Origin of the sequence: Lachnospira sp. CLA-JM-H23, from assembly GCF_040096425.1 — a bacterium.
GTDB classification, from domain to species: Bacteria; Bacillota; Clostridia; order Lachnospirales; family Lachnospiraceae; genus Lachnospira; species Lachnospira rogosae.
The window spans coordinates 288357-344783 of the sequence record NZ_JBBMET010000003.1 but is presented as its reverse complement, the minus strand read 5'-3'; the positions used below and the strand labels follow the sequence as shown (position 1 = coordinate 344783).

47 protein-coding genes and 1 riboswitch (1 of these 48 cut by a window edge) are annotated in these 56427 nt (G+C 37.0%); of the genes, 6 read left to right on the top strand and 41 right to left on the bottom strand.

Translation table 11 applies throughout. The annotated features are described in order from the left end of the window. Positions 1-363: 363 nt before the first annotated feature. Complete coding sequence (locus tag WMO42_RS06090) at positions 364-786, bottom strand: hypothetical protein (RefSeq protein ID WP_349191793.1); 423 nt, start codon at positions 784-786, stop codon at positions 364-366. Positions 787-820: 34 nt separating this feature from the next. Then, on the bottom strand, positions 821-1507 hold the full coding sequence (locus WMO42_RS06085; protein ID WP_349191786.1) for an N-acetylmuramoyl-L-alanine amidase: 687 nt from the start codon (positions 1505-1507) through the stop codon (positions 821-823). A 368-nt stretch (positions 1508-1875) separates the two neighbouring features. On the opposite strand from WMO42_RS06085, the gene fucO reads away from it, so the two are divergent. Beyond that, on the top strand, positions 1876-3024 hold the full coding sequence (gene fucO, locus WMO42_RS06080; protein WP_022501879.1) for a lactaldehyde reductase: 1149 nt from the start codon (positions 1876-1878) through the stop codon (positions 3022-3024). Between the two features lie 141 nt (positions 3025-3165). Here fucO and pepF read toward each other — a convergent pair whose 3' ends face one another. Next, on the bottom strand, positions 3166-4953 hold the full coding sequence (gene pepF, locus WMO42_RS06075) for an oligoendopeptidase F (protein WP_349191785.1): 1788 nt from the start codon (positions 4951-4953) through the stop codon (positions 3166-3168). After that, entirely contained in the window at positions 4953-5828 is an 876-nt protein-coding gene (locus WMO42_RS06070; RefSeq protein ID WP_022501881.1) for a DegV family protein, read from the bottom strand. The genes pepF and WMO42_RS06070 overlap by 1 nt, the downstream gene beginning before the upstream one ends. Positions 5829-6023: 195 nt before the next feature. On the opposite strand from WMO42_RS06070, the gene WMO42_RS06065 reads away from it, so the two are divergent. Next, positions 6024-6953, top strand: a complete 930-nt coding sequence (locus tag WMO42_RS06065; RefSeq protein ID WP_349153454.1) for a GNAT family N-acetyltransferase — start codon at positions 6024-6026, stop codon at positions 6951-6953. Positions 6954-7077: 124 nt separating this feature from the next. Here the strand turns inward: WMO42_RS06065 and dapB are convergent, their stop codons facing one another. From dapB to WMO42_RS06050, 3 genes are all read right to left on the bottom strand, one after another. After that, complete coding sequence (dapB, locus tag WMO42_RS06060; RefSeq protein ID WP_022501883.1) at positions 7078-7839, bottom strand: 4-hydroxy-tetrahydrodipicolinate reductase; 762 nt, start codon at positions 7837-7839, stop codon at positions 7078-7080. Between the two features lie 88 nt (positions 7840-7927). Further along, on the bottom strand, positions 7928-8815 hold the full coding sequence (gene dapA, locus WMO42_RS06055; RefSeq protein WP_022501884.1) for a 4-hydroxy-tetrahydrodipicolinate synthase: 888 nt from the start codon (positions 8813-8815) through the stop codon (positions 7928-7930). Between the two features lie 171 nt (positions 8816-8986). After that, positions 8987-9171: riboswitch (Lysine riboswitch) on the bottom strand. A 116-nt stretch (positions 9172-9287) separates the two neighbouring features. Beyond that, complete coding sequence (locus WMO42_RS06050) at positions 9288-9929, bottom strand: single-stranded DNA-binding protein (RefSeq protein ID WP_022501885.1); 642 nt, start codon at positions 9927-9929, stop codon at positions 9288-9290. Between the two features lie 478 nt (positions 9930-10407). Here WMO42_RS06050 and typA point away from each other — a divergent pair, with 478 nt between their 5' ends. After that, positions 10408-12237, top strand: a complete 1830-nt coding sequence (gene typA / locus WMO42_RS06045; protein ID WP_022501886.1) for a translational GTPase TypA — start codon at positions 10408-10410, stop codon at positions 12235-12237. Between the two features lie 76 nt (positions 12238-12313). Next, complete coding sequence (locus tag WMO42_RS06040) at positions 12314-12631, top strand: helix-turn-helix transcriptional regulator (protein WP_022501887.1); 318 nt, start codon at positions 12314-12316, stop codon at positions 12629-12631. Positions 12632-12813: 182 nt separating this feature from the next. On the opposite strand, the gene WMO42_RS06035 is transcribed toward WMO42_RS06040, so the two are convergent. From WMO42_RS06035 to WMO42_RS06000, 8 genes are all read right to left on the bottom strand, one after another. Next, the gene (locus tag WMO42_RS06035; RefSeq protein ID WP_349172542.1) at positions 12814-14613 is read right to left on the bottom strand and encodes an ABC transporter ATP-binding protein; all 1800 of its coding nucleotides are present in this window, start codon (positions 14611-14613) and stop codon (positions 12814-12816) included. 143 nt (positions 14614-14756) lie between these two features. Next, entirely contained in the window at positions 14757-16313 is a 1557-nt protein-coding gene (locus WMO42_RS06030) for a glycoside hydrolase family 28 protein (RefSeq protein ID WP_022501889.1), read from the bottom strand. Further along, positions 16304-17245, bottom strand: a complete 942-nt coding sequence (locus WMO42_RS06025) for a hypothetical protein (protein WP_022501890.1) — start codon at positions 17243-17245, stop codon at positions 16304-16306. Before WMO42_RS06025 ends, WMO42_RS06030 begins: the two co-directional genes overlap by 10 nt. 283 nt (positions 17246-17528) lie before the next feature. Next, a complete protein-coding gene (locus tag WMO42_RS06020) occupies positions 17529-19481 on the bottom strand; it encodes a family 43 glycosylhydrolase (protein ID WP_055174035.1) in 1953 nt (650 codons plus the stop codon). A gap of 210 nt (positions 19482-19691) precedes the next feature. Beyond that, a complete protein-coding gene (locus tag WMO42_RS06015; RefSeq protein WP_055174034.1) occupies positions 19692-20555 on the bottom strand; it encodes a carbohydrate ABC transporter permease in 864 nt (287 codons plus the stop codon). Between the two features lie 11 nt (positions 20556-20566). Continuing rightward, positions 20567-22063: an ABC transporter permease subunit gene (locus WMO42_RS06010; protein ID WP_022501893.1), complete on the bottom strand. Its 1497-nt coding sequence runs from the start codon at positions 22061-22063 to the stop codon at positions 20567-20569. Between the two features lie 133 nt (positions 22064-22196). Next, positions 22197-23765: an extracellular solute-binding protein gene (locus tag WMO42_RS06005; protein ID WP_055174033.1), complete on the bottom strand. Its 1569-nt coding sequence runs from the start codon at positions 23763-23765 to the stop codon at positions 22197-22199. A 422-nt stretch (positions 23766-24187) separates the two neighbouring features. Then, positions 24188-24829, bottom strand: coding sequence for a YigZ family protein (locus tag WMO42_RS06000; protein WP_055174032.1), 642 nt, complete (start codon positions 24827-24829; stop codon positions 24188-24190). 153 nt (positions 24830-24982) lie between these two features. Between WMO42_RS06000 and WMO42_RS05995 the strand changes: the two genes are divergently transcribed. Continuing rightward, the gene (locus WMO42_RS05995) at positions 24983-27736 is read left to right on the top strand and encodes a PBP1A family penicillin-binding protein (protein WP_055306199.1); all 2754 of its coding nucleotides are present in this window, start codon (positions 24983-24985) and stop codon (positions 27734-27736) included. 228 nt (positions 27737-27964) lie between these two features. Here the strand turns inward: WMO42_RS05995 and spoVAE are convergent, their stop codons facing one another. The 15 genes from spoVAE to gdhA all read right to left on the bottom strand — a co-directional run bounded on the left by spoVAE (position 27965) and on the right by gdhA (position 41770). Continuing rightward, complete coding sequence (gene spoVAE / locus WMO42_RS05990) at positions 27965-28324, bottom strand: stage V sporulation protein AE (protein WP_055306200.1); 360 nt, start codon at positions 28322-28324, stop codon at positions 27965-27967. Positions 28325-28414: 90 nt separating this feature from the next. Then, the gene (locus WMO42_RS05985) at positions 28415-29470 is read right to left on the bottom strand and encodes a stage V sporulation protein AD (protein ID WP_349172539.1); all 1056 of its coding nucleotides are present in this window, start codon (positions 29468-29470) and stop codon (positions 28415-28417) included. A 177-nt stretch (positions 29471-29647) separates the two neighbouring features. Continuing rightward, the gene (locus tag WMO42_RS05980) at positions 29648-30442 is read right to left on the bottom strand and encodes a class I SAM-dependent methyltransferase (protein WP_055174313.1); all 795 of its coding nucleotides are present in this window, start codon (positions 30440-30442) and stop codon (positions 29648-29650) included. Positions 30443-30473: 31 nt separating this feature from the next. Then, on the bottom strand, positions 30474-30929 hold the full coding sequence (spoVAC, locus tag WMO42_RS05975) for a stage V sporulation protein AC (protein WP_022501900.1): 456 nt from the start codon (positions 30927-30929) through the stop codon (positions 30474-30476). A gap of 135 nt (positions 30930-31064) precedes the next feature. Further along, positions 31065-32924, bottom strand: a complete 1860-nt coding sequence (locus WMO42_RS05970; RefSeq protein WP_055306202.1) for a DUF975 family protein — start codon at positions 32922-32924, stop codon at positions 31065-31067. 26 nt (positions 32925-32950) lie between these two features. After that, positions 32951-33364 (bottom strand): stage V sporulation protein AB, encoded by a 414-nt coding sequence (locus WMO42_RS05965; protein ID WP_022501902.1) that lies wholly within the window; start codon positions 33362-33364, stop codon positions 32951-32953. Then, on the bottom strand, positions 33358-33999 hold the full coding sequence (locus WMO42_RS05960) for a stage V sporulation protein AA (RefSeq protein ID WP_055174027.1): 642 nt from the start codon (positions 33997-33999) through the stop codon (positions 33358-33360). The genes WMO42_RS05965 and WMO42_RS05960 overlap by 7 nt, the downstream gene beginning before the upstream one ends. A gap of 72 nt (positions 34000-34071) precedes the next feature. Further along, on the bottom strand, positions 34072-34809 hold the full coding sequence (locus WMO42_RS05955) for a SigF/SigG family RNA polymerase sporulation sigma factor (RefSeq protein WP_022501904.1): 738 nt from the start codon (positions 34807-34809) through the stop codon (positions 34072-34074). 1 nt (position 34810) lies between these two features. After that, positions 34811-35242, bottom strand: coding sequence for an anti-sigma F factor (spoIIAB, locus tag WMO42_RS05950; RefSeq protein ID WP_022501905.1), 432 nt, complete (start codon positions 35240-35242; stop codon positions 34811-34813). 1 nt (position 35243) lies between these two features. Further along, a complete protein-coding gene (locus WMO42_RS05945; RefSeq protein WP_022501906.1) occupies positions 35244-35672 on the bottom strand; it encodes an anti-sigma factor antagonist in 429 nt (142 codons plus the stop codon). Positions 35673-35806: 134 nt separating this feature from the next. Next, positions 35807-37201: a tetratricopeptide repeat protein gene (locus WMO42_RS05940; protein ID WP_055306203.1), complete on the bottom strand. Its 1395-nt coding sequence runs from the start codon at positions 37199-37201 to the stop codon at positions 35807-35809. A 2-nt stretch (positions 37202-37203) separates the two neighbouring features. Then, on the bottom strand, positions 37204-37344 hold the full coding sequence (locus tag WMO42_RS05935; RefSeq protein WP_172677765.1) for a hypothetical protein: 141 nt from the start codon (positions 37342-37344) through the stop codon (positions 37204-37206). A 21-nt stretch (positions 37345-37365) separates the two neighbouring features. Beyond that, on the bottom strand, positions 37366-38637 hold the full coding sequence (locus WMO42_RS05930; RefSeq protein ID WP_055306204.1) for a folylpolyglutamate synthase/dihydrofolate synthase family protein: 1272 nt from the start codon (positions 38635-38637) through the stop codon (positions 37366-37368). Then, positions 38606-40144, bottom strand: coding sequence for a hypothetical protein (locus tag WMO42_RS05925; protein ID WP_055306205.1), 1539 nt, complete (start codon positions 40142-40144; stop codon positions 38606-38608). The genes WMO42_RS05930 and WMO42_RS05925 overlap by 32 nt, the downstream gene beginning before the upstream one ends. 279 nt (positions 40145-40423) lie before the next feature. Beyond that, positions 40424-41770 carry an NADP-specific glutamate dehydrogenase gene (gdhA, locus tag WMO42_RS05920; protein WP_022501910.1) on the bottom strand — a complete coding sequence of 449 codons (1347 nt, stop codon included), beginning with the start codon at positions 41768-41770 and terminating at the stop codon, positions 40424-40426. A 395-nt stretch (positions 41771-42165) separates the two neighbouring features. Here gdhA and WMO42_RS05915 point away from each other — a divergent pair, with 395 nt between their 5' ends. Then, positions 42166-44142, top strand: coding sequence for an LCP family protein (locus WMO42_RS05915; protein WP_055306206.1), 1977 nt, complete (start codon positions 42166-42168; stop codon positions 44140-44142). 187 nt (positions 44143-44329) lie between these two features. Here WMO42_RS05915 and WMO42_RS05910 read toward each other — a convergent pair whose 3' ends face one another. The 11 genes from WMO42_RS05910 to WMO42_RS05860 form a co-directional block, all read right to left on the bottom strand. Beyond that, positions 44330-45028, bottom strand: a complete 699-nt coding sequence (locus WMO42_RS05910) for a polysaccharide biosynthesis tyrosine autokinase (RefSeq protein ID WP_022501912.1) — start codon at positions 45026-45028, stop codon at positions 44330-44332. A 20-nt stretch (positions 45029-45048) separates the two neighbouring features. Further along, positions 45049-45807, bottom strand: a complete 759-nt coding sequence (locus tag WMO42_RS05905; protein ID WP_022501913.1) for a Wzz/FepE/Etk N-terminal domain-containing protein — start codon at positions 45805-45807, stop codon at positions 45049-45051. Between the two features lie 35 nt (positions 45808-45842). Next, entirely contained in the window at positions 45843-46733 is an 891-nt protein-coding gene (locus WMO42_RS05900; protein ID WP_242858612.1) for a Cof-type HAD-IIB family hydrolase, read from the bottom strand. A gap of 98 nt (positions 46734-46831) precedes the next feature. Next, positions 46832-48532: a S8 family peptidase gene (locus WMO42_RS05895; protein ID WP_055174021.1), complete on the bottom strand. Its 1701-nt coding sequence runs from the start codon at positions 48530-48532 to the stop codon at positions 46832-46834. A gap of 154 nt (positions 48533-48686) precedes the next feature. Beyond that, the gene (clpX, locus tag WMO42_RS05890) at positions 48687-50111 is read right to left on the bottom strand and encodes an ATP-dependent Clp protease ATP-binding subunit ClpX (RefSeq protein ID WP_022501916.1); all 1425 of its coding nucleotides are present in this window, start codon (positions 50109-50111) and stop codon (positions 48687-48689) included. 30 nt (positions 50112-50141) lie between these two features. Further along, positions 50142-51860: a trypsin-like peptidase domain-containing protein gene (locus tag WMO42_RS05885; protein ID WP_242858613.1), complete on the bottom strand. Its 1719-nt coding sequence runs from the start codon at positions 51858-51860 to the stop codon at positions 50142-50144. Positions 51861-52030: 170 nt separating this feature from the next. After that, positions 52031-53758, bottom strand: a complete 1728-nt coding sequence (locus tag WMO42_RS05880; RefSeq protein ID WP_349191784.1) for a phospho-sugar mutase — start codon at positions 53756-53758, stop codon at positions 52031-52033. A gap of 117 nt (positions 53759-53875) precedes the next feature. Beyond that, positions 53876-54142 (bottom strand): HPr family phosphocarrier protein, encoded by a 267-nt coding sequence (locus WMO42_RS05875; protein ID WP_022501919.1) that lies wholly within the window; start codon positions 54140-54142, stop codon positions 53876-53878. A gap of 34 nt (positions 54143-54176) precedes the next feature. Further along, positions 54177-55466 carry a CdaR family protein gene (locus tag WMO42_RS05870; RefSeq protein ID WP_055306208.1) on the bottom strand — a complete coding sequence of 430 codons (1290 nt, stop codon included), beginning with the start codon at positions 55464-55466 and terminating at the stop codon, positions 54177-54179. Further along, positions 55447-56325, bottom strand: a complete 879-nt coding sequence (cdaA, locus tag WMO42_RS05865; RefSeq protein ID WP_022501921.1) for a diadenylate cyclase CdaA — start codon at positions 56323-56325, stop codon at positions 55447-55449. Before cdaA ends, WMO42_RS05870 begins: the two co-directional genes overlap by 20 nt. Before the next feature lie 41 nt (positions 56326-56366). After that, positions 56367-56427: the final stretch of a hypothetical protein gene (locus WMO42_RS05860; protein ID WP_022501922.1), read on the bottom strand. 962 nt of this gene lie beyond the right edge of the window; only the last 61 of its 1023 coding nucleotides appear in the window; the start codon falls outside the window, past its right edge — the gene reads right to left on this strand; it ends in the stop codon at positions 56367-56369.

Below are 56427 nucleotides of genomic sequence, written 5' to 3'. Positions count from 1 at the left end.
TAAAAAGTGCCTGAATTTAGAAATATCAAAATAAAAATTTTTAAAACCTGTATAGGTTTATTAAAGTACGCCAATTTGGGGCACATCCCATTCATTTTAATAAATAGTAACTTAAAAATCGTATTTTTATAGGAAAAAGAGGCTGGTACTTTAACGATTTTCAATCGTTAAAGCGACAGCCCCTTTTTGTTATCCGAGAAGTGCGAGGCACTTCTCGAAACCCAACTGCTTCGAAGTTTGGGTTCGATTTCTCAGAGTGCTAAAGCACTCTTCGGTTGTGTCAGAGCAGAGGTCCACCGGACCTCTTAACACCCGTCTCGCGTGACGTACGGGAGGGATTATCAATAAGTCCTAAAACAAAAGTTAGTTCACTACCTCTAATATTCCTTGTGCATCGGCACGGGCCAGGACATCTAGCTGGGAGTCGGTGCTGAAATGAGTTCTGTAGTCGTTCTCGTTGCTTAGGAATGAGTGTTCTATTATAATTGTTGGTATTCCGGCATATGTGCCGTTGTATATAAGTCCATAATAATCTGCTTGTGAACCGTCTGGGTAGAGTTCATTTACTGTGTTGGTACGCTGTAATATGCCATTAGTGTATTCTGTGTTCCAGTCATCTGCTATTGGAATTCCTATATTGTTAAGATTGCAGATAATTGCATTTGCAAGCATATTTTCTTTATCATATATGCTTGCAAATCTTGAATCAGATGGCTGATATCGGCTACAGCTCATTAATACCATACAGCCTCTTGGATTAGTATTATCCTGGCTTTTGCTGTTAATATGAACCGATATAACATAATCGGCGTTATTGCCTTTAGCATAGTCTATTCTTCCCCCCTATGCTCACATCTGTATCAGAAGTACGTGTCATAATGACATTAAGATTATCATTCTGTTCAAGATACCACTGAAGCTTTTTTGCTATTACAAGATTAATATCTTTCTCTTTAATGAGTACACCATCATATGTTTCTTTCGTTCCCTCATTACTTCCACCGTGTCCTGCATCTATACATATAGTTGTCTTGTGCTGCGCTTCCTGAATATTTTCCTGTGTATCATCATCTTCTGCTCCACCTGATACATAAGAAAATGTGTCATTATATACAGGCTGCTGGCTGTTATCATCTACATTGTTACCATTTTCTGTATAATTATCCGTATCATAATCCGAATTATCATTGCTTATACTTTCATCACCGCTGTTATTTTCATATTCAATATCTGCATTATTTTCGTTATCCGTTACAGCAGATGTGTTATCGGCTTCGCTGGTGTTCTGGTTCTCATCTGAATTAACAGACAGATCATCTGCATTTACATTCTGCATACTATCTGTATCACTATTATTTACCGCAACAACTGCCGTATCTGCTTCATTATTAGAATTATCAGACTTACCATCTGTCCTTCCGCACGCTGTCAGGCTCAATGTCAATGTACTTACTAACAACGCTGTATTTATCACTTTTATTATATTCTTTAAATTATTGTTTCTCATTTTACTCCATTCCTATGTATTTAATGTGTATATGATATACCTTTCATTTAATAATATCTATACCTCAATTTTATTTTTAAATTTACTTTTCAATTTTGTTTCAAATTTCATTTCTATATTTTATAGTGTTCTGATAATGTATTTTCAATAATATAATTTCAATAATAAAATATACCATTTTACATATCTTTTCACACACATATTATTAATATATCCCCTGTTTATGTGCCCTCATTTGTGTACACATTCACACATTTGTTGCGTCATTTTGCATTAATTTTAATATTTTTTAGTTTTTTACTTGTATATTATTCACAAAGTGTTAAAATATAAACATAAATTCAACGTGAATGGAGGTAAATATTATTATGGCACAGAGATTTATTCTTAACGGTACATCTTACCACGGAAAGGGAGCTATCAAGGAGATAGCTACAGAGGCTATTTCAAGGGGATTTAAGAAAGCATTTGTATGCTCTGACCCTGACCTTATCAAATTTGGTGTAACTAAGAAAGTTCTTGATGTATTAGACGAGAACGGACTGGCTTATGAGGTTTATTCAGACATCAAGCCTAATCCAACAGTAGAGAATGTTAAGACAGGTGTACAGGCATTTAAAGATGCTGGTACAGATTATCTTATCGCAATCGGCGGTGGTTCTTCAATGGATACAGCCAAGGCTATTGGTATTATTATTAACAACCCTGAATTCAGTGATGTTATAAGCCTTGAAGGTGTTGCTCCTACTAAGAAACCTGCCGTTCCTATTATTGCAGTTCCAACTACTGCTGGTACAGCCGCAGAAGTTACTATCAACTACGTTATCACAGATACAAGCAAGAACCGTAAAATGGTATGCGTTGACCCACACGATATCCCTGTCGTAGCTGTTGTTGACCCTGATATGATGTCTAGTATGCCTAAGGGGCTTACAGCCGCAACTGGTATGGATGCTTTAACACACGCTATTGAAGGTTACATAACTGCTGGTGCCTGGGAATTATCTGATATGTTCCATCTTAAAGCTATTGAAATCATTTCTAAGAGCCTTAGAGGTGCTGTTGAGAACACACCTGAGGGACGTGAAGGTATGGCACTTGGACAGTATATAGCAGGTATGGGCTTCTCTAATGTAGGTCTTGGTATTGTCCATTCCATGGCTCACCCACTTGGTGCCCTCTATGATACACCACACGGTGTTGCTAACGCTATTATCCTTCCAACAGTTATGGAATACAATGCTCCAGCAACCGGTGAGAAATATCGTGACATTGCCAAAGCTATGGGTGTCAAAGGCACAGATGATATGACACAGGAAGAATACAGAAAAGCTGCTGTAGATGCTGTAAGAAAGTTATCACAGGACGTAGGTATCCCAGCTAACTTAAAGGATATTGTCAAGGAAGAAGATATTCCATTCCTTGCACAGTCAGCTTATGATGATGCATGCAGACCTGGTAATCCAAGAGAAACAAGTGTTGAAGAGATAACAGAGCTTTACAAGAGCCTTATTTAACAGACAACTACTTAAATTATTGTTTATCATATTTTACACCTCTAAAAAAGAACCCCGCTATACCGGCAGGGTTCTTTTACTATTTACTATTTTAGTGTTATATAACAAAACATAGGTTATATGACAAAACGCATTAACAGCTTAATCCCACTCATCAAGCAGTCCATTAAATACATTTAATGCAGACTGTACAACTTCACGTTTTTCCATATCTATTCGGCATAGCTTAAGCAGGTCAATAGGGTGAAGACTGCTGCCGCCTGAAAGGAACTTTTTATAGCCCTCTTTAACAGCTTTATCTCCCTTTAATATTCCAGCCGCTATCGCAATAGCAGCAGAATATCCTGTTGCATACTGGTATACATAAAATGGAGTATAAAAATGTGGTATTCTCGCCCACTCGTATGCTATCTCATCATCAATAACACACTCACTTCCAAAATACTTTTCATTAAGCTTTCTGTATACATCACACAGGTTATCAGCAGTAAGGACATTGCCTTCTTCGACCATTTTATGGGCTGTCATCTCGAATTCAGCAAACATCGTCTGTCTGAACAATGTACCCTTAAACTGCTCAAAATAATGGTTAAGAAGATACTTTCTTCTCTTATTATCTTTATCATTCTTACAGCTTTCCAACAGATAATTCATAAGAAGTGCTTCGTTACAGGTTGAGGCAACTTCTGCAACGAATATCTTGTAACCGGCATATATATATGGCTGGTTGGAATTAGAATAATATGTGTGCATTGCGTGACCCATCTCGTGAATAATTGTAAACACATCATCTAATGTTCCTGAGAAATTAAGGAATACATAAGGGTGAGTTCCATATGCTCCCCATGAGAATGCTCCCGTTCTCTTTCCTTTATTCTCATATACATCAACCCAGCCTGTTTCAAAGCCTTCTTTAACCTTAGCAACATACTCTTCGCCCATAGGTGCTAAAGCTTCAAGAACCATCTGTCTGGCTTCATCATAGGTAACCTTCCACTCATAGTCCGCTACCATCGGAGCATATATATCATAAAAATGAAGCTCATCAACCCCTAAAGCTTTCTTTCTTATATCAACATACCTGTGCATAAAATTAAGATTGTCATCTACAGTATTAATGAGATTCTTGTATACATCTACAGGAATAAATGAATCAGACAGATACATATGTAATGTTGATTCATATTTTCTTGCTTCAGCCTTAAATACTGCCTGTTTTACGTTGCCATAAAAGCAGGCTGCAAGCGTATTGATGTACTGCTTATATTCCTTATAAAGACACTCAAAGGCTTCTTTTCTTACACTTCTTTGCTGGCTCTGCATATATTTTACATATGTTCCATTAGTCAGCTCAACCTTATTCCCAGATTCATCAATTATACTGCCAAAATGGACATCTGCATTGTTAAACTTAGAAAATATCTCATTAGGAACAGACATTACCTGCGATGCTTTTGCAAGAAGAACTTCTTCCTTCTCAGACAGCGAATGTTCTTTCTGGCTTAACATATCGTCAATCATATGCTTATACAACTTAAGCCTGTCATCTTTTAAATATTCATAGAGAACATTTTCATCCATACTTAATATTGCAGGCTCAACAAATGCGTACTTCTCAGCACATTTAGCTGCTGCCGTCTGTGCCCTGCCTGACATATCCTGATACACCGAATTAGCTGTATCCTCATAATATCTCATATATGCGTATACATATAATCTCTCAACAAGATAATCAGTATCATTCAATTCCTTTAATACATTATAAAGATTATCAGCCGACTCAGTTAAAACAAACTGATATTCACAAGGCTCGCCTGCCTGTTTAATAAGCTTCTGGTAATCTTCTTCCCACGCATTATCTGATGAGTAGATGTCATTAACTGCCCATTTGAACTCATTATCAATCTCACTTCTTAAAGGTGCTGCCATTATTCTGCCTCCGGTACATAAGCTGACACTGCTATTGCCAATGAACCATATCCTATATGGCACGCAACACTGAGTGACAATGGATCCATATGGAAATCATACTGAGGAAATGCTTCTTTTACAGCCTCAGCCCATTCCCTGGCTTCTTCTTCATTACCAGTATATGCAACTTCCATATGAAGCTTTCCTTGTTGTGCATAATCTTTAAATCTGTTATCACAGTCATCCTTCATAGCCTTAAGCATAATCTTCTTGGCTGATGACTTTCCTCTTGCCTTGGCAAATGCATCAAGCTTCTCACCCTGTATCTGTAATACAGGATTGAGCTTTAACATAGTTCCAATAGCTGCCGCCGCAGGTGTTATTCTTCCACCCTTCTTAAGATACTTAAGTGTTTCAAGAGTTATATATATGCTTGAGTCCATTTTGTGAGCTTCAAGTATATCCTTAATCTCCTCGGCATTCTTACCCTTATCTGCCAGAGCCTTTGCATCCATAACTGACTGGCGCATAGTAACTGATATACGCTGGTTATTAACAACCTGCACCTTTCCATCATAATCACCTGCAACCATAGTTGCTGTCTGGCAGGTACCACTAAGACCGCTTGACATAGGTATAAATACAACCTCATCATTGTCCTTTAACAATTCATCAAAATAGTCCTGTAATGTTCCTATTGATGGCTGTGATGTAGATATATCTGCATCATTTTTAAGCTTTTCATAGAATTCTTCCTGTGTAAGATTAATATCTTCAAGGTATTCCACTCCATCAATAAAAAAAGGCATAGGTATAACTGTAACACCCATATCCTTAGACTGTGCCTGTGTAATACCGCTATTGCTGTCTGTTAATATTGCTACTTTACTCATAATATGACCTTCCTATTATTTACTGTAATTGCTACCAATCATCACTAATATATATAGCAATTACTCTCTATCTACCCGTAGTATAAAAATGATTATCAACTCTTATTGTACATTATCTTTTAGTTTGCTACAATGATTTTTACATAAAATTTGCAACAGATTACCAATTTTACTTAAATCAGGGGGATTTAATATATGAACGCACACGCCAATACTACTTCATTCGCCAATACTACTTCATTCGCCAATACAGATATTATTATAGAAAATGTCTTCTCTTATGATGATGTTTTAAAGCTTTCCGAATTATGCAATTATGAACCATTCTGTGATGAACCTGAGGCTGAAGACTTAATACAACTTGCGGCTTTTACAAAGGATACCCACTGCCTTGTCGGGTTTATTTCGTGTTTAAACCCTATTATTAACTGCAACACTGATGACTCCGATGACATAGACACTCACAATAATTCAGATACTATTAAACCGAGTATATATGATGATATGGTAATTGAATTTACCGCTATGACTGCCCCTGACTACAGGCAGCAGCACATTTTCACAGCAATGTTTTATGCACTTATGTGCACCGTTAATGCTTTAATATCAGACAGAAACATAAAATACATCACCGCCATTGACGATAAAACCGCGAACAGCATTATCAGCCACAAGCATAATCCTGCTTGTAATATTTCCGGCAATATCAATATAGCATATGCCTGCAGCGAATATCTTATGGAACTTTCAATTAAACATATAACTAATAACTTTTCCACTGTCCTTCCGGACACTATTGAGTTATTAAAATATGATGATGAATATCAGCTTTTATCAAGTGCCTCTGATGAGCTTATATCATCAATATCATTTGAACATTTTAACACACATATATGTATACACGATGTATGGACTGACCCTGATATGCGCAGATGTGGCTATGCCAGATTATTATTAACAGAGCTTATTCAGGATTGGAAAAATGACAGCTTAAACAACAGCCACGATAATACTATAATTCCTCTTATACTTCACGTTTCAGGCAGTAATATGCCCGCTGTCAGGCTTTATAAGTCAAGCGGATTTGTTGTAAGGGAAGAACTAAAGTATTATAACGTAAAATAAGTCCTACAAGCAAAAGGTGTGGATAATGTAACTAACAATTCAGGCTTTAGCCCTGAATACTGCGGTTGTTACATTATCCACACCTTTAATAATTTAATCTGTTCTCTTCGTGCTATCCCATTTATTATCTTGCCGCTATAACATCTGACATATCATACATTCCTGCACTCTTACCTGCAAGGAACTTAGCTGCTTCTATAGCACCCTTTGCAAATACTGACTTAGAATATGCTGTGTGTGTGAATTCAATAACTTCATCTTCACCAGCGAATATTACATCATGTACTCCTACTATTGTTCCACCACGCACTGCGCTGATACCGATTTCTTTAGGATCTCTCTTTACTCTTTCCTGACTTCTGTCATATTTATAGTAATAATCATCACCAAGAACTTCCTTGATTGAATCTGCTAATGCAAGTGCTGTTCCACTTGGAGCATCTACCTTCTTGTTATGATGTCTTTCTACTATCTCAACATCGAAGCCTGCTGGTGCAAGAATCTTAGTTGCATCCTGTAAAAGCTTCATAAGCATATTAATGCCAAGTGACATATTAGCAGACTTAAGCACTGCAACTTTGCAGGCTGTCTTTCTTACGTGTTCAATCTGCTCATCTGTAAGTCCTGTTGTACATACTACAACCGGAATCTGCTTCTTTTCACAATAATCAAGAAGTGCATCCTCTGCCTTTGCTGCTGCAAAGTCAATTATGACATCTGCTTCTACATCACAGTCATTAACTGATGCAAATACAGGATAATCATTATGTCCATCGTCAAATGGATCAATTCCTGCTACTATCTTACATTCATCATCTTTGCTTACAAGGTCTGTAATAACTCTTCCCATATGTCCATTACAGCCATGCATAATAATTCTTGTCATTATCATAGCCTCCATACATTATTTTCTTTATTATTTCAATATTTATGTTCGCACACTTCTTTTATCTGCCAAATTATAGATTCTTACACTACTTTATAAGTCCGTAATTCTTAAGTGCTGTCTTTAACTTATTAAGGTTAGCTTCTTCCATTTCGCAAAGAGGCATTCTGAGTGGTCCTACTTCCATACCCATAAGATTAAGAGCTGTCTTAACTGGAATAGGATTAACCTCACTGAATAAAGCATCTACAAGCTCAAGTGCCTCAAACTGTAACTGACGGCTCTTTTCAATATTACCGGCAAAGAACTCAGCACATATGTCGTGTGTCTGCTTTGGTGCAACATTTGATAATACAGATATAACACCCTTAGCACCAATAGACATAAGCGGTACGATAAGTCCGTCTTCACCTGAATACATATCAAGACAGCCTTCTGCTAACATCATTGTCTTAGATTCCTGTGAAAGATTGCCTGTTGCAGCCTTAATGGCTACGATATTATCTACTTCCCTGGCAAGCTTTACTGCTGTCTCTGGCTGAATGTTGCAGCCTGTTCTGCTTGGTACATTATACATAATAATTGGAAGGTCAATTGATCTGGCAACTGCTGTGTAATGCTCTATAAGTCCCTTCTGTGTAGCCTTATTATAGTAAGGTGTTACAACAAGACATCCGTCAACGCCTGCCGCCTGTGCTTCCTTTGAAAGTTCAACAGCTGTCTTAGTACAGTTAGAACCTGTTCCTGCAACAACAGGAACTCTCTTTTTAACATAATCAGCAGTAAATCTTATAGCTTCGATATGCTCTTTTTCTGTCATAGTTGCAGACTCACCAGTTGTTCCACAGATAACAATCGCATCTGTTGAATTATTAATCTGATAATCAAGAAGCTCTGCAAGCTTATCATAGTTGATTTCTCCATTGGCTTTCATTGGTGTGACAATAGCGACACCTGCACCTGTAAATATTGACATAACTCCTCCATTCCAACGCTTATCCGTTGTATTAATATTAATTATTTCAATTCTATTCCTGTATTGTCTAATAGAGTACAACGTTTAAATAACCCTTTTACAATAAAACAGACCGATCTAATGACAGACCGGCCTAAGTAAGAATTCATTATACAAATATCATTATATAAATCTTCGCGTAGCCCTCCATCATAAGGCATCAATGCCCATAATGACAGTCATAAGATTATTAACCTTATGCCCAGCATATAACTTCCCTGAATTATATGCTTCGGCACTTTCCCCTTTCGCTGCACATCATATGCTTGGGGACATCCGTACAGTTACTCTTGAATCGTGCGACCTCTACTTTGTAGAATTAAAAGTTAATTTGACTATATCACTTGCGTAGTTCATTGTCAATATCAACACATTCTTATTTATATGATGTCAGGTGTAAATAGCCATAAACTATTCGTGACTACGCAATATTTTATTCTTCTTCAACTAAATCAATCTTGCTGACAGAAACCTCATAGGCTACTCTCTTCTCAACTGACTCCTCATCAACCTTTTTGGTGTATTCTCTTGACTGTACTCTTCCACATATCTGAAGGTGGCTTCCTACTTCAAGTCCGCCTGCAAATCTTGCATTTCTTCCCCACGCAATACATGGTATGTAATCAGACTTGCCATATGGTCTGTTGACAGCTACAAGAATATCAGCTATCTCTCTTCCTAATGGAGTCTTTCTATATATAGGTGGCTTACATACATAGCCATCAAGGAATATCTGATTAGACTTTGACTGCTCCTCTGGAATATCTTCATCTTCTATAAAGCGTAATTCTCTTACAAATATTGAAAGAACGAGCTTATTCTTAACACCTTCGTGTCTGTTATAAGAACGGAACTGTCCAGATACCTCTATCTTCATTCCCCTGTAGTCTTTAGTTACATCAATAAGTCTTTCACTTATCATAAGTGGAATTATATCCACCATATCACTGAGACGGTTGACAGATACATTTGCAATATAAAAGCCCTCTCCAAATACCTCGTGGCTAAATGTAAATTCTGATACCACTTCTCCGATGATACACACCCTGTTGTTTTCAATTACCTTATCAAGCATAAGTATTTCTCCCTTCTTTGACCGATATTATTATGCCTCGGTCCTGTGCTTTATTTATTGTTCTCAATATGTATATGTTCTAACTTGCTGTAATATTACAAAAATATTTTGAAAAAGTTGTGTACAAATTATAATATTTTTGAAAACATTATAAAAATACTGTGTTTTACTGTATTTACACAAATTGTATTTTTTTACGAACATAGTGGTATACCGGTATACTTCTATTAAAATATATGTTATAGTCTTACTAGCATAATCGCAATTATTAAATATTAATATGTATATATATGTGCAATCTGCTATAAAATATATTTGATATTTTTTAATATTTTTACCATATATACTATTGTATTTTGATAGCTTTGTGATAGAATATAAAAGTTGCTAACCATAACCATTCAATGTATAATATATATTGCTGGTAAATATGTAACAGTGATTGAACATTTTGACTTATATATGAAAGGAAAACATAATGAAAACTAAACGCGAAGATATTCGTAATATCGCTATTATCGCCCACGTTGACCATGGTAAGACAACTCTTGTAGATGAACTTTTGAAACAGAGTGGTACTTTCCGTGCTAATCAGGAAGTTGCTGAACGTGTAATGGATTCTAACGATATAGAACGTGAAAGAGGTATTACTATACTTTCAAAGAATACTGCCATTCACTATAAAGATACTAAGATTAATATTATTGATACTCCAGGACATGCTGATTTCGGTGGAGAAGTTGAGCGAGTTTTAAAGATGGTTAATGGTGTTGTTCTTGTCGTTGATGCTTTTGAAGGCGTTATGCCTCAGACTAAGTTCGTTCTTCAGAAGGCACTTGATCTTAATCTTGCAGTTATCGTATGTATTAATAAGATTGATCGTCCAGAAGCCAGACCTAATGAAGTTATCGATGAAATTCTTGAATTATTCATCGACCTTGATGCAAGCGATGAACAGCTTGATTGTCCATTCATATTCGCATCAGCTAAGTCTGGTTATGCTATGGCTGACCTTGATGACGAAAGAAAGGATATGCAGCCTTTATTTGACTGCATAGTTAATAATATACCAGCACCAGAGGGTGATCCTGATGCTGATACACAGATGCTTATATCTACTATTGATTATAATGAATTCGTTGGACGTATCGGTGTAGGTAAGATCGAGAATGGTAAGATTAAGGTTAATCAGGAAGTAGCTATTGTTAACCACCACGACCCATCTTTAAGAAAGAGAGTACGTGTAACTAAGCTTTACACATTCAACGGACTTAATAAGGTAGAAGTTAATGAGGCAGGCTTCGGTGATATCGTTGCCGTATCTGGTATTGCCGACCTTAAGATTGGTGATACACTCTGTTCTGTAGAGAACCCTGTTGCTATCCCATTCCAGAAGATTTCAGAGCCTACTCTTTCTATGGACTTTATGGTTAATGACAGCCCACTCGCTGGTAAAGAGGGTAAGTTCGTAACTTCAAGACATATCCGCGACAGACTTTTCAAGGAACTTAATACTGATGTAAGTTTAAGAGTAGAAGAAAATCCTGGTTCTGAGAACTCATTTAAGGTATCAGGACGTGGTGAACTTCATTTATCTGTTCTTATTGAGAATATGAGACGTGAAGGCTATGAATTTGCTGTAAGTAAGGCTGAAGTTCTCTACCACACTGATGAACGTGGCAAGAAGCTTGAACCTATGGAGCTTGCATATATTGATGTTCCAGAAGAATTCTCTGGTTCTGTAATCCAGAAGCTCAGCCAGAGAAAGGGAGAACTCCTTGGAATGACACCTATTAATGGTGGTTACACAAGATTACAGTTCTCTATTCCATCCCGTGGTCTTATCGGCTACAGAGGTGAATTCCTTACTGACACTAAGGGTAATGGTATTATTAACACTTCATTTGAAGGTTATGAAGAATACAAGGGTGATATATCTTACAGAAAGACTGGCTCACTTATAGCTTACGAAGATGGTGAAGCTGTTACTTATGGTCTTTTCAATGCACAGGACAGAGGTACTCTTTTCATCGGACCTGGCGAAAAGGTATATGCTGGTATGATTATCGGTGAGAACCCAAGAACTGAGGATATTGAAGTTAATGTCTGCAAGACAAAGCACCTTACTAATACTCGTTCTTCAAGTGCTGATGAAGCTTTAAGACTTGTACCGCCTAAGATATTAAGTCTTGAACAGGCTCTTGATTATATTGACACAGATGAGCTTCTTGAAGTAACACCAACTCATCTTAGAATCCGTAAAAAGATTCTTGATTCTACAGCAAGATACAGAGCTAATAAGAAGTAATTACATTTAATCATAATTCTTCTTATTAATATATAACAACCAATTAACAATTTATAATTATCAATGGAGGTCTACTATGGATAGCGATTTAGGAGCAAAAGTTAAAAAATTAAGAATTTCACAGGGTTTAACACAGGAAGACGTTGCTAAGGCACTTGATGTAACTCCAGGTTATATCAGTAATGTAGAAAATGGACGTAATCTTATGACATTAAGAATGCTTTCATACTATGCAGAGCTTACAGGCGTTTCTCTTGACTACCTTGCAGGAAGTGTTGATAAGAACTACCAGAGCACAGCTCTTGATAATGAAATTATGCAGTTAGTATCTAAATTAGATTCTGAGACTAAGGAAAAGTTAATCTCAACATTAAGAATCTGGATTAATAACTAATAAGATAAGTTGATATAATATATGTTCTTCGTCAAGTTAAGGACTTTGAATATCACATATAAAAGAAACCTGGTGCTAATAAATGGCATCAGGTTTCTTTTTACATATTGGCTGATAATTTATGCTGTGACTTCGTTAAAAATGCAGGCAGACCCCCTCTGTGCTTTCGGGTTAGACAGACATTATGACTGTATCTTCTTCATCTGATAGAACTCACCCTTGAGGTTCATTAATTCATCATATGTTCCGTATTCTACACAGTGGCCATCAGCTATTACGGCTATTTTGTCAGCGTCTTTTATTGTTGAAAGACGATGGGCTACTATAAAGGTTGTTCTATCTTTGGTAAGGTTATTGAGAGCCTCCTGTATAAGTTTTTCTGATATACTGTCTAAGGCTGATGTGGCCTCATCTAACACTATAACCTTAGGATTTCGTATAAGTGCTCTTGCTATTGATATACGCTGCCGCTGACCGCCTGAAAGCTTTCCACCGTGCTCTCCTACCATCGTATCAAGTCCGTCTGGAAGTGAATTGATTAAATCTGTAAGATTGGCGGCTTTAACTATTTCATCAAGTGTTGCCTCATCAACGTTATCAACACCATATGTAATATTATCCCTTATTGTCCCTGAAAATAATATTGATGTCTGTGGAACAACCGCAAGATGCTTTCTATATGAGCGAAGGTCAATATCCTTCATATTGTGTCCGTCTATAAGCACTTCTCCGCTGTTAACCTGATTAAAACCTATTACTAGGTTAAGAATTGTCGATTTACCAGCTCCGGATTCACCAACCAGTGCAATTGTTTCGCCTTTATCCACATGAAGATTAAGGTTATGCAGAACTGGCCTGTCGATATTATTATATCTGAATGTTACATCTTTAAAATCGAACTCACCATATATGTCCTTAATTATTTCCTTACCTTCATTCTGTTCTATGTCATCTTCTAATAATACTTCACCTATTGAATTAACCGATTCAATACCTTTGGCTATTGTAGGAATAAGAGACATAAGTGATGATACCTGACTTACGATTGTAGCAAAATAGCTCTGGTAAAGTGTTATATCTCCCGGCATTACAGTTCCTTTAATTGCAAGAAAGCCTGTGAATCCAAGACATACTACCTGAAATATCTGGAATATCGCCCAGCCTACTGAACCAAATAATGATTGTATTACATCAAGTCTGTAGCCTTTTTCTGCAACAGCAAATAATTGTCCACTCATTTTCTGAACTTCTTCCTCCTCAAGTGCATGTGCCCTTGTGACAGGAATAAGCTCAACCATCTCCATTACCCTTGCAGAAGTTTCTTCCATCTCTTTTCTGAATTCATTATTACGCTTCTTCATTACATTCCTGAAAAATACCATTGTCGCAGCGGCAATTGGTGTTGTGAGCAGAAAGAATATGAATACTACAAGGCTCTTATTAATGGTTACTATAAGTGCTATAGCTATATTAAGTGCTATATTAAGTATGCTAAGAAACATCTGTGTTGACAGTGTTTCCACCGCTTCGACATCTCGCATAATCTTGGATTGCAGACGTCCTGACTGCGTTTCCTTATGATAAGATATAGATAACTGCTGCAGCTTTCTTACAAGTGCCCTTCTTAAGCCTGTCTCTGCATATCTTGTTGCTAATGATTTGTATCTTGTATACATATAATTCATAGGAATATTAAGTGCTACAAGAACAATCATAATCATCGCCTGTATAATTATGTTCTGATAAGTTTCTGGCGAACCACTCGTTATATCATTAATAATATTCGCTGTGACAATAGGCAGTACCCATACAGGTGCATGCTTTATAAAGAAGAATATAACAGCAAGAAAGAACTTATGATAGTTGCCTTTATAAAGACCTAACAATATCTGCATAGGGTGACCTTTATGCTTTTTATAACATTCTATAAACCAGCTCTCGACATCTATTCCCTTTGGTGCTCTTAAATTCAATATACTCACCCCGCTTTCATCGTTATAAAAAGGAATGTGCCGCGGCACATTCCCCTATTTATAGTTGTAATCATATGATGATAAAGTCATAAGTTCCAAATCCTATTACGCAGGTATTAACGACTTTCTGAACTTTTGACTCTGACATCTTATTATTTCTTAATTATATTATCTACATTTTCTGCGACAATTTCTTCACCGTCACAGCCTGTAACCTTAACATTATCAAGAATAAGTGTGTTGATATTACTTACAATCATACCTTGTCTGCTTGCTTCATCACAGCCTAACATCATAGCTGCAACACCTGACTTGGCATTATCTGCGTATGTAATATTAATATTCTCAAATGTAAGTTCTTCTATCTTGCTTTCTGGAAGTCCGCATATATAAGTACCTGCAACGTGGCAGTTCTTAGCATTGATATTCTTAAATGTGAACTTCTTAATTGAAGGTGTTCTATCATCTACAGGAAGCGGCTTCTTAGAACCAACATACTCTGTCTTACCATCTGGGTCACAGAAATAGAAGCTGTTGACTACAAATGGTGTCATAACATTATCCATATCTATATTCTCGAAAGAAATGTCATCAAGAACTGAAAGTTTTCCTCTTCCTCGTCTTGTCTTAACTCTTAAGCCTCTGTCTGTGTTCATAAACAGGCAGTCTTTGATATGCACGTCCATAACACCTGCGGCAATCTCGCTTCCTACTGTTACAGCTCCGTGTCCATCTCTCATACAGCACTGTCTTACTATCATATTGGTTGTTGGAACATTGTATTTCTGTGCCATATAGATTTTGCCTGATTTAATAGCAATACAATCATCTCCAACTGAAATATATGTACCAAGTACGAGTACGTCCTCACAGCTTTCTGGATCAAGACCATCTGTGTTGTGTGAGTCTGCTGGTGCTTTAATCTTTACATCTATAAATTTAAGGTGGTTACTAAAATATGGGTGAATAGTCCAGCAAGGTGAATTCTGTACTGTTATGCCCTGCATAGTAACATTTTCACAATGATTTATAAAGAAAAGGTTAGGTCTCCACGCTATATTACGCACTTTGCAGTTCTTCCACCAGTTATCGTGTGTTGTACCACCATCAATAGTACCCTCACCTGTTATAACAATATTTTTAACATTAAGACCACATATTATTGCCGAGAAAGAGTCTACCGGATTACCTTCCCATGAAGCCAGATTGTATTCTGACTTCTCATCATATGACTCAATAAGACCTGGTAATATAGGGAACTTATCTCTGTCTGTGAATGCAAGTAATGTAGCACCCTTGGCAAGCTCAAGTGTAAGGTCATCTTTTAAGAAAATGCTTGATATTCTGTAAGTTCCTTCTGGAACATATACTCTGCAATTCTTCTTAGAAGCCATAATTGCACACTGGATTGCATTGGTATCATCGTGCACACCATCACCATATGCACCGAAATCCCTTACATTAAGTGTTACAAATTCATAATCTGTATGAAGCTCGACAGGACCATATTCTTTACCGTCATATACCGCTGTTATCTCATAATCTGTATCTGGCTTGAAGCCATATAAAGATGTAACCTGCTTGTCTGTATGTGTGAACAATTCTCCATTAACATATATGTCATATTCTTTCTTGGAATAATACTTTCCTGCTTCTGTTAATTCTACAACTGCATTTCTGCTTGTATTAGTTACTAATACTAACTCCATAATGCTCCTCCCTTGCCACGGCCATAATCCTGATATTCTCTGTTGCGTACTGTCTCGCTGTATACTAATGCCGCCTTGCTTACTACATTCTTATCGGTATCATCATCAGTGAATATCTCACCTGCCATTACCTTATCGCACACGCCTAACACAATGCCTTCGTATTTCTCTGTGTGAAGTGCCTTCATTCTACATCCCTTTAATACAGCATAGGCAAACATAAGCTCTGACTCTTCATCAAAATCATCAAAGTCATCATAATCTCTCCCTGTTTCAAGAACAGCCTTAACTGATGCCTTGAAATAGTCCTGCATCTTTCTGTAGATTTCATATATCATCTGGTCCATAACTTCCATTGTATCAATAAGTGAAGCTGCATATACAGATAATACCTTAACCTTGGCTGTTGTATCTGATGAATACTTAGTGTCTGCAAAAAGCTCATCATTCATAGCGTTATACTGTCCAATAACATCATTATACTGCTCTTTTCCGCCGTCCTTTGTTTCATATGCCATATAAAATGGTTCATATGAATATGCCTTACATAAGCATTTCTTATCATCTGCATCTTTAAAATAACCTGCTTCATTTCTTGCAAAATTCTTAAAACCAGCCGCAAGCTTTACAGCTTCATTCTTATATTTATCATCACCTGTAAAATCTGATGCTGTATAGAACGCATTACCAATCATAAAATGCTTAAGGCTATTCTTATCGATGCTGTCTATAATACCACTCTCTATAACCTTATCAAGTGCTTCTGTTAATGCTTTAACTGCACTATCTTCTCTTAATGCCTTACATAATGAAGAAAGTGCGTTAAGTCTTAATCCAAGAGCGTACACATCGTTACTGCTGATTAATTCATCAACCTGTGATAACTTTGCATACATATTCTTTTCCAATTCTGAATTTCTGTTAATTATCATTGCAATCTCCTTACTATATATTAAGATGAGCACTATGGTGCTCATTATTTCATAATTCACGATACTTTACAACGTTTATAAAGTTTCGTCAGAAACTTTTAAGATGAGCACTGTAGTGCTCATTATTCCGTAATTCACGATACTTTTCAACACTTATAAAGTTTCGCAAGAAACTTTTAAGATGAGCACCTTGGTGCTCATTATTCCGTAATTTACGATGTCTTTCAACGCTTACAAAGTTTCGCAAGAAACTTTTAAGATGAGCACCTTGGTGCTCATTATTTTATGCTTTATATCTGAAATAATCAAATGCCGCATAATAATCATCTGTTCCATGTCTTCCCTCGCTGTCAGTATACCGGCTTCCATAATCTCCAGCGTAAGCATACATTCCAATCATTGCACCTGTAAAACGCTTACCCTTACGAATTCCTTCATCACACAGATAATAGACATTATCCAGACTAACAACTTTATTATAGTCTTTATCATTATAACTATATGAAAATGTCCTTCTTAAATTGTTCGTATCTATCTTAAGGTATATGTCTTTATTATTGTTATCAACACATACACCATCGTGTGTAATGACCTCGTCACCAATCTTCTCGACTACATTAAGCATAAGTCTTGGTGTTTCCTCTAACGTAGCAAATACACCAAATTTGATATAGGTGTTCTCATCATAATAACAAGTCATACCGCAGTTCTGACCCGGATATAATTCTGGCATACAAAGCTTACATACAGCACTAAATCTGAAATGTTTCTGTCTTCTTAAAAGTATATTCTTAGCTTTCATAGTATCAAGGTCATACTTGCTTCCCTTGATATGAACCTGAGAGTCTTTTAACTTAATGCCGTCCATCTCCGGCACTCTTGGGAACCACCATTCATTACTCAGATATGAATTATTAAAATCATCATCTGACTCATCTTCCCATATCATCTCTGGCAGATCAGGCTTTACCTGTAATGCACTAGGACCTTTAAGGTTATTGACTATCGGCCAGCCGTCCATAGTCCAGCTTATAGGGTCAAGAGCAGTTTCTCTTCCTAAAATGCTGTATCCATCGCCAATCTTTCTTCCACACAGATACACCATATACCAGTCACCATTCTGTGTCTGTACCGGCTTTCCGTGACCACACCTCTGTATTATCTCATCAGGGTTGTTCTGTCTCATAATAGGATTGTATGGGCAGGGTTCATATATTCCTTTAAGCTCCCTGCTTCTGGATACCGTTATTCTGTGTCCCGGTCCTGTTCCACCCTCTGCTTCAAACAGATAATAATATCCATCCTTCTTTAAAAGATGAGGTCCTTCCGGTGCTCTCTTATTATCTCCATAGAACAGAAGCTCTGCTTTGGATATCTGTTTAGTAGCATCCTCATTAAGCTCAAATATTCTTGCTCCCCTGTTAAGGAGCATATATCTTCTTCCATCATCATCATTAAATATAGATGGGTCAATACCATCTTCATCTATAATGGCAGGCTTGCTGTATGGTCCTTCCGGCTTATCTGAACTTACAACTATCTGCTTTCTGTATACATTACCTGTATCATTAAGTCTGTATGTAGCTGTTATATAAAATCTTCCCTTATAATAAGATATATCGGGAGCCCAGTAACCTCGTCCTCCTTCAAGGTCATCAAGAGCCGCCCACTCTGGTTCTGTAATAGCATAACCTATTATCTTCCAGTGAATAAGGTCTTTAGAATGCGATACTGGTATACAAGGATAGAATATAAATGAAGAATTAACCATATAATAATCATCTTCAACCCTGACAATTGATGGGTCAGGATACATACCTGTCCTTATTGGATTGTGATACATCTCACTTAACTTATGACCAACAACACTCTCAAAATATTCTTCTAACTCTATAAAATGATTCTGATGAGCAACCTCAAAAGGTGTCTGTAAATTAATATCTCCGGACAAAGGTGACATTCCAACTCTCTCAACCAGATACCTGCAAGTAGGTACGCTTCCCGACATAGCTGCATAATGAAGCATATTCTTATTATTATCATCGTGAATATTCATACTTGCCCTTGAATATTCAACTATATACTTCACAAGCTCAAGGTTACCTGTCTTAGCGGCAAGTAATGCCATAAGTACTCCATGTTCATCCTTCTCATCTATAAGATTAGGCTCATTCTCAAGTATAGTCTTAACTTCTGCAATATTTTCAAGATATATTGAATCTGCTAACTTTCTCAATTCTCCACCACCTTAACGTGTTTTATATAGACAATTCCTAAATATGTCCTAATTTTAACATATAGATATATGTATTTCTACATAAAAAATGCCAATACAACAAAAAAAGACGGAAATGATATTAGCATTTCCGTCTTTTTTATTAATTATATTAATTAATCTCAACAATCAGATAATAGTTGATTAATAACTATTCTTATATTCCTGATATTACTCCTTAACGGCACCTACGTTAACACCCTGTACGAAGTACTGCTGACAGAATGGGTAGATAATCATGAAAGGTAATATAGCAACAATTGTAGCCGCATTAGAAATTGTGTTAGGGTCTACTGAATCATCGTTAGGAATATTACTATCCATAACCATGTTACGAAGCTTAATCTGGAAGTTGTATAACTTATCTGTTCTGATATAAATCTTGAAGTTAGTATAATCATTCCAGAATGTTACGGCAAACATAAGACCGATTGAAGCAAGGGCAGCTTTAGAAAGTGGTAACACAATCTTAAAGAATATACCCATTGGTGAACAACCATCAATCTGAGCAGCCTCAAATAATGATTCTGGAATACCTTCAAAGAAGTTTCTCATAAGTACAAGGTTATATACGTTGATAGACATTGGTAAAATTACTGCCCATAATGTATCAAGTAAGTGTAAGTTCTGCATAACTAAGTACTTAGGAACCATACCACCATCGAAAATCATTGTGAATAATAACATATATGCGAAGAAGTTTCTTCCTGGCATTTCCCACTGAATGAGTACATAACCACCGAGTGTAGCAAGTAATAATCCCATAAATGTACCAGCTAATGTTGTGATAACTGATACAAGGAATGGACGATAAAGAGAAGCTCTTGTAATAATCGCACCATATCCACCTAATGAGAATGAGCTTGGCCACCATCTAAAACTTGTTGCTGAATGAGCATCAAATGAATCTACAATAACCTTCCACATAGGGAAAAGAATTAACAATGAAACCAATATAAAGAAGATTACATTGACTATTGGGAAGATCTTAAATTTTTTCTTTTTCTTTTTATAAACTAACTGTTCTTCACTCATCGTCTAACCTCCTATACAATTCCACGTCCACGGACTTTTTTACTTGCGTAGTTACAACCAAGTACGAGGATCATACCTACAAATGACTTGAATAAACCTACGGCTGTTGTATAACCATAATCAGAGAATGAAGCCGAGAATGTCTTATTGTAAATGTATGTCTGTAATACCTGAGAAACATCATATGTACCAGCACTCTGTGTAACGAATACTGATTCAAAAAGGTTCATAACCTTAGCAAGGTTAAGAATAAATACTGTGATGATTGTGTTAGCTAAAGCAGGAAGAGTTATATATATAAGTCTCTTAAATCTGTTAGCACCATCAATCTGAGCAGCCTCATAAAGATCTGGGCTGATACCTGATAATGTAGCAAGGAAAAGAATAGTTCCCCATCCTGTATCCTTCCAGATATTCATTACGAAGAATGTACCTGTCCAATACTTAGAGCTGCCAAGGAAATCAATTGGAGAATTGATAAGTCCCATATTAATTAAAGCACCATTAACAACACCTGTGCTGTTAACAGAAAGAATTACTTTGAATACAGCAGCGACAACTACCCATGACATAAAGTGAGGTAAGTATACAATTGTCTGTACTGTCTTCTTGAATGCCATATTAGTAATCTCGTTAAGAAGAAGTGAGATAATAACTGCGGCACCTGTATTAAGTATTAACTTAACAATTGATAATACAAGTGTATTTCTGAATGCTGCCCAGAAGAATGTATCGAATTTTAACATTGTCTGGAAGTGGAATACACCAATATAATAAGGGTTAGCTAATACATATGAAGTAAAGGCGTAACGACATCCTAACATTGGCCAGTAGAAGAATAATAATACCATTACTAATACTGGCAGGAACATAAGATAAAATCCTCTGTAGTAGAACATCTTCTGCCCAATATTCTGATTTAATGTGTTAGATAAATACTTTGTATCAACACCGAGGTCTTTCTTGAATATCTTAACGACATCCCAGAACACACCAACAATAGCAACTATAAGGCCGATGATTATAACATATACACCTGAACCTACTGAATAAGAATTACCATTATAACCATTAGATAATAAATCTGAAATGTTATGGTATACATACTTTAACGCACCAGTCTTAGTCTTTCCATCAGCACTAGTAAACTGGAATGCAAACATTGAAATAAATGCAACAGCTGTAGCTGCCACAGATGTAATAATAGATAACTTTTCTTTCTTAGCAACGACTAATAAAATACCAGCAACAAGTATTAACATAAATATGTACCACATTGCAATGACGCTGATATTCATAAAGCCAAATGAATATGCCTTAGGTGTATAACCATCCATAAGAGTTTCGTTAGACTTTGCAAATGGAAGTAATCCGCCTATTAACATAATAACCATACCGATAATAGCTAAATATCTAGTATTACCAGCTGGCTTACCATTAAGTGCTCCACACTTAGGGCAAATCTTTGCCTTCTTAGGAAGCTCTGTTCCACAAGACTTACACTGCATCTTTATACCCTTCTTTCCTAATATTATAGTAACAATTGCTTATATTAAGCAAAATTCGTGCCAGAAGACCAGGTCTACTGGCACGAAATATAAAGTGATGTTTAAAACATCTTTTAACACATATTAAGCAGCATTAATTCTTTCCAGCGAACTGTGTATTTAATGACTTAAGAGCTGCTTCTACCTTAGAACCAACAGTCTTTGTGTATTCCTGCATACCCTGATCAACTGTCCATTCACCTCTTGCAACGTTATCAATTACTGTATATCTTTCTGTATTGATATCACCAACAAGCTTACCAACTTCTTCTGTCATAGCAGGTGAATCTACAAGTGTAGAATGTTCAAAGAACATATCTGAGCAAGATGTAACATTTTCTGGCTGTTCATCCTTTCCTGGATCCTTACCGCTTACGAAGTTAGCAAGAACTAAGTTGCAGTCAAGGTGAGCCTTAGAGTAAAGTGTCTTAGCGTTAGTCTTCTTAGGAAGGAACTTGAATGAACCATCAGCCTGCTCTTCATAGTAGTAACCCTTAGGACCATATTCCCAAAGTGTCTGGATATCTCCACCATCTAACATTGTATCGATGAAGTACTTGAAAATTCCCTCAGCCTTACCTGTCTCAGCAGCGTGAGATGTGATACACCATGATGGTGCAAGTCTTTCTGCGTATGAACCAAGTTCCTTAATTGGAAGCATTGGAATAATTGAATCATCAAGACCTGCTGTCTTTAAGTATCCTCTTAATGTCTCAGCCCACTGTCCAGCCCAGTATGTAAATACACCTGATTCTGTCTTAGGATCTGATGACTTGAAATCGTTACGTGCTGTCTGAGTTGTCTTTGTGCTTGTTTCCTTATTGATAAGACCATCGTTAACAGCGTTCTGAATTCTCTGAAGAGCATCCTTCATCTCCTTCTGAGAGAAACCATCTACATATTCACCCTTTGCCTGGTCATAGTAGAAAGTAAGCTGAGCATTCTGATAGAATTCTGGAAGGTAGTTAGTATAAGGTGCTTCCTTTGAATAGAAACCTGGAGCAGAAATTACATAATCAACTCCTCTAGCTTCCTTCATCTTCTTAAGCATTGTGTAGAACTCATCATATGAGAGCTGCTTGCTTGTTAAATCTGCCTTAGAATAACCAGCCTGTGTAGCCCAAGCTTCCTTTACATATGTAACGCATCCGTTACCACGAGCAGGAACGAATCCGTAGAGAGACTTCTCACCATCAACGCCTCTTACGTAGTTAGCCTTCATAATCTTCTCTGCATCTGAGATAAGTCTTCCAGAAGACTTTGTTGCTGAATTATTCCAAGCATCTGTCATATCCCAAAGAAGACCCTGGCTTGCATAAAGTGCTAAATAATCAGATGAAAGAATGATAACATCTGGCATTGCACTTGCATCAAGCATTGAGTTAGCAACTGCATCATAGTATGAGTTGTGGTCAGGACGTGTAACTTCAAAATCAAGACCTGTTAATGACTTAAGCTGTTCATCGAACTTCTCGCCCCATTCCTCTAATGTAGGAACTGTACCATCAACCATAATTGTGAAATGTCCTGGCTTTTCTACGCTTGCCCAATCTACAGTTTCTTTTGTGCCGTTTGAAGCATTGTTATTGCCACATGCTACAAGACCCATTACTGATGTAAGAGTTAAACCTACAGCAGTAAGCTTTTTAATTGTCTTTCTCATAAACTTGTAAACCTCCCTTAATTGGTTCTTGTGGGGCAACCCCACTTAATATGTTTTTTGACATTGATATATTACCATTTTTGTACTATTTTAACAAGACTATTTTTAACAATTCTTGTATTTTTTTTAATTTTTTTATGAACCCCAGTATTTATGCGGCTTTCCAACACTATATTTTTGAACAATTTATTAACAAAGCACCCTTTATGTATTCATTCTGTATAATTTTACATCTATTAAAAATAGATGTTTTATGTAAATTTTGCACTATTATTAAGATAATTTTAGCATTTTTTTACATCACTTTAACAATCAAATGTAATTTTTATCTAAAAACCATACTTAAATTGTGCTTATTTACCAGTGTTAATTATTTGTTCACAATTCGTCCATTTGTTACAATCATATAATTGTACGATATGTTATAAAAATATTATATTTCCAGCCATATTTCTGCAAAATTTAACATTTTCTTTATCATTAAGAGCTACATTGCCCGCAAACGTGTCCATCAGCTTCTTTTCAAATGTGTCACAAACTGACATTTCTGCTGCAAGTTTAATTGTGACATTTGCACCAAAGTCAGTATCAATGATATCCACATTATTATCATTACATATATACTGCAATTTGCCATATGCGTTATAATCAGTCGTTATGACAGCAGTTATTCCGTCACACACCTGTGCCACGTCTGAATTCTTAATTCCTTCTTTAGCCGCCGCCTGATATGCTCTTATAAGTCCACCTGTTCCAAGAAGCACGCCGCCAAAATATCTTGTTACAACTAAGAGGCAGTCTGTAAGCCCATATGAATTAAGTATATCCAGCATAGGCTTTCCTGCTGTCCCCTGCGGTTCTCCATCATCACTAAATCTCTGTATCTGCCCCTTATCGCCTGTTACATAAGCATAGCAGTTATGTCTTGCATCCCAGTATTTCTTCTTTACTGCAGTGATATACTCCTCTGCTTCTTCTTCGCTTTTTATTTTGAAAATGTGGCAGATGAAACGCGACTTCTTCTCCTCTATTTCTCCACTGCCGTTCTTTAAAATTATATTCATAACTCCTCCGATTGCCTGTCATTCATTTCTATGGTACAATAAGGTATCCGTGTTACGGATTATTACTTTAAATCCTTATTGGATTTTGTACCTTGCATTTGGTAAATAATATCATAGTTTTACCATTTATAACAATATGGAGGATTTACAATTATGAATTATGGTGGAAACGGCATAAGACGAAAGAAAAAGCTCCTTAATTCATCAGCAACGAAGTTTAGGACTAAGTTTAACATTTTCTTTATCAAACTACTTCTTGTTGGTGCAATTGCAGTTGTAATAAGCGGCTCATGCCTTATATTCGGTGCTGCACAGGGCATAATTGAGAGTGCACCTGATATATCGTCAATCAATGTTTCACCCGAAGGTTACGCAACTAAGATATACGATAACAATGGTGAAGAAATACAGACGCTTGCAACAACCGGAGCTAACAGAATATACGCTTCCCTTGACCAGATTCCAGTATATCTTCAGCACGCATTTGTTGCTATTGAAGATGAAAGATTCTACAAGCATAACGGAATTGACCTTCAGGGTATTATGAGAGCTGCCATGATTACTGTATCCGATGGCGAGATGTCACAGGGTGCCAGTACAATCACACAGCAGTTACTTAAGAATAATGTATTTAATGCTTACAATGAATCTACTATGGAGAAGATTAGAAGAAAGGTTCAGGAACAATATCTTGCTATCAAGCTAGAAACTGTTATGGACAAAGACAGCATTTTAGAGAACTATCTTAATACAATTAACCTAGGCAATGGTTATTATGGTGTACAGGCGGCTGCTAACGGATACTTTAATAAAGATGTATCCGAGCTTACTTTAAGCGAATGTGCCGTACTTGCTTCTATTACCAAGAACCCTTCAAGACTTAACCCTTTGAAGAATCCTGATGATAATAAGGAAAGACAGCTTGCCGTGCTTAATAATATGTTAAAGCAGGAATACATCTCTACTAATGAATACAGCGAGGCTGTTGCAGATGATGTATATGCAAGACTTGAAGGTATTGATGTATCAGCTGCTTCTTCTTCATCTAATTATTCTTATTTTGTAGATGAAGTTATCAACCAGCTTATAGATGACCTTATGCAGCAGAAGGGTTATTCTAAACAGCAGGCTACAAGTATGATATATTCTGGCGGTTTATCTGTATACACTACTCAGGATATGTCTATGCAGAACATTGCAGATTCAATACTTAATGACCCAGACTACTATCCATCCAATACAGATTTTACTATTAATTATAATCTCACAGTAAAAGAGGCAGATGGAACATTTTCATATTATTCACAGAATAATATGGAGAAATGGTTTAAAGAAAATGTTGATTCTTCTTTCAGCCTTACATTAAGAAATGAAACTACTGCTCAGGGCTATATTGACCAGTACAGGGAAGCTATGACAGCTAATGGCGGAACTGTTACTTATGAGAAGTCCTATTTTGTTATACAGCCTCAGATTTCTTTCTCTATAATAGAACAGTCAACAGGCTATGTTAAAGTTCTTGTCGGCGGACGTGGAGATAAGGCTACTGACCGAGGCTTAAACAGAGCTACTGATGATGTAACAAGACAGCCGGGTTCTTCTATCAAGCCGCTTGTTGCTTATGGACCAGGACTTGATACTGGTGCTATCACTCTTGCTTCTGCTATCGATGATGCACCTTACTATTATTCAGGAACAGATGCACGACTTGTAAAGAACTACACAGAAGGACAGTATCTTGGATATATGACAGTGCGTGAAGCACTCACACGTTCACAGAACGTACCTGCTGTAAAGGTTCTTACACAGATAACACCAAGCGTTGGTTTCAGCTACCTTGAAAAGTTCGGACTTTCAACTTTGGTATCTACCAAGAATGCAATTAACGGAAACCACGATGTTGTGCAGTCACTTGCACTTGGTGGTATGACAAAGGGTGTATGTAATATAGATATGACAGCCGCCTATGCGGCAATCGCCAACAAAGGAACATATACTAAGCCAATATATTACACTAAGGTATTAGACAGAGAAGGTAATGTAATTATTGACAACTCAATACCAGAAACACACAGAGTCTTAAAAGAGTCATCTGCATGGCTTCTTACAAGCGGTATGGAATCTGTTGTTAATTCAGGTACCGCTACAAGAGCCAAGTTATCTAACCAGCCGGTTGCTGGTAAGACTGGTACTACACAGTTTGATACTGATATATGGTTCTGTGGATTTACACCTTACTACACTGCTTCTATATGGGTAGGTTATGATGATAACTCTAAGCGTGTTGACTCAGTCAACCATACCGGTATATGGAAAGCTATTATGCAGGAAATCCACGAAAATCTTCCTACTGGAAGCTTCACACAGCCAGATGATATTGTACAGGTTGCTGTATGCTCTAAGTCAGGCAAGCTCCCTGTTGAAGGTTTATGTGATGCTGACCCTAGAGGAAGCTGTATAATCACTGAATATTTTGCGGCTGACAACCAGCCTACAGAAACCTGTGATACTCACGTTAAGGTTAATATATGTAATGACTCAGGTCTTGTTGCTAACGCAGGCTGTACTAATGTTTCAACTAACATTTATGTTAAGAAGTCATCAACTAACACTTTAGATGGTGAGGATACTTCTGGTTATACAACTGCTGATGCACAATATGCGATAACTGATGAGAAGCTAAGCAGGCTTTGTACGCTTCACTCAACAGCCGCACCTGTAACACCATCAACAACTACTAACAATAACAGTAACAATAACAGTAACAACAGCCAGTCAACAACTGCAAAGCAGAACACGACCCCGCAGAACACAACAGCTACAACCACCACACAGAACGCTTCTAATTCGCAGTCAACAACTGCAAAGCAGAACACAACCGCTTCTACTACAGGAAGCAGTAATTAATCTGTCGGTAACAATAGCTTGTAACTGTCAGCCAGCTGATTATTTAGTTATTTAATTAGTTATTGCGTTAATTAGTTCGTTAATATTCATAACGATATGCAATATAAAAAAGCCCCTGCTTACTATATTTATAAGGTCCTTCCTAAATGCCCTATAGCCTTTATGCAAGTGCTATAAGCAAACCCTATAAATTAATAAGCAGGGGCTTTTTATATATCGCTGTAAATTTTATTTCTTTTTCATCTTAGGCTCGAATATCCACGAGGCAATATAGCCGAATACAAGTGCCGCTGACACTCCCACCGCACAGGCTGTAAAGCCACCTTTGAACAATCCCAAGAAGCCCGAGTTATCAACAGCCATTTTCATTCCCTTCCATAGTACATTTCCAAAGCCTGTCAATGGAACGCTCGCTCCCGCTCCTGCGAACTGCACAAGTGGTTCATATAATCCTACCGCACCAAGAACCGCACCCGTGGTTACAAGTATAACCATTATTCTTCCTGGCATAAGCCTGGTCTTTTCCATTAAAATCTGTGTCAGGACGCATATAATTCCGCCTACAACAAATGCTTTCAAATAATCCATTTTAACGCCCAGCTCCTTTCTTTTACTGACATATAACAATCCTGTTATGCACTTTTAACTTATATCTGCCGCAATGCTGTGTTATGCACCTTATACAGCCTCAAGCACAACGCCGTGTGCTATTCCGGGTATTGACTTACCTTCATTAAAGCTTACCTGCGATAACAATGCCCCTGTTGGAACAAATAATACCCTTTTTAATTCACGTTTTCTTAACTTGTCCAATACAAGCGTATCAAGAACTATCGCACTGCACCCACAACCACTTCCACCTGACTGGGTATCCTGCTCATTTTTATCAAATACTTCTATTCCGCAGTCCGTGTATATATCACTTATGTCTATTCCTTTCTCTTTAAGAAGTGTAAGAAGTATCTCTTTACCTGTATACCCCAAGTCACCGGTTATAATCATATCGTAATACCCTTTAGTCACTTCAAAATCCTTATAGTTGGCTTCTATAAGGTCTGCCGCTGCAGGTGCCATACAAGCTCCCATATTCATAGAGTCCTTAACACCATAATCAACTATTTTTCCTGTAGTTATACCCGATATAATTACATTTGCATAGCCGTTATCAACAATCCGGCATACATCTCCATCACATTTTGTTATTACTGGCGAATTAGATACAAGATATGCTCCTGCACCTGTAACTGTCCACGTTGAACTCATTGGCCTCTGGTTGCCATATAATAATGGAAATCTGAACTGCTTCTCAGCACTTGCAAAATGGCTTGAAGCTATCGCCGCCACATTATCTGCGAAACCAGCATTAACACACATAGCCGCAAGCGATAATGACTCGCCCATAGTTGAACACGCACCATAAAGTCCAAAAAGCGGCACATCATACGTCTTTAATCCAAAAGATGTCGCTATAAGCTGACCTAACAAGTCACCTGCATATATATATCTTATGTCCTCTGACATCATTCCTGTCTTTTCTAACAGCTTCTCAAATGCAAGGCTCTGTATCCTGCTCTCTGCCTCCTCCCAGCTTTCACCACCGAATAAATCATCTTGCGAAACGACATCAAAGCAGCAGCCCAGCGGTCCTTTCTTTTCCTTAGTTCCCGCCACTGTAGCTCCTGCTTTGATGTATACATTATTATCAAATTTAATACTCTGTTTACCTGCAATCATACGCTACCTCTTAATATTTATTCATAATCAATCATCAATAGGTAGTATCTGCTTTATCAGGTAATTTATTCATTACTGTATTATTTTCCCAGCATTATCCGTTAATTATTCTATATTAATATTATCATGTGAGTGTCAAAAGTAAATTCTGCCACTCACTAATGTATCCAGTTAAAATTACTTAACTCTTAATATATCAAGTGTATGTGCTGCCGCTCCGATTAAATCCTGTCTTTCGCACGTTGCAAGATGATACTTCACGAATTCTGCGAATTCTTCTTCTGTAAGCTTATTAAGATATGGTCTTATATAGTTAGCCGGTCCATCTGGTGATAATATTTTAATTCTCTCAAGCCCTGCCGCCTCATTAAGACTGTTAATATCTTCTATTCTCATATAATCATAGAGGTTCTCCTCACTTGATACAGTGTGATAATCCTCTGTCAGTCTGTTCCCATTAAGACATTCATTAATATGTCCTTCTTTAAACGCATATGTAATAACACTATATTCATTCATAAGATATGCCACAAGTATAATTCCACCCGGCTTGACAACTCTCTTTGCTTCATTAAGTGCCTTAAGCTTATCCTCAAATGTAAACAAATGGTACATAGGTCCAAAAAGCAGTGCCATATCAAATGTATTATCTTCAAAACGCTTAAGCTTAAGTGCATTGCCCTGATATGCCTTGACATTTGAATTCTTAGCCTTTAGAAGTCCAAGATTATGTTTTACTAGTTCCACCGCAGTGACATCGTACCCTTCCTCAGATAATGGAACGCTGTATCTTCCTGTTCCTGCACCTATATCAAGTATCTTTATATCACTGGCAATATCCATAGCCGCCTTAATATCATCAAGGCAGTTATGGATATATTTCATAGATGTTATAAATTCAACCCTTCCGTGACGTGAATCCAGACGTTTCTCCTCATTGAATTTATTATAATGCTGTTCTAATTCGGTCATTGCCATTTCCTTAGTACCTCCAAATAGTTAATCACATAAGACTTATTATCCAGTATATCAGACCTATAATCCAGCTGAAAAATATTCCATACAATATAACCGGTCCTGCTATCGTAAATATTTTACAGCCAATACCAAATACCTGTCCCTCTTTCTTATATTCAATCGCAGGAGAAGCTATACTGTTCGCAAATCCTGTAATCGGAACAAGTGCACCAGCTCCTCCAAAAGACGTGATAAGCGGATATATTCCAAAGCCTGTAAATATAACACTTAAAGCAACAAGTATAAGCGTTGTATAACTTGCTGCATCATCTGCTGTCATTCCTGTCATCTTCATAAAATTCATAATAAGCTGGCCTATTGTACATATAATTCCACCTGTTATAAATGCCTTAAAGCAGTTGTATACACACCCCGCCTTTTTCGTGACATTTTCAACATACTGGTTATAGCTTTTATTTCTTTTTTCAACATCCTGAACCATAATAATCCTCATTCCTACATATGCTTTATTAGTGACATATGTTGATATTAATAATCATATATTCCGCCTGTCTTATTGCATTATATTACTATTAACATATGTTTCTATTAGCATTACCATAAACTTAAGAATTATTCATAAATAATAATACATATCATATATGTTAAGGCATGTTATGCCCTCGCCCACATTAGGGTGTTTCTTTGTATACAACTGGTCTGCAACAAATATCATCATAAGTGCCACACATAATGGTATAATAATCTGAAGCTTTATCTTTCTGAAATAATTATCAAGCAATGGTGCTACAAAATACACTATAGCCATTCCACCAATACCAAAGGCTAACAGGCCTTCCGCACATATACGCCCGTGAATATTAAGGAAAAATCCTGTGTAATCCCACCACTTCTGTCCGTTATGTGTAAGTTCCAGCACAAGTCCTGTAAAATACTCAACAACTCCACACAGAATAATCGCCAGCACGAACTCAAGAGCCGGCTTTTCCCTGAACTTTTTAAGAAGCAGAAGTATCAAAAGACCGCCAACTCCGTATATTGGAAGCCAGGGACCGTGGAGCACGCCTCTGTTAGCAAATGAATGATACAGCATTAAGTGTGATGAAACTTCCCAGAACCACCCTATAAATGACATTACAAAGAATATAAGTATAAGCGATGGAATTGAGTAATTACGCATATATACCGTACTTTCAAAATTAGCTCTATGCTCCTTTAATGTAAACAGCCTTGAAGGATACATATTACCAAGTATCTCCTGTTTACATCTGTCAGCTTTTATCTGTTCCGCCTTGGCATCCTCGAACTTCTTTTCCTCACTCGTATTAAAAAGAATTACGCCGAACCAGTCAGCAAGAAACTTTCTTAATCTCCTGAAATACCTGATGTCAGATTTCATAATATCATCATCAAATCTTTCCTCTGGAGAGTCCTCATTCATATATGGATATATGTCTGCGTAAGCTGCCTGCAATTCTTCTTTTCCTGCCCGCTCATACAGATATACATCGCTTAGCATTTCCATGCCTTCTATATTATTCTTAATAGCATTTTCTCTTATAAGAACATACAATTCTGTAAAAAATGCAGTCTTATATGGATTGGAATATAATACCCCCACAAGACCCATAGACATAAAGCTTAATATATTCCAGCCAATAAATGATAACTGGTAGCAGAAACATTTCCACTTATAGCCGTTCATCATTCTTCTTGATAAGGTTATTGCATCATTAGCCTTTATGTCTGGATTTTCGGCTATTATATATGGCACAAGCATATATGACAGCGGCTTAATAAAAGCCCCTGCTATTGTAAGCGACCATAATATGGTATACAAGTCTTTAACTAACATTGTAAAGGCTACACGCATCCACCTTTTTACTCTCATAAGAAACATAAATTTGCCGACCCCTACACTTTTATATGTCCGGCTTTCAAGAAATATTCTTCTTGATATAACAACATAAGACATTTTCACGACATATCTTATTCCAAAATAAAATATAAGTGCCAGACATAAAAGCAGGATAACAACAAGATGTCTTGAACCCGTAATTCCGTATACAACATCAACTATAGTAAATACAACCGCACCTGATGATACGTTATTAACAACTGATGATAATATTCCCGAAGTTCTCCCCAGTATGTCCCCTGCATTATCCTTTGCTTTGTCGATAAGTGTCTGCGACTGCTCTTTGCCCTGTTCCTCATTGTTCATAATAACTGATACAATTGCATCAAGCATTGCACTTTTCGTCCTGTTATCAATATCTGATGTAACAAGCGTAACGCCCTGTGATTCGTTCGTATCTGTATTATTAATGTCTGTCATCTGCATTTTAAAGAAACTGAAAGTTTCCGTAAATTCACTTCCAACAAACGCTGCTATAAGACACACAACAACCAATATCCAGAAATGCTTTTTTAATGTTCTCTTAGCTGCTTTTGCAAGCTCTTTTCTCGTAATCATATTATTTCTTCCTGTCTGTTTAGTATTTAAGGTACTAAATAGTATACCAAATGTCCCACCATCTTTCCAATAGCAATAAACAAAACTACAAAGCCAAGACATTTTTTAAGCTTAACCCTGTGTGCTAATATAGGCAGTACCTTGACTGTTTCTGCAAGACATATTAAAAATGTACCTATAAATATTCCAGATACCGCACCATACAATATAACACCTGCCACGCCAAGCTTAATCGGCAGTTCAAATATATACCATATATTCCCAATCCCTGCACCAAATATAATCATTTCCTCATAAAGCATTATTGATTCTGTTGTGTTGGTCACATCTGCGTATCTGTTAATAAGACCTATGCTTGATATTAGGGCGAACAGTCCTGTAGCCGTAACACCTCCGGCACTTAACCCGATAAGTATGATAAATAATATTTTAATCAGCATTTTGTTGCCCCCGGATAATTGTTTCTTACGCATCTTGGCATACACTCTACAGAGTCAATCATAGCCTGATTTTCATCTTTGACATACTGGTTCATAGACACCTCTATAGGGGTTGGTGCTTTACTCATCTTCTTTCCAGCAAAATGGTCATAAAATACTGCTATCCCGGCAAACAACCCTATTGCATAAGCTATCTCACACACATTGTATTCCATAAGCCAGTCCACACCTGACATCCGGTATACTTTTTCAAATATCTCTATTGTGCTGACATCATTATTATACGCCATTATCGCATAAGCACTTCCTATAAATATTATTATGCACACGATAATCTTAAGAATAACAGATAACCACACCGGCTGCTGGTTCTTTCTGTAATCGATTATAAAATCACTCTCGCCTATATTATTAACGTCAAGTGTATCATCAAGCTGCTGTATCGCTGATATAACCTGCATTGAGCTTATACATATCCTGTCCTTTTTAGTCCTGTAAAATGTTGCCAGCTTTATGCTTTTTATCTTAGGAAGCAGCTTTTTTTCAGCATACACTTCTGCCACATCAGACAGATACACATCCTGCTTGTCTGTTTTAGTAAGCTGTCTTATCTTTAAATATACTGTTTTTGACATAGTAACCTCCATTTCACAGCATTTTATGCTGATTAAATAATGCTGTTAGAAGTATTGCCAATATTGCCCATATTATTCTATATCTATCTGGCTTCGCATACGGTTTAATATTTTCTTTTCGAGACGTGATACCTGAACCTGTGATATTCCTAATACCCTGGCGGCCTGTGTCTGTGTCATATCCTCATAATATCTCATTCTTATAAGCTTCCTGTCCCTCTCGCACAGGCTGTCCACAAGCTCATTAATCATTATATTATCAATAATGCTGTCGCTTCCGCCATCCTTGCCCTCTAACTTATCTATAAGACATACCTCATTGCCATCCTTCTGGTATATTGTCTTATAGATTGACTCCACGCAGTCGCCAGCCTCCATTGTAACAATTATATCCTCTGTCGCTATTCCTGTTTCCCTGGACAGCTCCTCAATAGTCGGCTCGCGGTTAAGAATACCCTTTAACTTCTGGGAAGCCATAAAACATTTGTATCCATTTTCCTTAATACTCCGGCTTATCTTTATTATGCCGTCATCTCTAAGAAATCTTTTAATCTCACCCGTAATCATAGGAACTGCATAAGTTGAGAACTTCACATCATAGTCCATATTAAAATTGTCTATTGCCTTTATAAGCCCAATACAGCCTATCTGGTACAAATCCTCCATCTCTGCACCCCGCCCTGTAAATCTTTTAACTATGCTCCACACAAGTCCGCTGTTATCAATAACAAGCTTCTCCCTTGCTGATTTATCATTGTTGTGTGCTTTAATGATCAATTCTTTAGTATGATCGCAAGCATACACATCCATTCTACCTGTTACTTTCTCCTATTCTTTTCTTCATAATTACAGTTGTACCCACATTTTTTCTTGAATACACATTAAGCTCGTCCATAAATGCTTCCATAAATGAAAAGCCCATTCCTGACCTTTCAAGCTCTGGCTTTGTTGTATACAAAGGCTCCATTGCTTTATGGACATTTTCTATTCCTACGCCCTCATCTTTTATCTTTATAATAATCTCCCTATCCTCTAAAGAAAGTGTCATATATACCTTGCCGCCTTTTCCCTCATAGCCGTGCACAATACTGTTGGTAACTGCCTCTGATACTGCTGTTTTTATATCTGATATTTCCTCTAAGGTCGGGTCTAATCTTGTCACAAAAGCTGCAGCAACCACTCTTGCAAAACTCTCATTCTCTGATATTGCATCAAATATTACATCCACATTATTCTCCTGCATTTTACATCCCCCTCTTATTCTGCTTTCTGACGGCATCGCACAGATTATCATATATATCTACTATTTTATGAAGTCCAGATATAAGCAGTATTCTTTTAATGCTCTCATTAATTCCGACAACACATATATCACCTATATCACGTATCTTCTTATATCTTCCCATTATAAGCCCTATTCCAGCACTATCCATAAAATCAACCTTGGAAAAGTCTATAATAACCCTGTCCACTCCCCTTTTATCGATTATATCGTCTATTACCTCTCTCATCTCATCTGCCAGATGATGGTCAAGTTCTGCATTAAGGCTTATAACAAGATTATTCCCGCTGACCATATATATGTAATCGGTTCTTTTAATATCCTCTGCTGTATCATAGCTGTCTAATTCACTGTCTAATCCATTATTAAGAAGCTGTGTATCATCTCTCATAACTATCCTCCTATCCTCTATTCAGGGTATCGGCACCCTTGTGCTAAGCGTAACATATAATTATATCAGAATTTCCTGTTACACAAAAATATCCCTGACGGACTAATTTCCGTCAGGGATTTATCGTGTGGTAATTAATGTGATGTCACATAATCATTAGCTTCTTTATAATATCCACTTGTCTTAAAGTCATTTACAATGTACTGATAGTACTTCTTGGCATTGTCTGTCTGTGAAAGTGCGACATAACATTTAGCCGCATAATAAGCTGCATCTACCTTAGTGGCGTCGCACTTAAATGCCTTAACATAATCATCAACTGCTGTAGCATAATCTGACTTATAGTATAAAGTCTGAGCCTTGCTGTAGAACTCATTAGCTGCCTGTGCCATAACAGCAGTCGAAATTGTATTATATAAAGTCTTGGCTGAGTCTGATGGAAGTGCACTTACATCAACGTCAATAAGCTTCTCAGCAGCTTCTGTCCTTTTATTGGCTATATAAGCATTAGCAGACTCAATAACTGATATTAAAAGCTTATTGCCACCGCCAGTTCCATTAAGTTCACTTAACTGCTGTTCAAGTGATTCTTTCTCTGCCTTTACAGTCTTTAATTCACTTTCCATACTGTTAAGCTCTACATTGCCTGATGAAAGCTGTTCACTGTATTCTGCCAGACTTCTGTTATAATCTTCTGTTATGCCCTTGTATCTTGATGGCATTACTAAGAACCATATAAGTGCCGCACCAATCACAACACCTACAAGCACATTGACTATTGTAATAGCACCATTGCTTGGTTCTTTGTATGATGACCTTGGAAGTATTACATCATTACCATTAAGAGGCTTGCTTTCTTCTTCCTTTACCTTCTTCTTAGGTAAGAAGCTTCCAGATATATCATTATCTTTAATATTCTGGCTCTGGTTTATCTGTTCAAGGTACTTACTTGCAAGAGTATTATTCCTGTCTATCTTAAGCACTGAATTCAGGAGCTTTCTTGCTCTTTGATATTCATTATCTTTAATATATATAAGCGCAAGCAACAGGTGTGCCTTTATAAAATGTGGATTAGATATAACAATCTTCTTAAGCTGTATTACTGCCATATCTGTATTCTTATCCTTGGCATACTGAAGCGATACGTTATATTTCTTAATAGCATTAGTAACTGATTCAAACTTATTCTGATTAGACTGGATTTTCTTTATATAACTCTCTGCAACATTATCATCTGGGGCAAGGTTCTTGCTCATTACCCACTGTGATAATGCCTCAACCACTTCTCCCATCTCACAATATATAAGTCCGAGAAGATTTCTTGCATTAATATTATATTTGTTAATCATAAGACTTACTTTTAAAGTTTCTATTGCTCCTGATAAATCCCTCACACGGGCTTTCTCAAGACCTTTGTTGTAATATATATCTGAAACCCTGGCAGTCTTTTTGTATATAGAGACATCTGTACCACACTTGGCACATGTGTCATTTGCTGAAAGGACACAGCCACATTTGTAACATCTCATAATTACTTCTCACTCTTTCCTTCGATAATCTTGTTAATTAAATCTGTTATATCTGGTACATCATTCTTGTATATTGCATCTTCTGCATCCTCAACTTCCAGACTTGGCTGGAACTTCTGGATTTCCTCATCAAAATCTAACATATCTATTCTCCAATCTTTATATTATTCCAAAACTTTCCTTATATCTGCTACAAGATAAAGTGAACCTGTACAGAATACCATCGGCTCATTCTTTAACGCAAGAACCGCCTCTTTCGCACTATCATACACTTCCACTTCAATATCTGTATGTCTTTTAAATGCCGCACTTATGTATTCCTTATCCAAGTGCCTTATTCCGCCTGTCACGGTAATCGCTATTCGTGCAAATACCTTACAGCCGCACAGTATGCTTATCATCTGTTCAAAATTCTTATCACTTACAACTGAGAATAATAATGCCGCTTTATCAGTGCTGTCAGCATACATTCCGTTAACCGAATTAACAAAACTCTGTATTCCCTGAGGATTGTGTGCACCGTCAACATATATGTTATCCGTAAGCTTCTCCATTCTGCCCTGCCATATGTGGCTCCCTGTAGAATCCACTATGGCACTGTCTTTAATATCAGAATGATACAAATGCTTTAAAAGCCTGCATACTGTAATTGCTATTGACACATTCTCCACCTGATATATGGCAGGAGTAGCCAATCTTAAGCAATTATTAATATAATACTCATTATGCAGTGAAAAATCAATACAGCCATTAAAGTTTTTAATTATTTGATATTGCTGTGGTGATACTCCGTAACAATAGCTGTTCTTGCTGTGTGCAATATCCTCTATCACACTTGAAGCCTCATTGTCATCTGCATATACAACAGGCACGCCCTGCTTTATTATTCCTGCTTTCTGCTCTGCTATTTTCTTAATTGTATCTCCCAGTATTGCTGTATGTTCAAGGCTTATTGTCGTAATTACACAGCACAGTGGATTATGTACTGCATTAGTCGCATCAAGGCTTCCTCCAAGCCCTGTTTCTAACACTACATAATCAACCTTGCATTTATCAAAATATAACATAGCCGCACCGAAAAAAAAGTCAAAATATGCAAGCTTAAGATTATTCGCCCTGGCTGTTTCATACACCTTATTAAAGTACTGTGTAAAAGCTTCTCTTGATATAAGTTCACCGTCAATCTGTATGCGTTCCCTTATTGTCACAAGATGGGGTGATGTAAACAGACCTGTCTTATATCCTGACTTTTTTAAAATATCATCTATATAAGAACACACAGAACCCTTGCCGTTAGTTCCTGCTATATGTATTATCTTTAAATTCTTATCAGGATTCCCAAGAAGCTCTAAAAGCTTCCCAGCCCTTTCTACTCCTGTAGTTTCACCATACTGCGGCGTATCATTAAGAAACGCTTTTATCTCTGAATATTCCATTAAACACTCCATTCTCATATATGAACACTACCGGTTTCCTGCCGCCTGTATACACATTAAGCTTATCACCATCAAGATATATGCTGTAATCACTGCTGTCGTGCATTTCCTTAAGCATTTCCTCGATAACTACGATGTGCTTTCTGTCATAGTTCTTTACAAGCTCTGTAAATATATCATCACTAAATCTGAATTTATAATAATAAGCACTCCAGAGACGCTGTAAATTCTGCTTTCTTTCATTCGTCTGTTCATCAAGCTTATTATGATAAGTCTCGGTCTGGCTCTTTGTCATCTCAATTTTCTCTTTAGTAAGATATATCTGGTTAAGAAGCTCCTGATTTTTTCTCTCCCTTACACCAGCTTCTTCTAATGCCCTGTCCAACTGTCTTTTAACCTCATTAACCCTTGCATAGTAGCTTTTAGTTTCCTGCTCGGTATGCGAACCACTCATATATTCGTTCTTCTTAACTTCAAGCTCTGAGAATTCTTTATCCACTTCATCTAAATGTTCTTTGGCTTTTCCAAGCTTTTCCTCTGCATCTGCCTGCCTTTTTTCTATTCCTTCAAGTTCTTTTATAAGCTTGTCTGTTTCACCATCTATCTCTTTTACCTGATTGATAAGTGCTGCATATTCCATATCCTGCTCAAGCTTTGCCTTATCATCTTCTGCCACATAAGAAGGCATAAGCTCATCTTTGGCATATAACGGCTTATTGTACCTTCTTACAGCTATATTAATCATTCTTGCAAGCTGTAATGAAGATACCTTGTTAAAGGTTCTAATTGCCTGATACATAGTCTTTATCTCTACTGTCTTATAATCAAATGCTTCAACTCCAAAGCACTCTATAACAAGTCTTAGCTTCTCCTGTGTCTTCTGCTTTCTTAAGCTCTTTAACACACCCATCCCATTAAATGCGTCCGGCATAAGCTCCTTATGGACTACCCTCTTCATCTCAATATCTGCCCTGGCAATTGCCTTATCCATAATGGCTGACCATTCCCTGAACTGGTCTGGTGTTACATTTTTAATGCTCTGGTACAGATTATCCATAAATGCCTCGTTATATTTGTCACTTATAATCTGCATTTTATGGGCTGGTGCTATGTACTGGTTAATTGAATATCCTGCTCCTGCCGCATTAACAACAAGCATTAAAAGCTTATCCCTGCCTGCCACTGTGCTGACATCTATGCTGCCCTGTGCTCCTGCTATCTCAAGCAGTTTAAGTTCTAACATTGACATTAAATGCGCCCTGTCCGCTGTCTTAAGCTGCATATATTTGGCTTCCACCATATCTGACACTTTCTTGTAATCATATTCGACTTTTAACTTACTGCTGAATATCTCTGCAAATGAATTCGCCATATCTGCAAGTCCGGATATGATACGTGAACCTGTCTCCTTCGCTGCATTTCCTATTGTCACACTATCAAAAAATGCAAGCTGCAGCCTTATATCATCATCTGTTAAATTATTAAGAATACTGTATAAATCTGACATTAATACTCCTCTCCAAGTGTTTTGTCATATTATTTTAGAAAATACCATTTTCTCCCTGATACATCAGTAATGGGCATAATACTATCTGCCCCTACATCTTAATTTTTAATTATATAAGTTATGCAGACAAAATACAATGTGATATTTATTAAAAAGCTTTCATTCTATCGGAATTTCCTATTACACAAAAAGAGCCGCCGCATAAGCCCAATGTCAACTTAATAACATTGCACCTAAGCGGCAGCCCTCATATATTAATTCGTTATAATTATGGGATAATTAGTATACACCCTGAGCGAGCATAGCGTTAACAACCTTCTCGAAACCAGCGATATTAGCACCAGCTACATAGTTGCCTTCCATACCATATCTCTTAGCAGCATCATCGATGTTGTGGTAGATATTAACCATAATGTTCTTAAGCTTAGCGTCAACTTCTTCAAATGTCCAGCTAAGTCTTTCGCTGTTCTGGCTCATTTCAAGAGCTGATGTAGCAACACCACCAGCGTTGGCAGCCTTACCACAGATGAACATTACGCCGTTGTTCTGGAAGTATTCTGTAGCTTCAAGAGTTGTAGGCATATTAGCACCTTCGCAAACAGCCTTAACGCCGTTAGCTACTAACTGCTTAGCATCTTCAAGGTCAAGTTCGTTCTGTGTAGCACAAGGAAGAGCGATATCACACTTAACTGACCATACACCGTGCTCACCATTCTTCTTCTCGTGGTATTCAGCAGACTTTCTTGCAGCAGCATATTCTGTAAGTCTTGCTCTCTTAACTTCCTTAACTTCTCTTAAGAGTTCTACATCGATTCCTTCTGGATCATATATCCAGCCTGTTGAATCAGAGCATGTAACAACCTTAGCACCAAGCTGCTGTGCCTTCTGGATAGCATAGATAGCAACATTACCAGCACCTGAAACAGCGATTGTCTTGCCTTCAAGTGAATCACCGTGGCACTTCATAAGTTCTTCTGTGATGTAAAGAAGACCATATCCTGTAGCTTCTGTTCTAGCAAGTGAACCACCATATGAAAGACCCTTACCTGTAAGTACACCTTCGTATGTACCTCTTATTCTCTTGTACTGGCCAAACATAAAACCGATTTCTCTTGCGCCTGTTCCGATATCACCAGCAGGAACATCGACATCAGCACCGATATATTTGCAAAGCTCTGTCATAAAGCTCTGGCAGAATGCCATAATCTCTCTATCTGACTTGCCCTTAGGATCGAAATCAGAACCACCTTTACCACCACCGATTGGAAGGCTTGTAAGTGAGTTCTTGAATACCTGCTCGAAACCTAAGAACTTGATAATTCCTAAGTTAACAGATGGATGTAATCTTAAACCACCCTTGTAAGGTCCGATAGCGTTGTTGAACTGTACTCTGAAACCTCTGTTTACCTGTACCTGTCCCTTGTCATCTACCCAAGGTACACGGAACATTAATACTCTGTCAGGTTCTGTAATTCTTTCAAGAATTGCATTGCTTCTGTAAAGCTCCTCGTTAGCATCAACAACTGGTCTTAATGTATTAAGAACCTCTGTTACAGCCTGTAAGAATTCTGGCTGATCTGCATTCTTCTTAGAAACTAATTCTAATACTTCATCAACATATCCCATAATCGTTTAACTCCTTTGATTTAATATTCGTACGCTTTAGTACGTTACCCAAGTGATATTATATTAATTTCACTTAATTTATGCAAGTTTTTTATGTGTTTCACATAATTAAATTGAACAAAAATGAATATTATTAAGTTTAATTAGGTTTATCTTTAATTTTTCACTTTATTTTCTTAATATTATTAAGCAAAACATATAATGTCAATATGTTTGTATACTGCATACAGGCGTATTTTTACATTTTTCTATATTTAATACTCTATTTATTTATTTTTTTTTAGTAATATGTTATAGTATTTTTGTTACGTTAAGCTTTTAATTGAATATATTTCACATCTTTTTAAAGCTTGGCTTATACATTTATTCTATGAATACTAACAGGAGATAACATTATGTCAGGATTCTTTGACAAGACCAGAGAAGATATGCAATATATCTTCAAAAAGGGGAGCACTCTTTCCCAGAGTGAGAAGAAGCACAAGCTAAGAGCGTGGGCGACAGTTATTGGTATTGCACTCGTTGTTGTTCAGCTTGTATTCACTGTATTGACACTATTAAAGCTTTACAAACTTGATATTCTTCCGCTCAAGTATATCGCAGCTATTGACGCCGTTCTTGTACTTGTGGCAATATACGACTTTTTATCACAGTTTACTAAGACGCATATTATAGGAAAAGTAATATCTATACTTTTATCCGCTGTACTTTTATACACATTCCTTTTCACATCAAAGGTTGACACAACTCTTGATAAGATAAGCAGTAATGGTAATAACGTACAGGAGATTACAGATGTCGTTGATGTCGTTGTATTAAAGAAGGATAAAGCACAGTCACTTTCTGATACTTTATCATATACATTTGGTTATAACTCTACTGTAGATGCCGATGATAATCAGGATGCCATACAGAAGATTAACTTTAATAACAATGCAGACATCAAGACTAAGGAATATACAACCTGGGAAGATATCATTCCTGCATTAGAGGCTGGAACTGATATTCAGGCTATGCTTATTAATGACAACACATTGTCATCATTTGATGAAGAATATGAAGAATTCCTTGACTCAATAAGAATTGTCGGAACTATTGAACTTAAGAGAACTATAGAATTAAGCGAATCTGACAAAAAGGTCAATGAAGAACCTTTCGTAATATATATATCAGGTAATGATGAAGAAGGTAAGATTCTTTCAACAGGACGAAGTGATGTCAACATTTTATGTGTTATCCACCCTATAACAAGACAGGTACTTCTTATCACTACTCCAAGAGATGCCTATATCAACCTTACTAATCCTGGTACAGGTGCACAGGGCTATGATAAGCTTACACACGCTGGACAATGGGGCATTGAAGGTTCTATTCTTAATCTTCAGAACCTGTATGACCTTAATATTGATTACTATGTCAAAATCAACTTTACTGGCTGTGAGACAATTGTAGATGCTCTTGGCGGTGTAACTATTAATTCATCTGTTGATTTTGTCAATGGACTTGAAGCAGCTCCAACAAGATATCACTATGTAATAGGTGATAATGAATGTAACGGTGAACAGACCTTAGCTTTCTGCCGTGAAAGAAATGCTTTCTTAGATGGTGATTACCAGAGAGGCCGTAACCAGCTTGCAGCCCTTACAGCTATTATCAATAAGCTTACATCACCTGCAATACTTGCAAAGTACAGTGCATTACTTGATTCTGTCGGTGATATGCTCTACACTAATATGCCTGTATCAGATATTACATCACTTGTAAAAGGGCAGCTTGCCAACAGCCGTTCATGGAATATACAGACATACAGCACAGGTGCAGAACCTGACAGCAGACTATGCCAGCATTTCGGTTCTTATCGTTCTGTATCACTTCTTTATCAGGCTGATGTTGATATTGCCAGACAGCTTGCCAAGAAGATAATTAATGGTGATATATTCGATGCACAGGAATATTATGACGAAGAGATCAGCAAGGTTTCTAACCCAACTGGTTTGATGTCTTTACCTAATACTTCAAAATCATCAAGCACTAACAAAGAAGAAACTTCTGCTGCCACATCAACTAAGAGTTCATCAACAACTAAGCAGCAGCAGACTACAACTAAAGCAACTGCCGCACCTACAGAAGCAGCAACAACTACAGCAGCTCCTACACAGACCCCTGCTCCTGATAACAATAGCAATAACAATAACAACAACAACAGTAACAACAACAACAGTAATAACAATAACAGTAATAATAATAATAACAGCAATAATACCGGCAGTAACGGCAATAAGACAGAAGCTACAACAGCTCCTACACAGGCGGCTGCCGCCCCTGCCCAGGCAGATAGCAATTCCAATGCTAATCAGGCTGCAGCTAATTAACTATAAAATATTGCTCAAAATACTATTAATAAAACACTATTAACAAAATACTATCAAGTATTAGAAAAAGGCTTCACATTATGTATATCGTAATGCGAAGCCTTTTTGACCTTTTAAATAGTTATTAAGTTAATATGTCAATTAGCTGTTTATAATATTATATGTTATTTACGACATAACCAGCCACCTATTTATTGGCATGTTCTCCATACTTGCCATAGTATTTGCCATAATACTTACCATAGTATTTGTTATCGTCCATATCGACCTTATTAAGTACCACGCCAAGAAGCTTGCAGTCTGTCTTTTTAATCTGCTCCAGACCCTTCTGGGCGTATTTGTAGCTTACATCATTAGCCGCCATTACATAGGCAACTCCGTCACACTCCTGTGCCACTATGGCACTGTCTATTACACTTCCTATAGGTGGTGTATCAATTATTATATAATCATACAAATCCCTTAATACTTTTATAAGTGTCTTAAACACCTTATTGCCAAGAAGCTCTGTAGGATTAGGTGGCACCGGACCAGAAAATACTACATTAAAATTCTCAACATTAGTTGCATACATAACTTCTTCAAATTTATTAATTCCTGATAAGAAATGTGTAAGTCCCTTAACAGACGTATTAATCTTATAACGTCCTACAAGCACCGACTTTCTTAAATCCGCATCAATAAATATAACCTTCTTGCCTGCTTCTGCAAGTGATACCGCAAGATTAAATGATACAGTAGATTTACCTTCTCCCGGTGTCGTACTTGTGAGCATAATAACCTTGATATCCGAACCGCAAAGCTGGATATTCGTTCTTAAATTCTTATATGCCTCATTAGCCCTGTAATCAAGCTTTCTTAATCGTTCTATATTGATAGTCTGCATATTATCTTTTCACCTGACTTTTACTTTTTATTCTTGTTCTTTTTGTTCTTCCTGCTCTTTTTCTTGTTCTTTGGCAAGCCATCATCCATTTCTTCTGAAATTGGAATAACTGCAAGTGTACTGAGGTCAAAATATTTCTCCACATCTTCTGTAGTCTTTACAGTATCATCTAACATTGACTTTATTACTATAACCGCCGCTGACAGCACAATACCTGCAAGAGCACCTATAATTGTCCATTTCTGGACAACAGCAAATGCTGGTATCTCTGATAATGAGCCTTCCTCAATAACATTTACCTGTTCAATCTTCATAATATCACATATCTTCTGTGATGATACTTTAGCCACGCAGTCAGCTATCTTCTTAGCCTGATAAGGATCATCACTAACAACTGTTATCTGCAATACACGTGTATCCGAAGGTGTATCAACAGATATGCTTGAAGCAAGCTGTGAGGCTTTCATATCAAGCTTTAATTCCTTGATAACTTCATTCATAACCGGAGCACTTGTTACAAGTATCTTATAATCTTTCGTAAGCTGTGTAGATAACTGGACATCTGATAAAGTAGTCGCACTGTCGTTAGCTCTGTTTAATACATACAGCTTGGTTTCTGACTCATACTGTGGTGTTATAAAAAACTTTGCCACAAGAAATGCACCAAGTCCCACTATTATGCCTGTTGCAATAATAACCATTATCTTATCCCATAATATAGATAAAATATGTCCAATATCAATTTCTATTTCTTCATTCTGAACATTATCTCTTCCCATTGTCAATCTCCATAATTATTTATCACTTAATCACTCTAAGCATTTAATATAAATCTTTTAATTATATCAGCAACTCCCGATTCATCATTAGATGGTGCGATATAGTCTGCATACTTTTTCACTTCTTCATACGCATTATCCATAACAGCCGCAACACCTGCTATCTTTAACATTGGTATATCATTCATTCCATCTCCACAGGCTATAAGCTCATCTTCTTTGATAGACAGCTTACCTAATAACTGCTGTAATGATTTATCTTTGGCAACCCCCTTTGGTACTACCTCAAGGAAATAATCTTCTGAATAAAATGCATCAAGCACGTCAGAATAATGCTCTAATAAAGCTTCCTGCACTGGCACAAGCTTATCGTGTCTTCCTACAACAAGGAACTTATTAACTGGATAATCTACATATTTCTTTAAATCATCTGTCTTAATTATTGTTGTATTATTGCAAAATGCTTCTTTTAACACATACTCATCATCATCACTCTCTGCTGCTATCTTTCCGTCCGAATATGTAAGTGCATACACATCATTAGCTCTTGCATAATCACATATATCGTCTATACACTGCCTTGGAAGCTCGTGGCTTACAATTACATCTCCATTCAGGCAGTTAATTATCTCACCACCATTGTAAGCTAATATATATCCGCCTCTCTTATCTAACTCAAGCTCATCTGCTATCGGTGTTATCCCAAATAATGGACGTCCCGAAGCCAATATAACTGTAACATCTTTATCAATTGCAGCCCATACAGCCTCCTTATTAGCCTCCGGAAGCTTCTTATTATGGTCTGTGAGTGTTCCGTCAAGATCGAGTGCAATCGCTTTATATTTCATTGTTAAATACCTGTCCTTTATAATTCTTATATAGGTGTCGGGGATACTTCCCTTACATATGCCAATTAATTGCTTCACTATTACATCACCCTGCAATTCCTGACAATATATCCGCATACATAATCATTTTATCATATGTACTTAATAATTACAATAAGCTAAGCCTTAAGCTTTTATTAACTTATCCTCATCTGGTCAAATGCACCTGCTATATTCAATCTGCCATAGCCATATTCAACATTTGGATAAGCAATATCCCCCGGTCGGTCTGCTCCCCTTATTATATATGACTTAATCTCGCTATTACTTATAACTGATCTGTTATTGTTAGTAACTCCCCAGCTAAAAAATAATGCCGCTGCCCCTGCAACGTGTGCCGCAGCAATGCTTGTTCCTGATCTAACTGTATAGCCTCTTACGCCTCCAACACCATACACATTAACTCCTGGTGCTGCTATATCAGGCTTAACCCTGTTATCCGCCGTATAACCCCTGCTGCTGTTCACGTCGCTTCCGTTGGTATTATGATTATATGCACCAACAGTAATAAGCCTTAAACCGCTGGCAGGCTCTACAAGCGTTACATCAGCATCTGAATTAAGAAAATAGGCATCACAGTCCATAAGCTCTTTTAAAGTTATCCACGCATTAAAATATCCAGGAAGATTAGTAAGACTATATACATCTATCTTCCACAGTCCCTCTGCCGGACGTTCAAATCTCATAAATATAACTTCCTGCCCTGCAACAGTTTCTGTAATCTGGTAATCAACATATATCCTTGAATTCTCCAAAAGAAATGAATATTGTGTACTTGAGCCTATCCTTGCTGGTATTCTTGGAATAATCTCGCCTGTCGGTGATATTATTGATACCGACAGTACATCAAGACTTTTTGCCCATATTTCAAGCACAAAGCCTTTTCCACGCCTCTCAACATTTATCTCCATTTCCTTATATTCAGGAACAACAGAAGCGTAACCGCTAAAATGTGTCCTTTTGACTGCCTCATTGCCAGCAGGAACAACAACACATGTATTAACGTGCATTGTAAGTGAATCAAGAACATTTGATAAAGGACTTCCGCCTGTTCTTGAGCCCAGACCACTACCCAGTCCCATATATATGACAAGAGGCATTTTCTTTAACCCGGCATAATCCTTTAGAAATCTTGCGGCAAGCATAATATCCGTTTCCTCAAAACACACTGCATCATCCCTTATGTAGAAGTAATCCCTTAAATATTTCTTTGCATTTTTTAATTTTACACATACTATGCTTGCCTCTGGTGCAACACCTATGTAATCATCAATTTTTCTTGAAGCAATTACTCCAGCCATAAATGTTCCGTGCCCTGTAATATCGGTTGTTCCCACATAATCGTAAGGATTTAGTCCATTGCGGTATGCTTCAAGTGCTGTATTAATCTCTGCCTGTTCATATATACGACCATAATTAACATATAAATTCTGCCTGTACTCAAGGGTCTGATCCCATATAGCCATAATACGCGTATTACCAGCCGTATCACAGAAGTTCTCACTAAGATAATCAATTCCTGTGTCTATTATCCCCACGATAACACCCTGCCCTTTTGAATTTAAAAAAGGCTGGCTTGTTATGTTGGTAGCATTTACCGCATCAATGCTTGATGTATCCATAAGCCCATACAACTTGGGAATTGTATAATATCCCAAGTCACTTATATTAAAATCCCTGTCATCCGGAAGCCTGCTATGTGCAACAAGCCATTGGTCATCAACCTTCTGTATACATACATCAGGGTTGCTTTGAAGCATCTTATTAATTCCCGGAAGATTGACAACTATATAATCATATATATCCTCATCTGTTATCATTTCACTGCATAAAGGCATAAAAAATGTCCTTAAAGATAATCTTTAAGGACATTATATGATTAATATTTTATAATAATACTAATATACTGACATACTGACATATACATAATAACTTCTGCAAAATAACATCAGCGGAATATCTTGTGCATAATGGCTTGTGAAACTGACAGCATTAAGCTTCTGCATTATTCATTGGAAGTCTTTCCTGTCCACGCATCATAATAAGCGGTGTGCCCTTCTTCTCAATGTAATCTGCTGTTATTGTGACACTTCCGATATTATCATCTTTAGGAATTTCATACATTATATCAAGCATATATTCTTCTATTATAGACCTTAATGCTCTTGCTCCTGTATCTTTTTCCATAGCTTTCTTTGCAATCTGTCTTAAAGCATCATCATCAAATTCAAGCTTAACCTCATCAAGTTCTAATAACTTCTGATACTGCTTAAGTATTGCATTCTTAGGCTCTTTCATAATCTTAACAAGCATATCCTCTGTAAGACCCTCTAAAGAGAATACTATAGGAAGTCGTCCTAAGAATTCAGGAATCATACCAAATTCCCTTAAATCCTCTAATTCAACCTTTGATAATATATTCTTGTCATTATCATATTTATCTTTAAGGTCTGAGTTAAAACCTATTGATGACTGCTTATTAAGTCTTGCCTTTATTATATTCTCAAGGTCTGGAAATGCACCACCGCATATAAATAATATGTTGCGTGTGTTAACTGTAACCTGCGGAACCATAGCATTTTTGCTTGTAGCACCTACTGGAACTTCTATATCACTTCCCTCAAGAAGCTTTAACATTCCCTGCTGTACAGATTCACCGCTTACATCACGGCTTCTTGTTTCTTTCTTCTTGGCAATCTTATCTATCTCATCAATAAATATAATGCCTCTTTCTGCCTTCTCCACGTCATTATCTGCTGCCTGTAAAAGCTTTGATACAACGCTCTCTATATCATCACCTATATAGCCAGCTTCGGTAAGTGAAGTAGCATCTGTAATTGCAAGAGGTACTTTTAAAAGTCTTGCCAGTGTCTTTACAAGATAAGTCTTTCCGCTTCCTGTAGGTCCTATCATAAGCATATTAGACTTTTCAATCTCAATATCGTCCATAGTTCCTGTGGCAACTCTCTTATAATGATTGTATACAGCAACTGACATAACCTTCTTGGCATAGTCCTGACCTATTACATATTCATCTAACATTGCCTTTATCTGATGAGGTGCTGGAAGATTAGCCAAATCAAGTGTATCGTCCTTTTCCTTATCTGCAGGCTTGTTATTATCTTCTTTCTTTTTCTTGACTTTCTGCCTGTTGGAAATGTCATTACCCATCATATTAAAGCCTCCGAACATTCCCATATTAGGCATATTATTCATAAGGTCATCATAATTGATATCACTGTTATTAATTGTATCAAAGGTCTTCTGCATACAATCTGCACATACACATAAACCACCTGGCATATTAATCATTTTACCAGCCTTAGACTCTGACCTTCTGCATATATAACACACCTTTTCGTATTCATCTGTGTTAGCAGTTGTATTGTTCTCATTATTATTATCGTTGTTACTCATTTAATCCTCAATTCTGTGTTACGAGGCTTATTAGTTCTTCTTTCCTAATGTAACCTCCACACTCTTTAGTACATATTCACTACCTTCAAGATGATAGTAGTCAACCTTTACTGTCTCTCCTGCTGAATAATACTGCAGAAGTGACTGTAAGCCTGACATTGTTGATATTGACTGGTCATCAAAACCGACAATTATATCGTAAGCTGAAAGTCCTGCCTTCTCTGCTGCTGAGCCAGATGCTACTGTACGAACCATTATACCCTGTGGGTAACCATACATAGAAGCATATGTGCTTGTTATATCTATAGCAGCAATACCAAGATATCCAGCATTATCTGAATCTACCTTCTGTCTTGTCTGCTTGCTCATAAGTGAGCTTATAAGTTCCTTAACATTAGATACAGGTATTGAATATGCCATACCCTCAACACCATCTGATGATGTCTTAGCAAAGTTAATAGCAATTACCTTGCCGCTTGCATTAAGAAGTGCTCCACCACTATTACCTGAGTTAATAGCTGCGTTAGTCATTATAAGTCCTGAAAATGTAACATTGTTAACTGTTATTGATCTGTCAAGGGCACTTATAATACCATTAGTAACTGACTGTCCTTCTCCAAGTGCATTACCAATTGCCACTACCTGCTGGCCTACTGCAATTGTATCAGAATCTGCAAGTTCTGCAATAGCTATTTTACTTATTGTGTCAGACGGAATATCTGATAATGATGCAGCAACTACTGCTATATCCTGATCTGACTTAGAACCCTTTACCGTTGCACTTACTGACTGGTCATCCACAAATACACATTTTAAGTTGGATACATTATCTACAACATGTGCATTAGTTACAATAAGAAGCTCTGTATCATTCTTACCAACAATAATACCAGTTCCACTTGTTGAAGCCTCGTACTGCTGCTGTCCCCAGCCATACATTGAAGATGAACTGCTTACTGTAGTTGTACCATTAAGGGCAACCATAGCCGGAAGTGCTGCCTGTGCCACACTTTCTACATTCATTGATGAATATTGTGAAAGATTAGTATCTCCATTAGCATTAATATCATCGCTTGTAACTTTATCAATATTGCTTGTCACAGTTGAAATTGTATAGTTCTTAGTATCATTACCACCTAAATATTTCTTCTCAATATGATAAGTTCCATACATTGCTGAACCAGCTACAACACCAAATACCACTGCTGCAAGCACACCACTTATATACTTCTTAGCCGTGGAATTCTTAGAAAACCAATTGTTAAATGACTTCTTTCTTGCTTCCTTCTTAGCCTGCTTAGCCGCTCTCTGTGCATTCCTATAAGAATTATTCTGATCACTGCCTATATTATTATTAACATATGAATATCTATAGGTTGAATTACTGTTATCTGATGCATTATGAAAGCCTGTATTAGCACCATTATTATATGCTGTGTTATTATATCCGGCATTAGTTCCTGTGCTATTGTATGATGTATTAGCACCATACTGTGAATTATTCATACCACCCTGATTATATCCATAACCATTATAGCCATAATTATTACTTCCGTTAGAATACTGGTTCTGTCCATTATTCATACCAGCACCACCTGCACTGTTCTGATTATAACCTGTGTTATGGCTGTATGTTGTATATCCAGTTGTTCCTGTACTCTGATTATTATCAGGCTCTACATTCTCATAATTCCTAGAATTATTATCAGAATTATTGTTCATATAATCGTTATCTTCATTATTATACATATCCAAACACTCCTTACTTATGTCATTTCAACGAAAAAATGAACACATTTCGTTGTTGATACTGTTAGTATATTCACGAAATGTGTTCATATTGTGTATTACTTGTTAAGAAAATCTGAACTTATATAATTATGCTATGTAAAACATATCCATCAAATAATACTTACTGATTACTGCCCAACAAGCTCCATAACAGCTTTCTTTAAAGCTTCTTCTTTAGCTGCTGCATCTTCTATGCTGCTGCCCTTAACGCCCATATAGAACTTAATCTTAGGCTCTGTACCAGATGGCCTTGCACAGCACCATGCGTTGTCTGATAAATCATAATAAAGTACATTAGAGTTAGGAAGTCCTGTGCTATGCTTATCGCCTGTAACCATATTGACACATTCGTCCTTCTTATAATCTCTTGCTTCAAGAACTGTCCAGTTACCAATCTTAGATGGTGTATTATTTCTAAGGTCATCCATCATCTTAGCAATCTTTCCAGCACCTTCAGCACCCTTCATTGTGATAGCAACCTGTCCTTCTTTATAGTATCCATACTTCTCATAGATGTTAATCATCTGATCCCATAAAGTAAGACCATTATTCTTATAGTAAGCTGCTGCTTCACAAAGTGCCATAACTGCAACGATAGCATCCTTATCTCTTGCGTGTGTTCCTACAAGACAACCATAGCTTTCCTCAAAACCAAATTCATATTCGTATGTACCCTGCTGTTCAAAGAACTTAATCTGCTCACCGATGAACTTAAAGCCTGTAAGAACTTCAATAAGCTTAAGGTTATATTCCTTAGCAATGCTGTCAGCCATATTAGTTGAAACTATTGTCTTAACAAATGCTCCGTTCTTATGAAGAAGTCCCTTTTCCTGTCTTTGTGAAAGGATATATTCTGCAATAAGCATAGCAGACATATTACCTGTAAATGACTGGTATTCACCTGTCTTAGTATCCTTAGAATATACACCAAGTCTGTCAGCATCCGGATCTGTTGCAAGAACGATATCTGCATCAACTTCCTTAGCAAGCTTTAATGCTAATGTGAATGCCTTAGGATCTTCTGGGTTAGGATATTCAAGCGTTGTAAAATCTGGGTCTGGCTTTTCCTGTTCTGGAACAACATATACATGCTTAAAGCCTAATTCCTTAAGTACTCTTCTTACTGGAATATTACCTGTACCATGGAATGGTGTGTATACAATCTTAATATCATCAGCCACTTTCTTAATGATATCTCCATTAATACTCATCTTCTTTAATGCGGCCATATATCTGTCATCCATATCGTATCCGATTACATTGTAAAGACCGCAAGCCTTAGCTTCATCTTTATCCATAGTCTTAACTGTATTGTAGTCTGTTACAGCCTTAACTTCTGATATAATCTGTGAATCCTTAGGTGCTGTAATCTGTGCACCATCTTCCCAGTATACCTTATATCCGTTGTATTCTGGTGGGTTGTGGCTTGCTGTTACTACAATACCAGCTATGCAGTTAAGGTCTCTTAATGCAAATGATAATTCTGGTGTTGGACGAAGTGAAGGGAATATATATGCCTTAATTCCGTTAGCATTAAGACAAAGTGCTGCTTCATCGGCAAATTCAGGTGACATTCTTCTTGAGTCAAATGCAATAGCTACACCTCTGTCTGCTGCACCTTCCTTAATAATAAAATTAGCAAGTCCCTGTGTTGCTTTTCTTACAGTGTAAATGTTCATTCTATTAGTACCATTGCCAATTACACCTCTTAAGCCACCTGTTCCGAATTCAAGATCTTTGTAAAATCTGTCTTCAATCTCCTTCTCATCATTAGCGATCGACTTAAGTTCATCTCTTGTTGCTTCATCAAAATACATATTGTCACACCAAGACTTATAAACTTCCATATAACCCATACTCTGTACCTCTTTCCTTGTTATTTAATAATGTCTGGGAAAATGATATTTTCCCTGACTGATGTACACGTATTGCTACATCATTTTATTTAATTATAATTCAATCCGTAGATTAAATCAATCTTTAAGAGCTTCTTTAAACTTTTCTGATACTGTCTTTAACGCTTCTTCTTCATCGCTTCCATCAGCTATTAAAGTTATCTCATCTCCACATTTAACACCTGATGCAAGTATTGATATTACACTCTTTGCATTGGCTGTCTTACCCTCTGCATATTCAAATGATATATTAGAATCAAATTTAATTGCCGCATCACACATAGCACCCGCTGGACGAAGATGTATTCCAAGCTGGCTTGTGACAATTATATTCTCCTTTACCATTATAATCCCTCCTTAAATGGCAGTTCTTAACAAATTACCTTGTCGCCGATGTAGTGCTTTCTGTCGCTTTGGTACTCTCTGTAGTTGTTTCCTGCTGTATTGCCGTTATTGTAACATTAACAGTAACATTACCTACTACAGTTATTCCATCAGGCAGTGATAACGCCACTGTGACATTATGAGTTCCTGCCCCAAGATTCTTAAGGTCAATGCCTGCCTTTACATCTGATGCACTGACAGCCGATAACACATTATCATTACCTGTTACAGTAAATGTAATACCCTGCATTACCTGTGCATTAAACCCTGTCTGTATATTATTAAGTGTTATCTCTGAAGCTGAAAGACTTATCTGCTTTGTAGCCTTCTGTGCTATCTTAACTGTAACAGTAAGACTGCTGTCAGATACAAATTTAATTCCTGATGGAACATAATCTGATAATCTGAAAGTATATGTCTTATCAGCACTCAATCCATCAGCATTAATATTCTGCGATGGAATTGTTATTGTATCTACTTTACCCAGCAAATCATCTGGACCTGTTATAACCGCAGATGCCTGGCTTAATATTGTATCTGTTATAATATATCCGTCTGACGGCGTTCCACCTGTCTTTGCTGTTATTGACACCGTCTTCATTCTTGCTATATCAACATTGATATCTGCTTTAGTACATGACAGTTCAAGTGCATCATTTACTATTTCATTACCATCTTCATCTAACATCTTAACATCTGCACTTGTGCTTATATCTTCCTTAGCACCTGATACATCTACATTTACTGATAATGCTGCTACACTCTCAAGTAAAGATGTAGGACCTGTAACTTTGATATATGTTGGTGATGAACTTGTCGAAGCAACCGTATATCCTGAAGCTGTCGAACCTGTCGTATTAACATCTAATGACAAAGTCTTGGTATCCCTGTTCTCTATGCTTAGCTTAAGTGCTGATGTTCTTGGAACAGCCTCTACATTATTAAGAACCTGTCCATCTTTAATTACCTGAACCTGTATATCTACATAATCTGTAAATGCAGTAACCTTGCTCAAATCTGCGGTTGCACTTATATCACTTGTCTTAAGGTCTGTTACGACACTCTTTGGACCGCTTACTGTAACTGAAATCTTGCCGCCATCAACAACTTCATAACTGTAATCTTTGTCTGTAAGGCTCTGTGTATTAATAAGCTGTACAGTTATATTACTGAATGTATAACTCGTGTTAGGGTCATATATATTAACAATAACTGTCCATAGAACAACTGCAAATACAGCGGATAATAACTTCAGGCTGAAATTCTTAAATATCTTCTCTTTCATGCTTCAACCTGCCTCTCCATATCCTGAAAGACTTAACATCTATATTCTTTCTACGGATATATTCCAGTTTATTCTTTAAAGAATCTGCATCAATATCGTGTATTAATTCACCACCAAAAGCTACAGAAACCTTACCCGTTTCCTCTGATACAATAATTGTCATACTGTCTGTAGCTTCGCTTATTCCGACTCCGGCACGGTGTCTTGTTCCTAAAGCCTTGCTAAGATTAACATTATCTGTAAGAGGCAGATAACAGGTAGCTGCAACCACCCTGTTACCTCTCACTATAACTGCACCATCGTGAAGCGGTGTATTATGCTCAAATATATTAATAAGAAGCTGGCTTGTAACAATACCATCTACAGGTATTCCTGTCTTTATATATTCTTCCAGAAGCATATCCTGTTCTATAACTATCAATGCACCTGTCCTTACCGCTCCCATCCTGTAGCACGCATCAACAATTTCGTCAGCTGTCTTAACACTAAAACGCTCATCTTTATTGCTGTTATCACCAAAATTCAGGAAATTAAGAACAAATTTCTTCCTTCCTAACTGCTCTAACGCCCTTCTTAATTCGGGCTGGAATATAATAACAAGTGCTATAATTCCAACACTTATCGTCTTTCCTGCTATCCACAATATAGTCTTTAAGTTAAGCAGATATGCAACTACCGCGAATAAACCTACTACTATAATTCCTTTAAGCAAAGCCCACGCTTTAGTATTCATTATCCATAACAGAATATTATAAAGAACAACCGCAATAATAATTATCTCTATAATATCTGTCCATGTAATCCTTGGTATATATAATCTTGAAAAATAATTCTGCAACAGATTACCTGATGTAGTCACATTCTCACCACCCTTTTAATTTCTATATGATAAATATACTATTATTTATCAAAAAATATCATATCTTCGTCTTCTTCTGTGGCAGCAGTTGTTGATTTAGCC

Coding starts and splice junctions, on each gene's coding strand:
- WMO42_RS05935 (WP_172677765.1), bottom strand. CDS start 37,344: ATGTTAGATTTTGATGAGGAAATCCAGAAGTTCCAGCCAAGTCTGGAA.
- WMO42_RS05870 (WP_055306208.1), bottom strand. CDS start 55,466: ATGAAAGAGAAGATATTTAAGAATTTCAGCCTGAAGTTATTATCCGCT.
- WMO42_RS06005 (WP_055174033.1), bottom strand. CDS start 23,765: ATGAGAAAGACAATTAAAAAGCTTACTGCTGTAGGTTTAACTCTTACA.
- WMO42_RS05930 (WP_055306204.1), bottom strand. CDS start 38,637: ATGGAATATTCAGAGATAAAAGCGTTTCTTAATGATACGCCGCAGTAT.
- WMO42_RS06010 (WP_022501893.1), bottom strand. CDS start 22,063: ATGCAGTGTAAGTCTTGTGGAACAGAGCTTCCTAAGAAGGCAAAGATT.
- spoVAC (WP_022501900.1), bottom strand. CDS start 30,929: ATGGTTCAGGATGTTGAAAAAAGAAATAAAAGCTATAACCAGTATGTT.
- WMO42_RS05970 (WP_055306202.1), bottom strand. CDS start 32,924: ATGATTACGAGAAAAGAGCTTGCAAAAGCAGCTAAGAGAACATTAAAA.
- WMO42_RS05945 (WP_022501906.1), bottom strand. CDS start 35,672: ATGAGAGATGATACACAGCTTCTTAATAATGGATTAGACAGTGAATTA.
- WMO42_RS06040 (WP_022501887.1), top strand. CDS start 12,314: ATGGATAGCGATTTAGGAGCAAAAGTTAAAAAATTAAGAATTTCACAG.
- WMO42_RS05910 (WP_022501912.1), bottom strand. CDS start 45,028: ATGCAGACTATCAATATAGAACGATTAAGAAAGCTTGATTACAGGGCT.
- WMO42_RS05905 (WP_022501913.1), bottom strand. CDS start 45,807: ATGGGAAGAGATAATGTTCAGAATGAAGAAATAGAAATTGATATTGGA.
- pepF (WP_349191785.1), bottom strand. CDS start 4,953: ATGGCAGCACCTTTAAGAAGTGAGATTGATAATGAGTTCAAATGGGCA.
- spoIIAB (WP_022501905.1), bottom strand. CDS start 35,242: ATGCAGGAGAATAATGTGGATGTAATATTTGATGCAATATCAGAGAAT.
- gdhA (WP_022501910.1), bottom strand. CDS start 41,770: ATGGGATATGTTGATGAAGTATTAGAATTAGTTTCTAAGAAGAATGCA.
- WMO42_RS05960 (WP_055174027.1), bottom strand. CDS start 33,999: ATGTCAAAAACAGTATATTTAAAGATAAGACAGCTTACTAAAACAGAC.
- WMO42_RS06025 (WP_022501890.1), bottom strand. CDS start 17,245: ATGATAATTAACAGAAATTCAGAATTGGAAAAGAATATGTATGCAAAG.
- WMO42_RS06070 (WP_022501881.1), bottom strand. CDS start 5,828: ATGAGTAAAGTAGCAATATTAACAGACAGCAATAGCGGTATTACACAG.
- WMO42_RS05985 (WP_349172539.1), bottom strand. CDS start 29,470: ATGATTGCAGGTAAACAGAGTATTAAATTTGATAATAATGTATACATC.
- clpX (WP_022501916.1), bottom strand. CDS start 50,111: ATGAGTAACAACGATAATAATAATGAGAACAATACAACTGCTAACACA.
- WMO42_RS05915 (WP_055306206.1), top strand. CDS start 42,166: ATGTCAGGATTCTTTGACAAGACCAGAGAAGATATGCAATATATCTTC.
- typA (WP_022501886.1), top strand. CDS start 10,408: ATGAAAACTAAACGCGAAGATATTCGTAATATCGCTATTATCGCCCAC.
- dapA (WP_022501884.1), bottom strand. CDS start 8,815: ATGTCAATATTTACAGGTGCAGGTGTCGCTATTGTCACACCAATGAAA.
- WMO42_RS05895 (WP_055174021.1), bottom strand. CDS start 48,532: ATGCCTTTATGCAGTGAAATGATAACAGATGAGGATATATATGATTAT.
- WMO42_RS05980 (WP_055174313.1), bottom strand. CDS start 30,442: ATGACCGAATTAGAACAGCATTATAATAAATTCAATGAGGAGAAACGT.
- WMO42_RS05995 (WP_055306199.1), top strand. CDS start 24,983: ATGAATTATGGTGGAAACGGCATAAGACGAAAGAAAAAGCTCCTTAAT.
- WMO42_RS05875 (WP_022501919.1), bottom strand. CDS start 54,142: ATGGTAAAGGAGAATATAATTGTCACAAGCCAGCTTGGAATACATCTT.
- WMO42_RS05955 (WP_022501904.1), bottom strand. CDS start 34,809: ATGGATGTGTATGCTTGCGATCATACTAAAGAATTGATCATTAAAGCA.
- WMO42_RS06065 (WP_349153454.1), top strand. CDS start 6,024: ATGAACGCACACGCCAATACTACTTCATTCGCCAATACTACTTCATTC.
- WMO42_RS05880 (WP_349191784.1), bottom strand. CDS start 53,758: ATGGGTTATATGGAAGTTTATAAGTCTTGGTGTGACAATATGTATTTT.
- spoVAE (WP_055306200.1), bottom strand. CDS start 28,324: ATGGATTATTTGAAAGCATTTGTTGTAGGCGGAATTATATGCGTCCTG.
- dapB (WP_022501883.1), bottom strand. CDS start 7,839: ATGACAAGAATTATTATGCATGGCTGTAATGGACATATGGGAAGAGTT.
- WMO42_RS06000 (WP_055174032.1), bottom strand. CDS start 24,829: ATGAATATAATTTTAAAGAACGGCAGTGGAGAAATAGAGGAGAAGAAG.
- WMO42_RS06030 (WP_022501889.1), bottom strand. CDS start 16,313: ATGGAGTTAGTATTAGTAACTAATACAAGCAGAAATGCAGTTGTAGAA.
- WMO42_RS06050 (WP_022501885.1), bottom strand. CDS start 9,929: ATGCTTGATAAGGTAATTGAAAACAACAGGGTGTGTATCATCGGAGAA.
- WMO42_RS05925 (WP_055306205.1), bottom strand. CDS start 40,144: ATGTCAGATTTATACAGTATTCTTAATAATTTAACAGATGATGATATA.
- WMO42_RS06015 (WP_055174034.1), bottom strand. CDS start 20,555: ATGAGTGAAGAACAGTTAGTTTATAAAAAGAAAAAGAAAAAATTTAAG.
- fucO (WP_022501879.1), top strand. CDS start 1,876: ATGGCACAGAGATTTATTCTTAACGGTACATCTTACCACGGAAAGGGA.
- WMO42_RS05940 (WP_055306203.1), bottom strand. CDS start 37,201: ATGAGATGTTACAAATGTGGCTGTGTCCTTTCAGCAAATGACACATGT.
- WMO42_RS06085 (WP_349191786.1), bottom strand. CDS start 1,507: ATGAGAAACAATAATTTAAAGAATATAATAAAAGTGATAAATACAGCG.
- WMO42_RS05965 (WP_022501902.1), bottom strand. CDS start 33,364: ATGCTGATTAAAATATTATTTATCATACTTATCGGGTTAAGTGCCGGA.
- WMO42_RS05885 (WP_242858613.1), bottom strand. CDS start 51,860: ATGTATAATAATGAAGATAACGATTATATGAACAATAATTCTGATAAT.